The sequence below is a fragment of the Dokdonella fugitiva genome (genome assembly GCF_014138265.1).
GTDB lineage: Bacteria > Pseudomonadota > Gammaproteobacteria > Xanthomonadales > Rhodanobacteraceae > Dokdonella_A > Dokdonella_A fugitiva_A.
Genome location: NZ_JACGXL010000006.1, coordinates 222,906 through 278,970, shown reverse-complemented (window position 1 = coordinate 278,970; position 56,065 = coordinate 222,906). Strand labels below are relative to the sequence as shown.

The 56,065-nt window shown below is 71.4% G+C and carries 52 protein-coding genes (2 of these 52 only partly in view); 34 read left to right on the top strand and 18 right to left on the bottom strand.

The genetic code is table 11. The features are described 5' to 3' along the window. Positions 1 to 77 carry the 5' end (the start) of a hypothetical protein gene (locus FHW12_RS17820; protein WP_182532397.1) on the bottom strand. It extends 226 nt beyond the left edge of the window, so only the first 77 of its 303 coding nucleotides appear in the window; its start codon is at positions 75 to 77; the stop codon falls past the left edge of the window. A gap of 161 nt (positions 78 to 238) precedes the next feature. Between FHW12_RS17820 and kbl the strand changes: the two genes are divergently transcribed. Next, on the top strand, positions 239 to 1,432 hold the full coding sequence (gene kbl / locus FHW12_RS17815) for a glycine C-acetyltransferase (protein WP_182532396.1): 1,194 nt from the start codon (positions 239 to 241) through the stop codon (positions 1,430 to 1,432). Then, positions 1,429 to 3,027: a winged helix-turn-helix domain-containing protein gene (locus tag FHW12_RS17810; RefSeq protein ID WP_182532395.1), complete on the top strand. Its 1,599-nt coding sequence runs from the start codon at positions 1,429 to 1,431 to the stop codon at positions 3,025 to 3,027. The genes kbl and FHW12_RS17810 overlap by 4 nt, the downstream gene beginning before the upstream one ends. A 6-nt stretch (positions 3,028 to 3,033) precedes the next feature. Here the strand turns inward: FHW12_RS17810 and FHW12_RS17805 are convergent, their stop codons facing one another. Continuing rightward, positions 3,034 to 4,170 carry a serine hydrolase domain-containing protein gene (locus FHW12_RS17805; RefSeq protein ID WP_182532394.1) on the bottom strand — a complete coding sequence of 379 codons (1,137 nt, stop codon included), beginning with the start codon at positions 4,168 to 4,170 and terminating at the stop codon, positions 3,034 to 3,036. A 149-nt stretch (positions 4,171 to 4,319) separates the two neighbouring features. Here FHW12_RS17805 and FHW12_RS17800 point away from each other — a divergent pair, with 149 nt between their 5' ends. Next, complete coding sequence (locus FHW12_RS17800) at positions 4,320 to 5,450, top strand: dipeptidase (RefSeq protein WP_182532393.1); 1,131 nt, start codon at positions 4,320 to 4,322, stop codon at positions 5,448 to 5,450. Between the two features lie 119 nt (positions 5,451 to 5,569). On the opposite strand, the gene FHW12_RS17795 is transcribed toward FHW12_RS17800, so the two are convergent. The 6 genes from FHW12_RS17795 to FHW12_RS17770 all read right to left on the bottom strand — a co-directional run bounded on the left by FHW12_RS17795 (position 5,570) and on the right by FHW12_RS17770 (position 13,286). Beyond that, on the bottom strand, positions 5,570 to 7,897 hold the full coding sequence (locus tag FHW12_RS17795; protein ID WP_182532392.1) for a hypothetical protein: 2,328 nt from the start codon (positions 7,895 to 7,897) through the stop codon (positions 5,570 to 5,572). A gap of 187 nt (positions 7,898 to 8,084) precedes the next feature. Continuing rightward, positions 8,085 to 10,421: a winged helix-turn-helix domain-containing protein gene (locus tag FHW12_RS17790; protein ID WP_182532391.1), complete on the bottom strand. Its 2,337-nt coding sequence runs from the start codon at positions 10,419 to 10,421 to the stop codon at positions 8,085 to 8,087. A 9-nt stretch (positions 10,422 to 10,430) separates the two neighbouring features. Continuing rightward, a complete protein-coding gene (locus tag FHW12_RS17785; protein WP_310735278.1) occupies positions 10,431 to 11,219 on the bottom strand; it encodes a pseudouridine synthase in 789 nt (262 codons plus the stop codon). A 5-nt stretch (positions 11,220 to 11,224) separates the two neighbouring features. After that, positions 11,225 to 11,491, bottom strand: coding sequence for an acylphosphatase (locus FHW12_RS17780; protein WP_182532390.1), 267 nt, complete (start codon positions 11,489 to 11,491; stop codon positions 11,225 to 11,227). Positions 11,492 to 11,496: 5 nt separating this feature from the next. After that, the gene (locus FHW12_RS17775) at positions 11,497 to 11,991 is read right to left on the bottom strand and encodes a TlpA disulfide reductase family protein (RefSeq protein ID WP_182532389.1); all 495 of its coding nucleotides are present in this window, start codon (positions 11,989 to 11,991) and stop codon (positions 11,497 to 11,499) included. Further along, entirely contained in the window at positions 11,988 to 13,286 is a 1,299-nt protein-coding gene (locus FHW12_RS17770; protein ID WP_182532388.1) for a YihY family inner membrane protein, read from the bottom strand. The genes FHW12_RS17775 and FHW12_RS17770 overlap by 4 nt, the downstream gene beginning before the upstream one ends. Positions 13,287 to 13,527: 241 nt before the next feature. Between FHW12_RS17770 and wrbA the strand changes: the two genes are divergently transcribed. After that, positions 13,528 to 14,127, top strand: a complete 600-nt coding sequence (gene wrbA, locus FHW12_RS17765; protein ID WP_182532387.1) for an NAD(P)H:quinone oxidoreductase — start codon at positions 13,528 to 13,530, stop codon at positions 14,125 to 14,127. After that, positions 14,124 to 14,486 (top strand): DUF2069 domain-containing protein, encoded by a 363-nt coding sequence (locus tag FHW12_RS17760; protein ID WP_182532386.1) that lies wholly within the window; start codon positions 14,124 to 14,126, stop codon positions 14,484 to 14,486. Before wrbA ends, FHW12_RS17760 begins: the two co-directional genes overlap by 4 nt. Positions 14,487 to 14,556: 70 nt before the next feature. Here the strand turns inward: FHW12_RS17760 and FHW12_RS17755 are convergent, their stop codons facing one another. Next, on the bottom strand, positions 14,557 to 15,531 hold the full coding sequence (locus FHW12_RS17755; protein ID WP_182532385.1) for a LysR substrate-binding domain-containing protein: 975 nt from the start codon (positions 15,529 to 15,531) through the stop codon (positions 14,557 to 14,559). A gap of 117 nt (positions 15,532 to 15,648) precedes the next feature. On the opposite strand from FHW12_RS17755, the gene FHW12_RS17750 reads away from it, so the two are divergent. Next, entirely contained in the window at positions 15,649 to 16,230 is a 582-nt protein-coding gene (locus FHW12_RS17750) for an FMN-dependent NADH-azoreductase (RefSeq protein WP_182532384.1), read from the top strand. A 19-nt stretch (positions 16,231 to 16,249) separates the two neighbouring features. On the opposite strand, the gene FHW12_RS17745 is transcribed toward FHW12_RS17750, so the two are convergent. After that, positions 16,250 to 17,860 carry a DHA2 family efflux MFS transporter permease subunit gene (locus FHW12_RS17745; RefSeq protein ID WP_182532383.1) on the bottom strand — a complete coding sequence of 537 codons (1,611 nt, stop codon included), beginning with the start codon at positions 17,858 to 17,860 and terminating at the stop codon, positions 16,250 to 16,252. 70 nt (positions 17,861 to 17,930) lie between these two features. Between FHW12_RS17745 and FHW12_RS17740 the strand changes: the two genes are divergently transcribed. From FHW12_RS17740 to FHW12_RS17680, 13 genes are all read left to right on the top strand, one after another. After that, entirely contained in the window at positions 17,931 to 18,524 is a 594-nt protein-coding gene (locus FHW12_RS17740; RefSeq protein WP_182532475.1) for a TetR/AcrR family transcriptional regulator, read from the top strand. Then, entirely contained in the window at positions 18,521 to 18,970 is a 450-nt protein-coding gene (locus FHW12_RS17735; RefSeq protein ID WP_182532382.1) for a PaaI family thioesterase, read from the top strand. Before FHW12_RS17740 ends, FHW12_RS17735 begins: the two co-directional genes overlap by 4 nt. Next, positions 18,967 to 20,076: an HlyD family secretion protein gene (locus tag FHW12_RS17730; protein ID WP_182532381.1), complete on the top strand. Its 1,110-nt coding sequence runs from the start codon at positions 18,967 to 18,969 to the stop codon at positions 20,074 to 20,076. Before FHW12_RS17735 ends, FHW12_RS17730 begins: the two co-directional genes overlap by 4 nt. Before the next feature lie 54 nt (positions 20,077 to 20,130). Further along, the gene (locus FHW12_RS17725) at positions 20,131 to 20,826 is read left to right on the top strand and encodes an SDR family oxidoreductase (protein ID WP_182532380.1); all 696 of its coding nucleotides are present in this window, start codon (positions 20,131 to 20,133) and stop codon (positions 20,824 to 20,826) included. A gap of 88 nt (positions 20,827 to 20,914) precedes the next feature. Next, entirely contained in the window at positions 20,915 to 22,297 is a 1,383-nt protein-coding gene (hemN, locus tag FHW12_RS17720) for an oxygen-independent coproporphyrinogen III oxidase (protein ID WP_182532379.1), read from the top strand. A gap of 25 nt (positions 22,298 to 22,322) precedes the next feature. Continuing rightward, on the top strand, positions 22,323 to 23,081 hold the full coding sequence (locus FHW12_RS17715) for a helix-turn-helix domain-containing protein (protein ID WP_310735277.1): 759 nt from the start codon (positions 22,323 to 22,325) through the stop codon (positions 23,079 to 23,081). A gap of 123 nt (positions 23,082 to 23,204) precedes the next feature. Next, positions 23,205 to 25,469, top strand: coding sequence for a nitric-oxide reductase large subunit (locus tag FHW12_RS17710; protein ID WP_182532377.1), 2,265 nt, complete (start codon positions 23,205 to 23,207; stop codon positions 25,467 to 25,469). Beyond that, positions 25,469 to 26,719 (top strand): NnrS family protein, encoded by a 1,251-nt coding sequence (locus tag FHW12_RS17705; RefSeq protein WP_310735276.1) that lies wholly within the window; start codon positions 25,469 to 25,471, stop codon positions 26,717 to 26,719. The genes FHW12_RS17710 and FHW12_RS17705 overlap by 1 nt, the downstream gene beginning before the upstream one ends. 209 nt (positions 26,720 to 26,928) lie before the next feature. Then, complete coding sequence (locus FHW12_RS17700) at positions 26,929 to 27,330, top strand: SirB2 family protein (RefSeq protein WP_182532376.1); 402 nt, start codon at positions 26,929 to 26,931, stop codon at positions 27,328 to 27,330. A gap of 9 nt (positions 27,331 to 27,339) precedes the next feature. Beyond that, entirely contained in the window at positions 27,340 to 28,581 is a 1,242-nt protein-coding gene (locus tag FHW12_RS17695; RefSeq protein WP_182532375.1) for a DUF4010 domain-containing protein, read from the top strand. A gap of 137 nt (positions 28,582 to 28,718) precedes the next feature. Next, entirely contained in the window at positions 28,719 to 30,236 is a 1,518-nt protein-coding gene (gene nirK / locus FHW12_RS17690; protein WP_182532374.1) for a copper-containing nitrite reductase, read from the top strand. 13 nt (positions 30,237 to 30,249) lie between these two features. After that, complete coding sequence (locus tag FHW12_RS17685; RefSeq protein ID WP_182532373.1) at positions 30,250 to 31,068, top strand: formylglycine-generating enzyme family protein; 819 nt, start codon at positions 30,250 to 30,252, stop codon at positions 31,066 to 31,068. Further along, positions 31,065 to 31,760 carry an SCO family protein gene (locus FHW12_RS17680; RefSeq protein WP_259393133.1) on the top strand — a complete coding sequence of 232 codons (696 nt, stop codon included), beginning with the start codon at positions 31,065 to 31,067 and terminating at the stop codon, positions 31,758 to 31,760. Before FHW12_RS17685 ends, FHW12_RS17680 begins: the two co-directional genes overlap by 4 nt. Here the strand turns inward: FHW12_RS17680 and FHW12_RS17675 are convergent. Together FHW12_RS17675 and FHW12_RS17670 are read right to left on the bottom strand one after the other, a co-directional pair. Beyond that, the gene (locus FHW12_RS17675) at positions 31,739 to 32,188 is read right to left on the bottom strand and encodes a GNAT family N-acetyltransferase (RefSeq protein WP_182532372.1); all 450 of its coding nucleotides are present in this window, start codon (positions 32,186 to 32,188) and stop codon (positions 31,739 to 31,741) included. The genes FHW12_RS17680 and FHW12_RS17675 overlap by 22 nt on opposite strands. Beyond that, on the bottom strand, positions 32,185 to 32,592 hold the full coding sequence (locus tag FHW12_RS17670; RefSeq protein WP_182532371.1) for a rhodanese-like domain-containing protein: 408 nt from the start codon (positions 32,590 to 32,592) through the stop codon (positions 32,185 to 32,187). The genes FHW12_RS17675 and FHW12_RS17670 overlap by 4 nt, the downstream gene beginning before the upstream one ends. An 87-nt stretch (positions 32,593 to 32,679) precedes the next feature. Between FHW12_RS17670 and ftrA the strand changes: the two genes are divergently transcribed. Beyond that, on the top strand, positions 32,680 to 33,663 hold the full coding sequence (gene ftrA, locus FHW12_RS17665; RefSeq protein ID WP_182532370.1) for a transcriptional regulator FtrA: 984 nt from the start codon (positions 32,680 to 32,682) through the stop codon (positions 33,661 to 33,663). Positions 33,664 to 33,693: 30 nt separating this feature from the next. Here the strand turns inward: ftrA and FHW12_RS17660 are convergent, their stop codons facing one another. The 4 genes from FHW12_RS17660 to FHW12_RS17645 all read right to left on the bottom strand — a co-directional run bounded on the left by FHW12_RS17660 (position 33,694) and on the right by FHW12_RS17645 (position 38,921). Continuing rightward, positions 33,694 to 34,065, bottom strand: coding sequence for a cupin domain-containing protein (locus FHW12_RS17660; protein ID WP_182532369.1), 372 nt, complete (start codon positions 34,063 to 34,065; stop codon positions 33,694 to 33,696). Between the two features lie 167 nt (positions 34,066 to 34,232). Then, on the bottom strand, positions 34,233 to 35,321 hold the full coding sequence (locus FHW12_RS17655; protein WP_182532368.1) for a TlpA family protein disulfide reductase: 1,089 nt from the start codon (positions 35,319 to 35,321) through the stop codon (positions 34,233 to 34,235). Positions 35,322 to 35,437: 116 nt separating this feature from the next. After that, entirely contained in the window at positions 35,438 to 38,125 is a 2,688-nt protein-coding gene (locus FHW12_RS17650) for a M1 family metallopeptidase (protein WP_182532367.1), read from the bottom strand. 97 nt (positions 38,126 to 38,222) lie between these two features. Beyond that, positions 38,223 to 38,921 carry an aspartate/glutamate racemase family protein gene (locus FHW12_RS17645; protein ID WP_182532366.1) on the bottom strand — a complete coding sequence of 233 codons (699 nt, stop codon included), beginning with the start codon at positions 38,919 to 38,921 and terminating at the stop codon, positions 38,223 to 38,225. Between the two features lie 160 nt (positions 38,922 to 39,081). On the opposite strand from FHW12_RS17645, the gene FHW12_RS17640 reads away from it, so the two are divergent. Further along, positions 39,082 to 40,629 (top strand): PLP-dependent aminotransferase family protein, encoded by a 1,548-nt coding sequence (locus FHW12_RS17640; RefSeq protein ID WP_182532365.1) that lies wholly within the window; start codon positions 39,082 to 39,084, stop codon positions 40,627 to 40,629. A gap of 24 nt (positions 40,630 to 40,653) precedes the next feature. Here FHW12_RS17640 and FHW12_RS17635 read toward each other — a convergent pair whose 3' ends face one another. Both FHW12_RS17635 and FHW12_RS17630 read right to left on the bottom strand, forming a co-directional pair. Then, positions 40,654 to 41,214 (bottom strand): carboxymuconolactone decarboxylase family protein, encoded by a 561-nt coding sequence (locus FHW12_RS17635; protein ID WP_182532364.1) that lies wholly within the window; start codon positions 41,212 to 41,214, stop codon positions 40,654 to 40,656. 336 nt (positions 41,215 to 41,550) lie between these two features. After that, positions 41,551 to 42,093, bottom strand: a complete 543-nt coding sequence (locus FHW12_RS17630; protein ID WP_182532363.1) for a peroxiredoxin — start codon at positions 42,091 to 42,093, stop codon at positions 41,551 to 41,553. A gap of 171 nt (positions 42,094 to 42,264) precedes the next feature. Between FHW12_RS17630 and oxyR the strand changes: the two genes are divergently transcribed. The 13 genes from oxyR to hisH form a co-directional block, all read left to right on the top strand. Continuing rightward, entirely contained in the window at positions 42,265 to 43,212 is a 948-nt protein-coding gene (gene oxyR / locus FHW12_RS17625) for a DNA-binding transcriptional regulator OxyR (RefSeq protein ID WP_182532362.1), read from the top strand. Positions 43,213 to 43,310: 98 nt separating this feature from the next. Next, positions 43,311 to 43,724 (top strand): nucleoside diphosphate kinase regulator, encoded by a 414-nt coding sequence (gene rnk, locus FHW12_RS17620; RefSeq protein ID WP_182532361.1) that lies wholly within the window; start codon positions 43,311 to 43,313, stop codon positions 43,722 to 43,724. A gap of 142 nt (positions 43,725 to 43,866) precedes the next feature. Continuing rightward, complete coding sequence (locus FHW12_RS17615) at positions 43,867 to 44,289, top strand: rubrerythrin family protein (protein WP_131999003.1); 423 nt, start codon at positions 43,867 to 43,869, stop codon at positions 44,287 to 44,289. Between the two features lie 108 nt (positions 44,290 to 44,397). Beyond that, positions 44,398 to 45,756, top strand: a complete 1,359-nt coding sequence (locus FHW12_RS17610) for a (Fe-S)-binding protein (RefSeq protein ID WP_182532360.1) — start codon at positions 44,398 to 44,400, stop codon at positions 45,754 to 45,756. A 323-nt stretch (positions 45,757 to 46,079) separates the two neighbouring features. Then, positions 46,080 to 46,661 (top strand): DUF3501 family protein, encoded by a 582-nt coding sequence (locus FHW12_RS17605; RefSeq protein ID WP_182532359.1) that lies wholly within the window; start codon positions 46,080 to 46,082, stop codon positions 46,659 to 46,661. Positions 46,662 to 46,770: 109 nt separating this feature from the next. Next, positions 46,771 to 49,182, top strand: a complete 2,412-nt coding sequence (locus FHW12_RS17600; RefSeq protein WP_182532358.1) for a winged helix-turn-helix domain-containing protein — start codon at positions 46,771 to 46,773, stop codon at positions 49,180 to 49,182. A 238-nt stretch (positions 49,183 to 49,420) separates the two neighbouring features. Continuing rightward, positions 49,421 to 50,854, top strand: a complete 1,434-nt coding sequence (locus tag FHW12_RS17595; RefSeq protein ID WP_182532357.1) for a hypothetical protein — start codon at positions 49,421 to 49,423, stop codon at positions 50,852 to 50,854. 296 nt (positions 50,855 to 51,150) lie between these two features. Further along, complete coding sequence (locus FHW12_RS17590) at positions 51,151 to 51,483, top strand: YerC/YecD family TrpR-related protein (RefSeq protein ID WP_182532356.1); 333 nt, start codon at positions 51,151 to 51,153, stop codon at positions 51,481 to 51,483. Further along, a complete protein-coding gene (hisG, locus tag FHW12_RS17585; protein WP_182532355.1) occupies positions 51,480 to 52,373 on the top strand; it encodes an ATP phosphoribosyltransferase in 894 nt (297 codons plus the stop codon). Before FHW12_RS17590 ends, hisG begins: the two co-directional genes overlap by 4 nt. Continuing rightward, entirely contained in the window at positions 52,370 to 53,716 is a 1,347-nt protein-coding gene (gene hisD, locus FHW12_RS17580; RefSeq protein WP_182532354.1) for a histidinol dehydrogenase, read from the top strand. The genes hisG and hisD overlap by 4 nt, the downstream gene beginning before the upstream one ends. Beyond that, the gene (gene hisC, locus FHW12_RS17575; RefSeq protein ID WP_182532353.1) at positions 53,713 to 54,786 is read left to right on the top strand and encodes a histidinol-phosphate transaminase; all 1,074 of its coding nucleotides are present in this window, start codon (positions 53,713 to 53,715) and stop codon (positions 54,784 to 54,786) included. Before hisD ends, hisC begins: the two co-directional genes overlap by 4 nt. Then, positions 54,783 to 55,907: a bifunctional histidinol-phosphatase/imidazoleglycerol-phosphate dehydratase HisB gene (hisB, locus tag FHW12_RS17570; RefSeq protein WP_182532352.1), complete on the top strand. Its 1,125-nt coding sequence runs from the start codon at positions 54,783 to 54,785 to the stop codon at positions 55,905 to 55,907. The genes hisC and hisB overlap by 4 nt, the downstream gene beginning before the upstream one ends. Then, on the top strand, positions 55,904 to 56,065 hold the 5' end (the start) of the coding sequence (hisH, locus tag FHW12_RS17565) for an imidazole glycerol phosphate synthase subunit HisH (RefSeq protein ID WP_182532351.1). It continues 432 nt past the right edge of the window; the window shows 162 of its 594 coding nt (coding positions 1-162); its start codon is at positions 55,904 to 55,906; the stop codon falls past the right edge of the window. The genes hisB and hisH overlap by 4 nt, the downstream gene beginning before the upstream one ends.

The window sequence follows — 56,065 nt, the reverse complement described above, 5'->3', positions numbered from 1 at the left end:
ATGATGAGGCCGAACAACGCCATGACGCAGGCCTGGATCACGCCCGCCTTGAGTACACCGATGCGCTTGATGACCACTTGATCCCCTCCCAGGTGGATGAAACGATCCGCGGCGACCCCGCTGCCGCTGGCGCAGCGTAGACCCGTGCCGCACGCGCGGCAACCGCTTCGGACCGCGCCGTCGCGCGGCGGTGCTGCGATACCATAGACGCCCCTTCCGCTCCGGAACCGCCGTCTCCATGGACTCCGCCGCCCGCGGCCGCCTCGCCGCCGAACTCGAATCGATCCGCGACCAGGGCCTGTACAAGACCGAACGCGTCATCACCACGCCGCAATCGGCCGCGATCCGCACCGACGACGGCCGCGAAGTGCTGAACTTCTGCGCCAACAACTACCTCGGCCTCGCCGATCATCCGGACATCATCGCCGCGGCGAAGCATGCGCTCGACACGCACGGCTTCGGCCTCGCTTCGGTGCGCTTCATCTGCGGCACGCAGGACCTGCACAAGCAGCTCGAGGCGACGATCTCGACGTTCTTCGGCACCGACGACACGATCCTCTACACGAGCTGCTTCGACGCCAACGGCGGCCTGTTCGAGACGATCCTCTCGGAGGAGGACGCGGTGATCTCCGACGCGCTCAACCACGCCTCGATCATCGACGGCATCCGCCTGTGCAAGGCCGAGCGGCGTCGCTACGCGAACGGCGACATGGCCGAGCTCGAGAAGCACCTCGCCGAGACGCAGGGCAAGCGCACGCGCCTGATCGCGACCGACGGCGTGTTCTCGATGGACGGCTACATCGCCAAGCTCGACGAGATCGTCGCGCTGAAGAAGAAGTACAACGCGCTGCTGATGGTCGACGACTCGCACGCGACCGGCTTCGTCGGCCCGACCGGCCGCGGCTCGGCCGAGCTGCACGGCGTGATGGGCGACGTCGACGTGTTCACCTCCACGCTCGGCAAGGCCCTCGGTGGTGGTTCCGGCGGCTTCACCACCGGCCGCAAGGAGATCATCGACCTGCTGCGCCAGCGCTCGCGGCCGTACCTGTTCTCCAACACCCTGCCGCCGCCGCTCGTCGCCGCGTCGATCAAGGTGTTCGAGATGCTCTCGTCGAGCACGGCGCTGCGCGACAAGGTCAACGACAACGCTGAATATTTCCGCCGGCGCATGACCGAAGCCGGCTTCGACATCCGGCCAGGCACGCATCCGATCGCGCCGGTCATGCTGCACGACGCCAAGCTCGCGCAGGCGTTCGCGAAGGAACTGCTCGACGAAGGCATCTACGTGATCGGCTTCTTCTATCCGGTCGTGCCGCAAGGCCAGGCGCGCATCCGCACGCAGATGAGCGCGGCGCACACGCACGAGCAGATCGACCGCGCGGTCGACGCGTTCGTGCGCGTCGGGCGCCGCCTAGGCGTGCTGAAGGGATGAACGAAGCGCCGCCGGCGCGCGCTGCTCACGGCGCCGGCCGCCATCGCCTGGTCGACCTCGAGATCGACCTCGCCACGCGACGCGTCGTCCGCGCCGGCACCCCGCTCGACGTCGGCGGGCTCAGCTTCGACCTGCTCGCGTTCCTGCTCGAATGCGGCACGCGCGTCGTCTCGTTCGACGAACTCATCGGCGCGGTGTGGGCGCCCGCGGTGGTCAACGAGGAAACCGTCACGCAGCGCGTGAAGCTGCTGCGCCAGGCGCTCGGCGACGACGGGCGCAATCCGCGCTATGTCCGCTCCGTGCGCGGACGCGGCTACCAGCTCTGCGCGCCGCCGCAACCGATCGTCGATGCGGCGCCACCGCGCACGCGGCTGCGCACGCGCGCGGTCGTCGCCCTCGCGGCGAGCGCGGTGCTCGCGCTCGCCGCGGCGTACGCGACACGGCATGCCGCCCGCGCGCCCGCCGCGCCGGCGCACGCGCAGGACGAACGCCTGCAACGCGCGCGCTACTACGCCGGCATCGGCCAGGACGACAACAACGAACGCGCGATCGCGCTGTACGAGCAGGTGCTCGCCGACGTACCCGGCGACGTCGACGCGCGCCTCGGCCTCGCCTTCGCCTACGGCGCGCGCGTGTGCCTGTACAACCGCGACGCGAACTGGAGCGAGCGCGCACTCGCGCTCGCCGAAGGCGTGGTCGCCGGGCAGCCGGACAACAGCCTCGCCCATGCCGCGGCCGGTTACGCCCATGACTGCCGCGGCGAGATCGACGCCGCGATCGCGGCGTACGAGCGCGCGGTCGCGCTCGATCCGCAGGCGCGCGCCGACAGCCTCGCGTCGGCGGCGAACCTCTACGCGGTCAAGGGCCGGCTCGCCGACGCCCTGCGCGCCGACCTGCGCTCGCAACAGGGTGCGACCCGGCCGCGCTTCCTCGACCTGCAGATCGCGCGCGTGCTCGAACTGCTCGGCTTCACGGCCGAGGCCGAACGGCGTTACGAGCGCGTGTTCCGCCTCTACCCGGACAACGTGTTCGGCAACATCGACTATCCGCGTTGCCTGTTCCTGCAAGGCCGCCTCGCCGAAGCCGCGACGGCACTGGAGCAGGCGCGGCAGCGGCCGCGCCATCCCGATCTCGCCCTGCTCGAAGGCGAGCTCGCCCTGCTGCGCGGCGACCGCGCCGCGGCCGGCGAGGCGTTCGCGCGCGCCGCCGCACTGCGGCCGCATGCAGGCCGCGCGGCGATGCTCGCCGCCTTGCACGCCGCCGTACCCGCGGACGACGCGTGGATCACCGCGCGCATCGGCGAACTGCAGGAATCGCTCGCGCAGGGTGGCGACTGGCCCGACGGCTGGCTCGACGTGGCGGTGCTCGAACTCGCGCGCGGCGCGCGCGCGGCCGCGCTCGATGCGCTGCAGCGCGCGGTCGACGCCGGCTACCGCGACCACGCGTACCTGCAGACGTCGGCGCTGTTCCGTCCGCTCGCGACGGAGCCGCGCTTCGCCGCGACGCTCGACGCGATCGGCCGCGCCGTCGCGCGCGAACGCGAGGCCGTGCTCGCCGACGGCCTGCCGGCGAGCCTCGGCGACGACACGCCATGACCCGCGTCAGCGCGGCGCCGGCGCCGCCTTCAGCACGAACTCGCGGAAGATCTCCTGCGACTGCGGATGCGCGTAGCGCTGGTTGTAGGCGCTGCTCGTGACGACCGCGACGAGTTGCCGTTCGGGTATCGCGAATACGTAGTTGCCACCATTGCCTGACATCGCCCAGACCGGCTGATCGCGGCCGTCACCGAGCGCGAAATGGAACCGCCAGGCAAGGTAGCCGTACTCCGCATCGTCACGCGCCTGAGCGTGCGGCGTCAGCATCGCCGCGATCCACGCCTTCGCGATCACCTGCCGGCCCTGCCACTCGCCCTGCGCGGCGAGCAGCTGGCCGACCTTGGCCGCGTCGCGACTGCGCAAGCGCGTGCCGCCGCCGCCCATCGCGATGCCTTCCGGCGCGAAGTTCCACTGCGCGCGCGCGATGCCGAGCGGGCGCTCGAGCACGTCGGCCGAGAACGCGTCGAGGTGGCGGCCGGCCGCGCGCTCGACCAGCGCACCGGCGACGTACGAGCCGGCCGTGCAGTAGGAGAACGCGCGGCCGTACGGGCTGTCCGCGGGCTTCTTCATCCACGGCGCGAAACCCTTGATCGGCAGGTCGAGCGCGAAACGCAGCCAGTCCTCGCCCACGTACATGCGTTCCTCGTTGCCGCTCGAGAACGCGTTGTCGTCGTCGCATTCCCACAGCGAGCTCATCGTCAGCAGGTCCTCGAGCGTGAACGCGTCCTTGCGCGCGTCCGGATGCAGGAACGGCCGCCGGTCGACGAAGTACGGATACACCTTCGCGTGCACGTCCGGGATGAGGCCACGCTCGATCGCCGCGCCGGCGAGCAGTGCGGTCAGCGTCTTGGTCGCCGAGCGCATGTCGTTGAGCGTGTCGCGGCGGCCGCCGTTGAAGTACGCCTCGTAGACGAGGCGGCCATGGTCGGCGACGACGATGCTCGTGACGCCCTTGTAGGTGGCGTCGGCGACCTTCGCCTCGACGCCGGCCAGCACGCCGGTATTCCAGCCGAGCGCCGTCGCGTCGGCGACGGCCCAGCCGTCGTCGGCGCGTTCGGGCGGGTGGTATGCGGCATGGGCGACGCCGATGGCGCCGGCCGCGGCGAGGCCAGGCAGCAGGCGGGCGAACAAGCGGATGTGCATATACTTCTCCAGGGCCGGGATGGCCAGCACAGTCCCGCATGCCGGCCGCTGAAGTGCCTGAAGTGCGAATGAAGAATTCTGAAGGTGCCGCTGCGGCGCGGCGCGGCGCGCGCGGCCACGAACTCCCTCCTCGCAAGGTGCCCGAATCCATGTCCATCCACCATGCCCGCCGCACCTTCCTCGCGACCTGCGCCGCGGGTGCCGCCTGGGCCGCGTCACCGCGCGCGTTCGCCGCGCCCGCGGCGACGAACTGGCCGCGCTACCGCGACGCCATCGTCGTCGACGCGTGCGCGTCGCCCGGCCGTTCCGGCGACGGCGACGACGCGCTCGATGCGCGCGAGCTCGCCGACATCCGCGCGGGTGGCGTCACCGCGATCAACTTCACGGTCGGCTCGGTCGGCAGCTACGACGACGATTTCGAGAAGACCCTGCGCAACATCGCGTTCTGGGACGCGCAGCTCGCAGCGCACCCCGACGTGCTGCTCAAGGTCGTGCGCGGCGCGCAGCTCGACGACGCCAAGCGCAGCGGCCGCCTCGGCATCGTGTTCGGCTTCCAGGACACGACGATGTACGGCGAGAACCTCGAACGCTTCGACGTGTTCCACGACCTCGGCGTGCGCATCGTCCAGCTCACCTACAACCGCCGCAACCTCGTCGGCGACGGCTGCCTCGAACCCGGCAACGCGGGGCTCAGCAAGTTCGGCCTCGAACTCGTCGCGCGCATGAACGAGCGCAACGCGCTGGTCGACCTCAGCCACTGCGGGCAGCGCACGACGCGCGAAGGCATCCTCGCCTCGAAGCACCCGGTCGCGATCACCCACTCGGGCTGCGCCGCGGTCACCGAAGCGCCGCGCAACAAGCGCGACGAGGAACTGCGCCTGCTCGCCGAACGCGGCGGCGTTCTCGGCATCTACGTGATGCCGTACCTGCGCCGGCAAGGCCAGGTGCAGGCCGACGACGTGATCCGCCACCTCGAGCACGCGCTCGACGTCTGCGGCGAGGACCACGTCGGCATCGGCACCGACGGCACGACCTCGGGCGTCGAGATCACCGCGGCGTACAGGAAGCAGTTCGCCGACGAGATCGCGGAGCGCGCGCGGCGCGGCATCGCGGCCCCCGGCGAGCGCGCCGATTCGTACACGTTCGCGCCCGACCTCAACACGCCCACGCGCTTGGAGCGCATCGCGGTGCTGCTGTCGCAGCGCGGTCATTCCGATGCGCGCATCGAGAAGGTGCTCGGCGCGAACTTCGCACGCCTGTTCCGCGACGTGATCATCTGAAGGCGCGCGCCCGCGCGAGGCGGGCGCAGTGCTTCGGCGGCTGGCGGAGGGAGTCGGCGCAGCCAGACCTGGCACCTACGCGACGCCGAGAGGGGCGGCGCCGCGCAGCGGAAAATCGTTCAACCGTCGAAGCCGTCGCCGAACAGCGCGTCGCCGGCCGCAGGTGCGACGTTGAAATGCACCGGCACGATCGCCGGTCGCGTGCGGCGCGTCGGGTCGTTGCTGAATACGCAGATCGACGCGGCGTAGTCGCCCGGCGCGAGCGCGGTCGCGTCGAACGTGACGTCGTAGACGCCGAACGGCGCGCCCTGCGCGAGCGTCCCGGCCGCCGTCGACAGCGTGAGCCACGGCGCGTCGAGCGGCTGCGTGCAGTCGCCGCCGGCCTTGGCGATCGCCAGCGCGAACAGCTGGCGATGGTCGCCGGAAGGCGCGACCGGCGTCGGCGTGCCGGTGATCGGATCGATCGTCGCCACCGCGGCCGCGCCCGTCGCGTCGTACGAAGTCCAGTACAGCACGCCGGTCGCGCGATCGAACTTGATCCCTTGCGCGAACTTCGCGTCGACGCCGAGCGGGCCGACGACGCTGGCCTGGCCCGTCGCCTTGTCGATCGCGACGAGCGTGTCGTTGAGCGTGTCGAGGCCGACCATCGCGCCGGACTGGTCTATCGCGATGTCGGCGATCGTCGTCGACGTGCCGACATCGATGCGGCCGACGAAGGTCGCGACGGCGCTCTGTCGATCGATCGTGTACAGGCCCGACCAGCCGTTGGTCGCGTTCGTCACCGCGTACAGCGCGCCGCTCGCGGGATCCCACGCGACGCCCCACCACTGCTCGTTCGGCTGCGCCATCTGTGGAACCGGCCAGCCGACCAGCGTCTTCGTGCCGTCGGTCGTGTCGAGCGTGTAGAGCTCGTTGTAGTAGTAGTCGACCATCCACTCGCGACTGAAGTCGTTGTCGACGAAGTCGCCGCCGGCGATGTTCATACCCGCGAGATCGATGTCCGGCAGGATCACGTGCGCGTTCGCGGCATCCGGCGCGAACAGGTCGAGGCCGATGTAGTCCTGCGCACCGGTGCTCGTGTCGAGCTGCACGGCGTAGGCGGGCAGCCCCGGCGTGCCGAGCACGCCGGCAGGCGAGCGCGCACTGGAACCCGCGCTCTTCGCCGGATGGCGCTGCAACGCCGATGCATCGAAGGCCGTGCGCGGGGTCGCGCGCAGCGGACGCGCGGCGACCGACGACGCCGGGTATTCACCCGCGCTCCATTGCAGCGTGCGGTTGCCGTCGTTGCCGACCACGATCGGCTGGCTGACGACGATGCCGCTCGCCGCGAACGCGTCGAGCTGAGCGACCGGCAGCACGAGGTGCGGCGCGCCGACGTCGGCGTGCACGCTCGTCGTCGTCGAGAGCGCATCGGCGGGCGCCTGCAGCGTCCACTGCACGGCCTTGCCCGGCGTCAGTGCGGGCGCGAAGCTCGAATAGGTCTGCGCGGTCGTGCCGTCCGCCTGCAGGCCGGCGATCGCCTGCCCGCCGGCGTCGCCGAAATCCCCTTGCCCCGAACCGGTCGACAGGTACTGGAACAGGTAACCGCCGCTCGCTTCGTCGATGACGACTTCGAACGTGAAGCCCGGCATCGACGGCCAGTCGAGCGCGAGATCCGTCCATTCGACGACGAAGCGGCGCTGGCCCGGCGTGCTGCCGAGCACCTTCGTGTAGACGCTGCCGACACCGTCGGCATAGCCGCTCCACGCGGGCGCGATTGCCGACGTGACGTAGGTCGACGGGAACGCGTAGGTCATCGGGATCGCGCACGGCGCGCTGCCCGGCTGGATCGCACCGTTCGCGCCGACGCAGAGCACGTCGCTGCGCGTGCCGAACAGGCCGACCGGGAACGGTGCCTGCACCCGTGCCGAACGCGCGTGCGAGAAACCGCCCGCGAGATCGAGCAGCGTGCCGTCGGTGGCGTCGATGTAGTCGAACGCGACGCCGTCGTCGAACGCGTAGTCGGGACGCGTGCCGCTCGCGGTCCAGCTCGCCGCGACGTCGCCGTCGACGACCGCACCGGCGACCTCGAGCTTGATGTAGCGCCAGCTCTCGCCCGGCGCGATGTCCTGGTGCAGCTGGGCGAACAGGTCGCCGTGCAGCGAATCGGACAGCGTGTGCCAGGACAGCGTGTGGTCGGAGCCGTTGGTCAGCGTGTAGCACCAGGCGAGCTGGTCGCCGACGTCGGCGACGATGCTCGTCTGCGTGCTGCAGGCGTCGGGCTGACCCGGATCGGCGAGCGCGACGCCGACGTCGATGCACAGGCCGTCGGCCGAACACGCGCGCGGCGCCTGCACGCCCGTGCGGTGCAGCGCGACGGCTTCGGCGGCAGCGGAGCGTGCGCCGCCGAGGGCGGCGGCACCGGACGCGGCGAACAGCAACAACCAGTTGGCGGAACGGGCAGGCATCGGAACACCTCGGCAGGGGTGGCGGGCGTCAGCGCAGCGACACCGCGATGACGGACGCATGACGGAAGCCACGAGCCTGCACGAGCGATCGTCACGCGCCATTCGCAGTCGCTAGCAAACCCCTAGCAGGGCGCTAGTGCCGCCGTAGAAAACCAATACCGTCAACCTCTTGGCGGGGTTGCGCGGATCACGACCGCGCCGGCGGCAAGGCCGCGTCGCGCAGGCTCGCGCGCACCTGCCGCTCGCCGGCAAGCGCGTCCGCCTGGCGCAGTGCAGCCACGCGCAGGTCTTCGCGACCGAGGGCCTGGTACAGCGCGACCTGCAGTTCGGCGCAGGCGAAGTCACGGTCGGCCCAGCGCGCGACGCGGCCGCCGATCTCGGCCGCGCGCCGCGTGTCGCCGCGTTCGAGCAGCCAGCCCGCGTAGGCGATCGCGGCATCGGCGACCGTCGCCGGCACGCCGCCCTGCTCGGCGGCCGCGAGGGCGCGCTCGTATTGCCGCGCTGCCGTGGCGGCATCGTTGCGCGCGCGCGCCTGCGTCGCGAGTACGAGTGCCGCGTACGGCGACGCATCGTCGACCGTGCCGTCGGCGAGGTCGTTCGCACCCGCGCGCACGAGCAGCCAGGCGGTACGCTCGCGCAAGGGTTCGTCCGGCTGCTTCGGCCAGGCCGCGAGCGCGAGTCGCGCTTCGGCGACCGCGCGTGCGCGGTCGCCCGAGAGCTCGGCCAGACGCGCGCCCTGCGCGTGCACGTAGTGGCCGTAGCCGGCCTGCGTCGCGGCGGCGAGGTCGTCGGCGGTCGCGGCGAGCACCTGCGCCGCGGCCTGCAGGCGGCCGACGTCGATGAGCGCGCGCGCGCGATTGGCGGCGAGCGCGAGGCGCTGGCCCGGATCGCCGACCTGCGCGCGCAGCGCCCACAGGCGCTCGCTGCTGGCGAGCGCATCGGCGTGTTGCAGCAGGTCCGCCTGCACCTCGAGCTGGCCGTTGAGCACCGCGCGCTGCGCGTCGACGGCGCCGAAGCGCTCGAACGTCGTCGCCGCGGCGCGGAAGTCGACCAGCGCGTCGGCGAGGCGCCGCCGGTCCGCATCGAGCAGGCCGAGGTAGTTGTCGACGCGCGCGAGGCCGAGCGCATCGCCCGCCGCCGCCATGCGCGCGCGCGCGAGGCCGAGGTCGTTCGACGCGTCGTCGAAGCGGCGCAGGCACGCGCGCGCGAGGCCGCGGCCGGCCAGCGCATTGCCTTGCGCGAGCGGCTTGCCGTCGGGTTCGGCGAGTCGCACCGCGGCGTCGTACCACGGTTCGGCCGCGGCGCAGTCGCCGCGCCGCATCGCGAGCATGCCGCGCGAGACGAGCACGTTCGTGCGCAGCTCGAACGGCAGCGTCGCGGGATCGGCGAGCAGTTCGCGCAGGATCGTGTCGGCCTGCTCGATGCGCCCGAGGTGGAACTCGACCTGGGCCGAGCGAAAGCGCAGGCGCGGATCGTTCTGCTCGGCCGGCGACGACTGCTCGAGCAGTTCGCGCGCGAGGTCGTATTCGTTGCTGAGGATCGCCGCCTGCACGCGCTGCAGGCGGTCGTCGAGCGGGTCGCCCCTCCCCTCCTCGTCCGCGCTGCCGCGATGACCGAGTGCGGCGAGCAGCAGGCCGCTCGCCTGGCGCGCGGCCTCGGTCGGTTGCGCGCGCGTCGCGCTGACGCGATGGCTCGTGCCGCGATCGTCGAGCGCGTCGAGTTCGACGCGCCAGCCCTCGCTCGACGGCTGCACGCGGCCGTGCACGACCAGCCTCGGCTTGAACGCGGCGACGGCGTTCTGCTCGCGACGCGCCTCGTCGTCGTCCTCATGCGCGTGCAGCGCGGCGACGACGCTCTCGCTCGGCGGCACCGGCAACTGCGCCGCGCGCAAGCGCTCGGCGACGAGGTCCATCGCGCCGAGGCGCAACCAGCCTTGCTCGCGCGTGGCCGCGACGTCGAACGGCAGCACGAGCACGACCGCAGCACCCGTGGGGGGCGGCGGTACGGGCGATGCCTCGCGACGCACGGAAAACCACCAGCCGGCACCGACGACGACGGCGAGCACGGTGAATGCGAGCACGGCGACGGCGCGATGCCGTGGGCGCAACGATGCCGCGACGGTCGACCCGGTCGCCACGGAAACGTCGTCCGCGAGCATGAAAGCGGCCGGCTCCGCCGGAACGGCCGCGGGCGCACCATCGCCGCCCGCCACGGCGGCATCGTCGATCGGCATGACCCATCGATAGCCGAAGCCGGGCACGGTGCGGATCGCGCGCTGTGCCTGCGCATCGTCGCCGATCGCGCGTCGCGCACGCGCGATGAGCTGGCTCACGAGCACGTCGGCGACGTCGACGCGTCCCCACAGCGCGGCGACGAGTTCGTCGCGACCGACCGCGCGCTCGCGGTGCTCGATGAGGTACGCGAGGCACTCGAACACGCGCCGCGCGACCGGCTGCAGTTGCTCGTCATGCCAGAGTTCGCGGGCCTGCGGCGCGATCCGCCAACGCCCGAAGCGATAGTTCATCCGCGCATTTTAGGGCCTGGCGGCCGACGGCGGTGCGAGCGCGGCGACTTCCGCGGGCTCGAGCCGGCGCCAGCCGCCCTTGCCGAGCGTGCCGAGCACGAGCGTGCCGATCGCGACGCGCACGAGGCGCAACACGTCGACCTCGAGCGCGGCGAGCATGCGGCGGATCTGCCGGTTGCGACCTTCGTCGAGCACGATCTCGAGCCACGCGTGCCGTTCGCCGCGGCGCAGCTCGCGCACCGCCTTCACCGCGAGGCGCTCGCCGCCGTCGACGACGCCCGCGCGCATCGCCGCGAGCAGCGCGGCGTCGGGCAGGCGATCGATCTGCACGTGGTAGGTCTTGTCGAGGTGCGAATCGGGCGCGGTGATCGCCGCGGCCCAGGCACTGTCGTTGCTGAACAGCAGCAGGCCTTCGCTCGCGCGATCGAGCCGGCCGACCGGCGCGAGCCAGGGCAGCCCCGAGGCGCCGAACGACGCGTAGACGGTATCGCGACCGCGTTCGTCGGCGGCGCTCGTGACGACGCCGCGCGGCTTGTTGAGCACGACGTAGATGCGCTCGCGTGCCGCGACCGCGCTGCCGTCGATCGCGATGCGCTCGCGTGCGGCATCGGTCGGTCGCTCCGCGTCGCGCACGACGCGGCCATCGACGCTGACGCGGCCGTCGGCGATCCAGCGTGCCGCCTGCGTGCGCGAGGCGATGCCGAGCTTGGAGATCACGCGCGCGAGGCCGTGGCGCGATGCGGACGCGGTGCGTGCGGCCGGCCGCGCGTGCGACGCCCCGGGCCGGGGTTTGCGCACGCGCGTCAGATCCGCGCGAAGCCGTCGCGCGGCGGCGCGTCGAACGGCTCGCGTTCGACCGCGTCGACGCGCGCGCCCGGCGGGCCACGCAGCAGCCAGCGTTCGAGCTCGTCGATCGCCGCGGCGTCGCCGCCGGCGACCACCTCGACGCGGCCATCGACGAGGTTCTTCGCCCAGCCGACCAGGCCGAGTTCGCGCGCGCGCGCCTGCGTCGAGGCGCGGAAGAACACGCCCTGCACGAGCCCGGACACGTGGAAGCGCGCGCCGCTCATCGCAGCTACTTGGCCATGCTCGCGGCGACGACCTTGTCGAGGTCGTTGGCGGTGATCGGGCCGGTGAATTTGCGCGCGACGCTGCCATCCGGCGCGATCACGTAGGTGACCGGCAGGTTGCGCGGCACCTCGAAGTCGGGCAGCGGGTTGTAGACGTCGCCCTGGGCGAGCGGATACGACACCGGGTGCTTCTTCACGAACGCGTCGATCTCGTCGCGCTCGGTGTCTTCCCAGGCGATGCCGATCGCGCTGACGTTCTTCGCGTGCGCGCTCACGTACGCGGAGATGTCGGGCATCTCCTTGATGCACGGCGAGCACCAGGTCGCCCAGAAGTTGACGATGACCCAGCGGCCGTACTGCGCGGACAGCTCGAACGTCTTGCCGTCGAGCGTCTTGATCGAGAGCCCGGGTTTCGCCTTGGTCGCGTGCTGCTCGTCGGCGTGCGCCGTCGCGACGACGGCCGCGAAGGCGAAAGCGAGGGCGCGAAGGGAAAATGTCATGCGTGCTCCGACGGATTCGGGGAAGTGACGGGGGTCGCCGATGGTACATCCGGCGCGAACAACGCGGCCAATGGCAGGGCGAGCGCGCGGCGCGTACGTTCGCCGAGCTGGACGATCAGCGCGGCCGCGGGCGCGGCGAGGCCGTCGATGCCGGCGGCGTCGAGCGGCAAGCGGTAGCCGCCTTCCTCGACGAGCTCGAGCAGGCGCACCTGGCCGAGGTCGCGCACGACCATCCATTCGCCGAGCTCGCCGCGACGGATCACGCCGACCCGATGCAGGTCGCCGAGGTAGCGCTGCAGCAGGTCGTCGGTGAGGAACGGCTCGAGCGCGCACAGCTGCGCGCTGTGCAGCCCGCGCCCTTCGCGCTGCGCGGCGACGAAATGGCCGAGCACGCGCAGCAGGCCGGTCAGCTCGTGCCCGCGCGGCAGTCGCTGCGACGCGGGGCGGTAGTCGAACGCGTTGAGCGAAGCGGTGATCGACGCGCCGAACAGCACGATCGCCCACGACAGGTAGATCCAGAAGATGAAGATCGGCACCATCGCGAGCGCGCCGTACACCTGCTGGTAGCTCGCGTAGCGCGTCGCGTACAGCGCGAAGCCGCGCTTGGCGAGTTCGAACAGCGTGGTCGCGAGCAACGCGCCGAACAGCGCATGGCGCAAGCGCACGCCGCGGTTCGGGATCACCGCGTAGGCGGCGACGAGCGCGCTCCAGACGAGCAGGAACGGCAGCACCGCGAGCACGCGCGCCTTGATCGAGAACTGCGCCTCGGCGGCGTCGATGAACGGCAATGCGAACGCGTACGAACTGATCGCGAGCGCGGCGACGAGTAGCAGCGGGCCGAGCGTGAGCGCGGTCCAGTAGACGATGAAGCGTGCACCCGCGCCGCGCGGCACCTGCACGCGCCAGATGCGGTTGAACGCGTCCTCGATGCTCATCATCAGCGAGACCGCGCTGAACAGCAGCACGAGCACGCCGACCGCGGTCGCCCGGCTCGCGTTGTCGGCGAACTGGGTGAGGTAGCCCTGCACCGTGCTGCCTGCCGCGGGCACGAAGTTCTCGAACACCCACTGCGTGACCTGATCGCGCCAGCCGGCGAAGCCGGGGAACGCGGCGAGCACGCCGAGCACGGCGGCGGTGAGCGGTACCAGCGCGAACACCGTCGTGTACGCCAGCGCGCCCGCGGTCTGCAGGCAGCGGTCCTCGAGGAAGCGCCGCCAGGTGAAGTCGAGGAACGCGACGATGCGGTCGCGGTCGTAGCGCGGATGGACGAGCCGGAGCAGGCGATCGAGCAGCATGCCCCGAGCCTAGCGCAGCGCGGCTGACTGGCCAATGTGCGGCTCGACGGCGCGGCGACCGGCATCGCGACGCTCGTCCTGTGGGAGCAGCGGAAGCCGCGAAGCTCTCCGTGGTCCGGAGCAGGAGCATCGCGGCTTCCGCCGCTCCCACAGACGCCGCTCCGCCCGATGCGGGACGGCACGCGCACGCATGCATGCGCGGCGTCGCTTATCATCGACGCCCATTTCCCCGGGCCTGCCGATGAGCGAGATTCTCGTCCTCTACTACAGCCGTGGCGGCAAGGTCGCGCAGCTCGCGCGGCTTGTCGCACGCGGCGTCGAGGAAATCGGCGGCATGCGAGCGCGCGTGCGCAGCGTGCCGCCGGTCGCACCGGTCACCGAGACGGCAGCGCCCCCCGAGCCCGACGAAGGTGCACCGTACGTGACGCGCGCGGACCTGCACGACTGCGCGGGGCTCGTGCTCGGCAGCCCGACGCGCTTCGGCAACATGGCCGCGCCGCTCAAGCACTTCCTCGATACGACCTCGGCCGAGTGGGCGTCGGGCACGCTCGTCGGCAAGCCCGCGGGCGTGTTCACCTCGACCAGCACGATGCACGGCGGCCAGGAGACGACCCTGCTGTCGATGATGCTGCCGCTGCTTCACCACGGCATGCTCGTCGTCGGCATCCCGTATACCGAGGCCGCGCTCAACCGCACGCGCGGCGGCGGTTCGCCGTACGGCGCGAGCCACGTCGCCGGCACGTCGGGCGCGAACCCGATCGACGAGGACGAACGCGCGCTTGCGCGCGTGCTCGGCCGCCGCGTCGCCGACGTCGCGGCGAAACTGGAGCGCGGCGCATGACGCCGCAGCGAGTCGGCCATGCCGCCTGGGCAGCGCTCGTGCTGCTGCAACCGCTCTGGTATTTCTGGCTCGCGCCGCCGGCGAACGGCAAGCCGCTGTACGCGCTCGCACTGACCCTGCCGCCGCTGCTGCTGCCGCTGTTCGCACTCGCGCGTCCGCGCCGCGCGCTGCTCTGGATCGGCATCGTCGCGTTGTTCTACTTCTGCCACGGCATCGTCGCGGCGTGGGCGGTACCCGCAGCGCGACTGCCCGCGCTGCTCGAAGCCGCATGTTGCGTCGTGCTGGTCGGCGCCATCGGCTGGGATACGCGGCAACGCAAGGCCGCAGCGAATCGCATCGAGGCGGCATCCAAGGACTGAAACACGGGGGCACGCCGAGGCGAAGCTCTCTGGTACTTGCCTTCTCCGTGTGCTCCGTGTGCTCCGTGTTTCAATCCTTCTTCTTCGCCTTTGTCTTCTGCTCGCAGCACTGCTGGTGCTTGTGCTCGACTGCCGACGGCAGGCGGTCGGCGAGGAACTCGACCAGCGCGCGCACGCCGGGCAGCTGGCCACGCCGGCTCGGGTAGACGAAGTGCATGACGCCCTGCGGCATCGCCCAATCGGGCAGCACGACCTCGAGTTCGCCCTTGACGACCGCCGGCGCGCAGACGAATTCGGGCAAGGTCGCCACGCCCTGCCCGCGTCGCGCCGCCTCGAACAGCAACGCGAAATCGCCGCAGATCACCCGCGCCTGCATCTCCACGCTCGCCTTCGCGCCCTCGGAGCCGTGCAGTTCGAGGATCTGCGCGCCATCGTGCTCGAGCATCGACAGCAGCGGCAGGCGTTCGAGGTCGACCGGCTGGGCGGGACGACCGTGCGCATCGAGAAACTGCGGCGAGGCGACGAGCAGCGCGCGCGAATGGCCGAACGTGCGCAGCACCAGCGACGCGTCGGTATCGAGCTTGTCGCGCACGCGGATCGCGAGGTCGAAACCCTCGCCGATCACGTCGACGCGGCGGTTGCTCGACAGCACGCGCACCTGCACCTTCGGATGCGCCGCGAGGAAGTCGGGAAGGACGTGCGCGATGATCGTCTGCACGAGCGAGACCGGGCAGCTGAAACGCACCACGCCGCGCGGCTCGGCGCGCAGCTCGTCGACGACATCCTGCGCAGCGCGCGCTTCCTCGAGCGCCGCGCGGCAGTGCGCGTAGAAACGCTCGCCGATCTCGGTCACCGCGAAGCGGCGCGTGGTCCGCTGCAGCAGGCGCACGCCGAGGCGCTCCTCGAGCTGGGCGATGCGCTTGCTGAGGCGCGACTTGGGCGTGTTGAGCGCGCGCCCGGCCGCCGAAAAGCCCTTGTGTTCGACCACGGCCGCGAAGAAGCGCAAATCGTTGAGGTCGTGCAGCGCGCCGTCGGCCGTCGTCATGATCGTTTCCCTGTGCGAACGAACCATCGCATTTTGACGGACTTATCGGGTGATTGTCCACGCCATATCGTTTCCGGCGTCGGAAGCACCGCTTCCCGCGGTCCCAGGAGACCCGTCATGAAACTGCTCCATGTCGATTCCAGCGCCCTCGGCACCCACTCGGTCACGCGCGACCTCGGCCGCGCCCTGGTCGAGTCGTGGACGCGCAACAACCCCGGCACGGACGTCGTCTACCACGACCTCGCCGCGCAGCCGCTGCCGCACTGGGCACCGGTAGCCGATGCGAGCGACCCCGCCGCGCGCGCCGGCAACGCGATGCTCGACGAATTCCTCGCCGCCGACGTCGTGGTCATCGGTGCGCCGATGTACAACTTCTCGATCCCGAGCACGCTGAAGGCGTGGATCGACCGCGTCGCCGTCGCCGGCAAGACGTTCCGCTACGGCGCGAACGGCCCCGAAGGCCTCGCCGGCGGCAAGCGCGTGATCATCGTCTCCGCGCGCGGCGGCATCTACAGCGAAGGCCCGGCCGAAGCGATGGACTTCCAGGAAGACTACCTGCGCAAGGTGTTCGGCTTCCTCGGCGTCACCGACATCGAAGTCGTGCGCGCGGAAGGCGTGAACCTTTCGCCGGAGAACAAGCAGCGCGCGGTTGCCGCCGCACATCGCTCGATCGCCGACGCCCATCGCCTCGCCGCCTGAGCAGGATGCCGCGCGCGGCTCAGTGCGCGTCCGCCGGAGGCGCCGCCGCCACGACGCGCGGCGGCCGGCACAGCGGCACGAGCACGAGTGCGACGAGGAACATCCACGCCATCAGGCGGAACACGTCGTTGAAGGCGAGCGTGAGCGACGCACGCGCGACCACGCGGGCGATCTCGCCCTGGGCGACGAGCAGCGCGTGCGCGGCGTCGCTGGTCGCCGCGGCGAAGCGGCCGGCGAGCGCGGCGACCACGTCCGGCGCGGTGCGCGCCGCTTCGCCGAGGCTTTCGCCGAAGCGCGCGACGTGGATGCGCGCTTCGTCCTGCAGCCAGGTGTTGACGATCGCGATGCCGATGGCGCCGCCGAGGTTGCGCATGAGGTTGAACAATCCCGAGGCGGCACGCAGTTCCGTGCCGGCGAAGCCGCCGAGCGCGAGCGTCACGCTCGGCACGATGCAGAGCATGATCGCGAGGCCGCGCAGCGCCTGCGGCAGCAGCAACGCGGCGAAGCCCCATTCGGGCGTGAGGTAGGACGCGAGCCACAGGCTCGCCGCGAACAGCGGCAGGCCGACCGCGATCATCGCCCGTGGATCGACGCGCTGCGACAGGCGCGCGGCGACCAGCGTGCTGGCGATCTGCGCGATGCCGGTGACGAACACGGTGGTGCCGATCTGCAGGCTGTCGTAGCCGCGCACGCGGCCGAGGAAAAGCGGCACCAGGTAGGTCGCCGAGTACAGGCCGAAGCCGATCACGAGGTTGAACAGGCAGGCGAACACGAACGTCGGCTCGCGGAACGGCGACAGTCGCACGACCGGTGCCGGCGAGCGCAGCGAGCGCTCGAGGAACAGGCCGAAGCCGACGAGCGACAGCCATGCCGCGGTCGCGACCACGGGATCGTCGAGCCACTGGTAACGCGGCCCTTCCTCGAGCACGTATTCGAGCCCGCCGAGGAACGCCGCCATCGCGACGAGATGCACGTAGTCGATGCGCTTGAGCATCGCGACGTCGGCCTTGTCGACGCGCACGAGCAGCAGCGTCAGCGCGGTGACCGCGATGCCGGGCACGATGTTCACGTAGAAGATCGAGCGCCAGCCGAACGCCTCGGTGAGCACGCCGCCGACGGTGGGCCCGAGCGTCGGCGCGAGCACCGACACCATGCCGAGGATCGCCGGTATCAGCGCACGCTCCTTGCCGTCGAACAGGGCGAAGCCGGTCGCGAACACGGTCGGGATCATCGCGCCGCCGACGAAGCCCTGGATCACCCTGAACGCGGTCATCGACTCGATGTCCCACGCCGCGCCGCACAGCGCGCTCGCGAGCGTGAACAGGCCCGCCGACAGCGCGAACAGCCAGCGCGTCGACAGCGCCTGGGCGAGGAACGCCGAGAACGGGATCATCACGAGTTCGGCCATGAGGTAGCCGGTCTGCACCCAGCTGATCTCGTCGGGCCCCGCGGACAGGCCCGCCTGCACGTCGTTGAGGGAGGCGGCGACGATCTGGATGTCGATGAGCGCCATGAACTGGCCGAACGCCATCACGCCGAAGATGAGGAAGCGCTGCGCGAGCGGCAGGTCCGCGGGCGAAGGCGGTGCGGCGACGGCACGCGGAAGCGGAAGCGGGATCGAGGCGGACATGGCGGAGGGCCTTGAAACGGCGGCGGCGTGATTATATTATGATCATCATATCATTCATCAAGGCATGCCGATGCGCTACGACAGCGAACACAAGCAGAAGACGCGCGAGCGCGTGCTCGATGCGGCTGCAGGCGCGATCCGCGCGTCCGGCCCCGAGCGCGTCGGCGTCGCCGGGATCATGGCCGAGGCCGGCCTCACCCACGGCGGCTTCTACGCGCATTTCGACTCGAAGGATGACCTCGTCACCGCCGCGGTCGGACACATGTTCGAACAGGCTCGCGCGCGCTTCGTGCGCGAGACCGAAGGCCGCGACGCGCGCACGGGCTTGCGCGCGTACGTCGACTTCTACCTGTCGAAGAAGCATCGCGACTCGCGCGACAGCGGCTGCCCGATCCCCGCGCTGTCGTCCGACCTGCCGCGCCTGACCGAAGAAACGCGCGCGATCTACGCCGACGGCGTGCAGCGCCTCGTCGCGCGCCTCACCGCGATGCTCGGCGAACTCGGCCGTGCGGAAGCAGAGGGCGAGGCGCGTTCGCTCGTCGCCGAACTCGTCGGTGCGCTCGCGCTCGCGCGCGTCGAGCCCGACGCCAAACGGTCCGACGCGATCCTCGCGGCGTCGAAGCGGCACCTCGTTCGCCGCTTCGGCCTGGAGGCGCGCGCATGAGCATGACCCGCGAGATCGGCGCGGGCCTCGACGGTCTCGCGCAACTGCGCGCGTTCATCGCCGCGGGCAAGCGCCCCGGCATCGGCGACGCACTCGACTTCGATCTCGTCGAGGTCGACGACGGCCACGCGGTGTTCGCCGGCTCGCCCGGGCCGCACGCCCACAACCCGATGGGCGTCGCGCACGGCGGCTGGTTCGCGACGCTGCTCGATTCGGCCTGCGGCTGCGCGGTGCATTCGAAGCTTTCGCCGACACAAGCGTACACGACGCTCGAACTCAAGGTCGCGTTCCACAAGGCGGCCACCGCGGCGACCGGCCGCATGCGTGCCGAAGGGCGCGTGATCGCGTTCGGCCGGCGCGTCGCGTACGCCGAAGCGCGCCTCGTCGACGCGGCCGGCGTGCTCCACGCGACCGCAACCTCCACCCTGCTGGTGATGGAAAAATGAACACACCCGCCCCGTCGCCGCGCCGCGTGCGCGGTCCGCTGTTCGCCGCGGTGATCGCGCTCGTGGTCGCTGTTGCCGGCGTGCTCTGGCTGTATGCGCCGCGTCGCAGCGAATCGACCGACAATGCCTACCTGCAGGCCGACAGTTCGGTCGTCGCGCCGAAAGTGCGTGGCCTCGTCGCCGAGGTGCTCGTGCAGCACGACCAGCGCGTTCGCAAGGGCGACCCGCTCGTGCGCATCGACGCCGAGGAATTCGACGCACGCGTCGCCTCGGCACGCGCGAGCGTGCAGAACGCCGACGCGGCGATCGCGGCCGCGCGCGCCGCGCTGACGACCCTCGACGCCGAGCAGCGCCTCGCCGCGTCGAACGTGCGTGCGGCGCAGACCTCGATCCGCTCGTCCGACGCGCAACGCGCGCTCGCCGAAGCCGATCGCCGCCGCTACGACGACCTCGTGCGCAGCGGTGCGGTCGCGCGCCGCGACGTCGACCAGTACCGTGCGGCCGAGGTCACCGCGCAGGCGAACGCGGACCACAGCCGCGCCGCGCTCGCGGTCAGCCGCGACCAGGCCGCGGTGACCGATGCGCGTGGCGAGACGCTGCGCGCGAACCTCGCCCAGACCGAAGCCGCGCGCGCGACCGCGCAAGCGGCGCTCGACCTCGCGCTGCAGGACCAGCGCAATGCACTCGTGCGCGCACCGGTCGACGGCGTCGTCGGCGACCGCCAGGTCGAGCCCGGCGACTACGTGCAACCGGGCACGCGCCTCATGACGGTCGTGCCGCTCGACGCGCTGTACGTCGTCGCGAACTTCAAGGAGACGCAGACCGCGCGCATGACGGTCGGCCAGCGCGCGCGCGTCGTCGTCGACGCGCTGCCCGGTGAGACGCTGGGCGCGCGCGTCGACAGCTTCGCGCCGGGCTCCGGCTCGCAGTTCTCGCTGCTGCCGTTCGAACCCGGCACCGGCAACTTCACCAAGATCGTGCAACGCGTGCCGGTGCGCATCCGCTTCGATGCGGACCAGCCCGCGCTCGCGCGCCTGCGCGCCGGCCTGTCGAGCACGGTCACGGTCGTGCTCGATGCGCCGGCGAACCGCCAGGCATCGCGCTGAACTTCGCGGCGGACCGGCGTCCGCCGCATCCGTACCCCAACCAAGGACATGCAGATGAAGATCCAAGGCAGTACCGCGTTCGTCACCGGCGCCAACCGCGGCCTCGGCCTCGCCTACGCGAAGGCGCTCCTCGACGCCGGCGCGCGCAAGGTCTACGCGGCCGCGCGCGATCCATCGACCGTCGCGCTCGCCGGCGTCGTGCCGGTGCGCCTCGACGTCGACGACGACGGCCAGGTCGCCGCCGCCGCGCGCGAATGCGGCGACGTCGACCTCGTCGTCAACAACGCGGGCGTCATCGGCGGCACGCCGCTGCTCGCCGACGGCGGCGACGCCGCGCTGCGGCGCGTGCTCGAGACCAACCTGCACGGCATGCTCGCCGTCAGCCGCGCGTTCGCGCCCGTGCTCGCCCGCAACGGCGGCGGCGCGCTCGTCAACATGCTGTCGGCGCTGAGCTGGGTCAGCCTGCCGCAATCGGGCGCGTATTCGGTGTCGAAGGCCGCCGCCTGGGCGCTCACCAATGGCCTGCGCCACGAACTGCGCGCGCAAGGCACGCTCGTCGTCGCCGTGCACGCGGGCTACATCGACACCGACATGGTGAAGAGCGTCGATGCGCCTAAGGCGAAGCCCGAGGACATCGCCCGCGCGGTGCTCGCCGGGATCGAGGCCGGCGCACCCGAAGTGCTCGCCGACGACACCGCACGCCACGTCAAGGCCGGCTTCGCCGCGACGCCGTCGATCTACCTCGGCTGAAGCAATCGTCCACGCGCCGCCGCATGCGGCGGCGCATCCACTTGACCGGGGTCAAGGCAGCCCCGCGCGGTTCGCGGATCATGACACCATGAACGCGACCGCCTTCGACCGCAACCTCATCGCGCGCTACGACGTCGGCGCGCCGCGCTATACCTCGTATCCGACCGCGCCGCATTTTCGCGAGAGTTTCGGCGAAGCCGACCTGCTGCGCGCGATCAAGGCGTCCAACGGCGACCCGATCCCGCGCGACCTGTCCGCCTACGTGCACGTGCCGTTCTGCCTGTCCCCGTGCTTCTACTGCGGCTGCGCGCGCATCGTCACGCACGACCGTGGCAAGGCGGCCAGCTACCTGACCCGCCTGCATCGCGAGATCGAGCTCGTCGCCGCACGCTTCGATCGCGACCGCGTGCTCGCCCAGCTGCACTTCGGCGGCGGCACGCCGAACTTCCTCGACGTCGAGCAACTCGTCGAGCTGATCGACTCGCTCGAGCGCCATTTCGGCTTCAGCCGCGACGGCAGCCGCGAGTTCGGCATCGAGCTCGACCCGCGCTACTGCAGCGAGGACTACGCACGACAGGTCGCCGCGGCCGGCATCAACCGCGTGTCGATCGGCGTGCAGGATTTCGATCCGGCCGTGCAGCAGGCGGTCAATCGCGTGCAGGGCGTCGACGAGACCGCCGCGGTGATGATCGGCGCGCGCCGCGGCGGCGTGCGCTCGATCAACCTCGACCTCATCTACGGCCTGCCGCGGCAGACGCCGGAGTCGTTCGCGACGACCCTCGAGCAGGTGATCGCGCTGTCGCCGGACCGCATCGCCGCGTACGGCTACGCGCACCTGCCGGAGCGCTTCAAGGCGCAGCGGCAAATCGACAAGTACGAACTGCCGGATGCGGGAACCCGCCTGACGTTGCTGCAACAGACGGTCGAGATGCTGACCGCAGCCGGCTACGTGCACATCGGCGTCGACCATTTCGCGCTGCCCGACGACGACCTCGCGCGCGCGCTCGCCAACGGCACGCTGCATCGCAACTTCCAGGGCTATTCGACCCATGCCGCCTGCGACCTCGTCGGCTTCGGCATGAGCGCGATCGGCCACGTCGGCGACACCTTCAGCCAGAACGCGAAGGACCTCGTCGGCTACTACGCGGCGCTCGACGGCGGGCGGTTGCCGGTCGCGCGCGGCCTGCGCCTCGACGCCGACGACCTCGTGCGCGCGGACGTCATCCAGCAGCTCATGTGCGGCGGCGACGTCGACGTCGCGGCATTCGAGGAGCGCTACTCGCTCGACTTCGCACTGTATTTCCGCGACTCGCTGCGACAGCTGCGCGCGCTCGAGCAGGACGGACTGGTCGAGAGCACGCCCGCGCGCATCCGCGTGACCGCGCGTGGCCGCTTCCTCCTGCGCAACATCGCGCGCTGCTTCGACGCGTATGCGGAGAGTTCCGATGTCCGCTACTCTCGCGCGGTCTGAGACCGGCGGACCGGCGGAGGTGCGCGTGGGCCATGATCGGGCTGCGACCGGTCGCGCGACGCGCGCCCCGATCGCCGACGACGGCGACGCACTGCGCTTCTGTTCGACCTGCGCGTTCGGCGCGGTGTGCTGCGACCGCGGCGTGGACAAGCTCGCGCTGAACGAGCTGCACTGCCTGGTCGAGCATGTCGGCCCGTATCGCGCCGGCGAAGCAGTGTTCCGCAACGGCGAACGGTTCGGCGCGATCTACGCGGTGCGCAGCGGCACCGTGAAGACGCGCGTCGTCGACCTCGAAGGACGCGAACTCGTGCTCGGCTTCCACTTGCCGGGCGAACTCGTCGGCCTCGACGCGATCCATCCCGAGTGCTATCCGTGCGACGCGATCGCACTCGAGCCGACCGAAGTCTGCCGCTTCTCGTTCCCCGCGCTGTCGACGCTCGCGGCGCGCCTGCCCGGCATCCAGCGCGAACTGTTCCGCCGCATGAGCAAGGACATCGGCGGCAAGGCCCTGCTCGCGGGCGACTACTCGTCCGACGAGCGCCTCGCCGCGTTCCTCGTCCTGCTCGGCCGGCGCTACGCCGAACGCGGCTTCGCGCCAGGCGCGCTGCATCTGGCGATGTCGCGCGGCGACATCGCGAACTACCTGCGCCTCGCCGCCGAGACGGTCAGTCGGGTGCTGCGTCGGTTCCAGGACCAGGGACTCATCCGCGTCGACGGCCGCGACCTCACCATCGCGAAGCCGGCCGAGCTGTACGCGCTCGCGCGACCGATCCTCGATCGCTGAACTGCCACTCCGCGCACTCGCACGGGCTTCCCGGCCGCCGAGGCGCACGTCGATTGATCCACGTCAGTGCCGCCGGGGCGGGAGCGCGGCACGATCGCGGCATCCTCTTCAAGGAGTGCTGCGATGTCGACGACATCCCGTCTCTGGATCGCCCTCGGTTGCCTGCTCGGCGCCACGTTCGCCGTGTTGCTGTGGATGGGCCGGGAAATCCATCATCAGGCGCCGCCCCTGCCCGAGCGCGTCGCCACGCCCGGCGGGCAGGTGCTGTACACGCGCGCGGACATCGAGGCCGGCCGCCAGGTGTGGCAGAGCATCGGCGGCCAGCAACTCGGTTCGATCTGGGGCCACGGCGCGCTGATCGCGCCCGACTGGAGCGCCGACTGGTTGCATCGCGAAGCCGACGAACTGCTCGGCATGTGGGCACGACGCGACGACGGCGTGGCCTGGGCATCGCTCGACGAGGGCCGCCAGGAAGTGCTCAAGGCGCGCCTGCGCAAGGAGCTGCGGACCAACGCGTTCGATGCCGGCAGCGGCACGCTCGCCGTGTCGGACGATCGCGCGATCGCGATATCGAACGTCGCGGCCCACTACGAGAGTTTGTTCGGCAACGATCCCGCCACAGCGAAGCTGCGCGCGACCTACGCGATGCGCGACGGCACGGTCGACACCGTGGAGCACCGCCGCGAACTCACCGCGTTCTTCTTCTGGACCGCCTGGGCGACCGTGACCACGCGCCCCGGCGCAGCGATGAGCTACACGAGCAACTGGCCGTACGACCCGCTGGTCGGCAACACGCCGACCTCGAGCGCGTTCCTCTGGACCGTGTTCAGCGTGCTCTTCATGATCGCTGGCATCGGCCTGCTCGCCTGGCACTACGCGGTGTGGCATCGCAACGAGCCACACCTCGCGCCGCCAGCGAGCGATCCGCTCGCCGGCCTGAAGATCACGCCGTCGATGCGCGCGACCGCGAAGTACTTCTGGGTCGTGATCGCGCTGTTCCTGGCGCAGATCCTGCTCGGCGCCGTCACTGCGCACTACCAGGTCGAAAAGGACTTCTACGGCATGGCGATCTCCGACGTGCTGCCGTACTCGCTGTCGCGTTCTTGGCACACCGAACTCGCGGTGTTGTGGATCGCCACCGCGTGGCTCGGCACCGGCCTGTACATCGCGCCGGCCGTGTCCGGCCACGAACCGAAGTTCCAGCGCCTCGGTGTCAATGCGCTCTGGTGCTGCCTGCTCGTGATCGTCGTCGGCGCGTTCGCCGGCCAGTGGTTCGCGGTGATGCAGAAGCTCGGCCTCGCGAACAACTTCTGGTTCGGCCACCAGGGCTGGGAATACGTCGACCTCGGCCGCTTCTGGCAACTGTTCCTGTTCGTCGGCCTCGTGCTCTGGCTGGTGCTCATGGGTCGCGCGCTCTGGCCCGCGCTGCGGCGCAAGGACGATCTCGCCTCGATCGTCGGCCTGCTGTTCCTGTCGACGGTCGCGATCGCCGCGTTCTACGCCGCCGGCCTCATGTGGGGCGAGCACACGCACATCTCGGTGGTCGAATACTGGCGCTGGTGGGTCGTGCACCTGTGGGTCGAGGGCTTCTTCGAAGTGTTCGCGGTCGCGGTGATGTCGTTCCTGTTCGTCAGGCTCGGCCTCGTGCGCGCGCGCACGGCGACGGTCAACGTGCTGTTCGCGACGATCGTGTTCATGGCCGGCGGCGTGCTCGGCACGTTCCACCATCTCTACTTCGCCGGCACCACCACCGCGGTGATCGCGCTCGGCGCGTCGTTCTCCGCGCTCGAAGTCGTGCCGCTCGCGCTGATCGGCATGGAGGCGTACGAAACCTGGTCGCACGGCCGCGCGACGCCGTGGATGGCGCGCTACCGCTGGCCGATCATGTTCTTCCTCGCGGTGTCGTTCTGGAACCTCGTCGGTGCCGGCCTGTTCGGCTTCCTCATCAACACGCCACTCGCGCTGTACTACATGCAGGGCCTCAACCTCACGCCGCTGCACGGGCACACCGCGCTGTTCGGCGTGTACGGCATGCTCGGCCTCGGCCTCATGCTGTTCTGCCTGCGCGGCCTGCGACCCGCAGTGCCGTGGAACGACGGACGCCTGCGCGGCGCATTCTGGTCGCTCAACATCGGCCTCGCGCTGATGGCGCTGCTAACCCTGCTGCCGCTCGGCGTGCTGCAGCTGTCGGCCGCGCTCGAACACGGCTACTGGTTCGCGCGCTCGGAGCACTTCATGGACCAGCCGATCGTGCACCTGCTGATCTGGATGCGCATGCCGGGCGACACGATTTTCGCGGTCGGCGCACTGCTGTTCGGCGGGTTCGCGCTGCGCCTGTGGATTGCGCCACGTGCGAGCACGCCAGCGATGCTGCCGGAGCGCGCGTGATGGACATGCATCGCGACGGCGCGACCGCGTGGGGCGCCGCCTTCGCGACGCTGCCCTTGCAGCTCGCGGCTGCGCCGCATCGGCTGCTGTTCTTCGCCGGCGCGAGCGCAGTGATCGTGTCGATGCTGTGGTGGGCGTGCTGGCTCGCGGCGGCTTATTTCGGGCACGCGTTTCCGGCGGCGCCGGTTCCGCCCGGCTGGGCGCACGCGGTGTTCGCGCAGTACGGCATGCTCGCACCGTTCATCTTCGGCTTCCTGCTCACGGTGTTCCCGCGCTGGATGGCGCAGCCTGCGCTCGCGCGACGTCGCTACGTGCCGGTCTTCGCCGGCTTGTTCGGCGGCTATCTCGTCGCGCACGCGGGCCTGCTCGGTTCGAAGGCGCTGCTCGTCGGCGGCATCGGCGTCATGCTCGCCGGCTGGCTCGCCGGCCTCGCTGCGCTCGGCGGCGTGCTCGTGCGCAACGGCGCGAAGGATCGGCACGCGCTGTCGTGCTACGTCGCGCTCGTGCTCGGCGCCTGCGGCCTCGCCGCGTTCGGCGCGTTCGCGCTCGGCGCGCCTTGGCAGTTCGCCTACGTCGCGATCCGCCTCGGCACGTTCGGATTCCTGCTGCCGGTCTACTTCACGGTCTGCCACCGCATGATCCCGTTCTTCAGCGGCAACGTCGTCGGCCCGCGCTACCGCGCGTTCAAGCCGGCGTGGAGCCTGCCGTCGATGTGGGCGCTGCTGCTCGTGCACCTCGCGCTCGACCTCGGCCATCACCAGAATGTCCTCTGGCTCGCCGACGCGCCGCTCGCGCTGTTCTTCCTCGTGCACTGGCTCGGCTGGCAGCCGTGGAAATGCCTGCGGCCGGGTCTGCTCGCCGTGCTGCACTTCGCCGGCGCGTGGCTATGGGTCGCGTTCGCGTTGTACGCCGCGCAGAGCCTGCTCGCGTTCACCGACCACGGCTTCCTGTTCGCGCGCGCACCGGCGCACGCGCTGACCGTCGGCTACTTCGGTTCGATGCTCGTCGCAATGGTCACGCGCGTGACGCAGGGCCATTCGGGCCGACCGCTCGAAATGGGGCGCATACCGTGGCTGACGTTCTGCCTGATGCAGGGCGTCGCGATCGTGCGGCTGCACGCGGAATTTTCGGCCGACCTGCCGCGCTGGCTCGTGGTCGCCGCGTTCGGCTGGCTGCTCGCGTTCCTGCCGTGGGTACTGCGATCGGCGTGGATCTTCCTCACGCCGCGCGTCGACGGCAAGCCGGGGTGACGTCGGCGCGCACGCCTCGTCGCTTCGGTTTGCGCGCTCGAAGAGCAATGGACTACTCGCTGCGCTCGCTCCTTCGGAGCCGCCCTTCGGGCGTTCTGCGCGCTTCGCGCTTGTCCTGCTTGCGCGGGAATGACGTCATGTTACGGTCGAGGCCTCGCGCTGTGCCGTAGCCCCCAGCTCTCAGCTTCCAGCTCTCAGCCCTGAATAACGTGATCGAGTTCTACCCGCAGATCAAGTTCGTCCACGTCACCGCCGTGATCCTCTCCGGCGGCCTGTTCATGCTGCGCGGCGTGCTCATGCTCGCGCGCTCGCACTGGGCGCAGCACGCCGCGCTGCGCTGGCTTTCGTACGCGATCGACACGACCCTGCTGACCGCCGCGCTCATGCTCGTGACGATCCTGCACCAGTATCCGTTCGTGCACGCCTGGCTCACCGCGAAGGTGCTGCTGCTCGTCGTCTACATCGCGCTCGGCACCCTCGCGCTCAAGCGCGGCCGCACGCGGCGCGTGCAGGTCATCTGCTACTTCGCCGCGCTGTTCGTGTTCGCCTTCATCGTGACGATCGCTCGCGCGCACGATCCGTGGGGCATACTCGGCCGACTGGTCCACTGAGCCGCGACGATGCCCGAACCTGCGCTGCTGTACGGCTTCCTCGCCGCGCTCGGCGGCGGCCTGCTGGTCGGCATCGAGCGCGAGCGCGGCAAGGGCACCGGCCCGGAGCGCGACGCGATCGGCGCGCGCACCTGCGTGCTCGCCGCGCTCGCCGGCGCGGTCGGCGCGCTGCTCGGTGCGGTCGCGCTCGCGCTTGGCGGCGCGGCGGTCGTACTGTATGCCGGCCTCGCCTACCTGCATTCGCGCACGCGCGATCCCGGCCTGACCAGCGAAATGGCGCTGCTGCTCGTCTACCTGCTCGGCGCGCTCGCGACGACGCAGGCGCAACTCGCCGCGGGCCTGTACGTGCTCACCGCGATCGTGCTAGCGAGCAAGCCGTGGCTGCACCGCTTCACGCGCCAGTCGCTGGGCGACGCTGAACTCGACGACCTGCTGCTGCTCGCCGCCTCGGCGCTGATCGTGCTGCCGCTGCTGCCCGACCGCGCGATCGACCCGTTCGGCGTGCTCAATCCGCGCAAGCTGTGGCTGCTGGTCGTGCTCGTGATGGCGATCAACGCGGCCGGCTACGTCGCACTGCGCACGCTGGGCGCGCGCCGCGGCCTGCTGCTCGCGGGCTTCCTCGGCGGATTCGTGTCGAGCACGGCGACGATCGGCGGCATGGGCCAGCGCGCGACGGCGGCGCCGCATGCACGTGGCGCGGCGATCGCGGCCGCGCTGCTGTCCAACATCCCGACCGTCGTGCAGATCGGCGTGATCCTCGCGGCGACATCGCCGCCGCTACTGGTCGCGCTGGCGCCGGCGCTGGTGTGTGCGGGCCTCGCCGCCGCCGTGCTCGCCGGCGCGTGGGTCGCACGCGCGCGCTCGACCGACCACGACGCGCCCGCGTCGACCGCGTCGCGGCCATTCGACCTGCGCCACGCCCTGCTGTTCGCTGCGATCGTCGCCGCCGCGCTGCTGCTGTCGGCGGCGCTGCACGCATGGATCGGCGATCGCGGTGCATTGCTCGGCGCGGCAGCCGCGGGGCTCGCCGACGTGCACGCGGCGTCTGTGTCGCTCGGCCAGCTCGCGGCGACGGCGACGTTGCCGCTGCCGCAGGCCGCGCTCGGCATCACGCTCGCGTTCGTCGCCAACTCGTTCGTCAAGTGCGTCGCCGCGCTCGCCACGGGCGGCACCGCGTTCGCGCGGCCGCTGATCGGCGGCGTGCTCGTGATCGATGCGGCGCTGCTGCTCGCGTACGCGCTGTCGCGCTGACGCGCGGCAGCGTGACTGCGCTGCGGCGTTCGGCCTCCTCTCGTACATCGCCGCGCTTGATCCGGGTCAAGGCGGATCGTGCCCGTATCGGAGACGCTGACGACAGGAAAACACGTCGCCGCAACGAGGGGTCACCGATGAAACGCTTGCTGCTCGCCGTCGCCGTCAGCGCCGCCGCGCTGGCCGGTTGCACCGGTCGCTCGACCGGAACGAATGAAGCCGTCGCCGCGAACGCTCCAGCCGCGGCCACCACCGGCGGCTCCGCCCGGGGTGACTTCGGTCCGCCGCAGGGCGAGCCGGTCCATGCGGTGCTCACGAGTCCGCCGGAAGTGCCCCCACCGACGAACCGCACGCAACCGGCGAGAGTGATCGTCGAACTCGAAGTGGTCGAGAAGGAGATGCCCATCTCCGAGGGCGTCACCTACACCTTCTGGACGTTCGGTGGCACCGTGCCGGGCAGTTTCATCCGCGTGCGCCAGGGCGACACGGTCGAGTTCCACCTGAAGAACTCGCCCGACAGCAAGATGCCGCACAACATCGACCTGCACGGCGTGACCGGCCCCGGCGGCGGTGCCGCGTCGAGCTTCACCGCGCCCGGGCACGAATCGCAGTTCACGTTCAAGGCGCTCAACCAGGGCATCTACGTCTACCACTGCGCGACGGCGCCGGTCGGCATGCACGTCGCGAACGGCATGTACGGCCTCATCCTCGTCGAGCCGCCCGAGGGCCTGCCGAAGGTCGACCACGAGTACTACGTGATGCAGGGCGACTTCTACACGGGCGGCAAGTACCGCGAGAAGGGCCACCAGCCATTCGACATGGAGAAGGCGATCGACGAATCGCCGACCTACGTGCTGTTCAACGGCCACGAGGGCGCGCTCACCGGCGACAAGGCACTCGCCGCGAAGACCAACGAGACCGTGCGCCTGTTCGTCGGCAACGGCGGCCCGAACCTCGTCTCGAGCTTCCACGTGATCGGCGAGATCTTCGACCGCGTGCAGCCCGAAGGCGGCACGCATCCGCAGGAGAACGTGCAGACCACGCTGATTCCCGCCGGCGGCGCCGCGATCGTCGAGTTCCACACCGAGGTGCCCGGCAGCTACGTGCTCGTCGACCATTCGATCTTCCGCGCGTTCAACAAGGGCGCGCTCGCGATCCTCAAGGTCGACGGCCCGGAGAACAAGGCGATCTATTCGGGCAAGGAAGTCGACTCGGTCTACCTCGGCGACCGCTCGGAACCGAACCTCAAACCGGTCGCCGTCGCGGCGAAAGCGGCGGCGAGCGGCGCGTTGACCAAGGACGACCAGATCAAGGCGGGCCAGGTGCTGTTCACCGGCACCTGCTCGGTCTGCCACCAGGCCAACGGCCAGGGGCTGCCGAACGTGTTCCCGCCACTCGCGAAGTCGAGCCTGCTCGCCGCCGAGCCGACGCGCATCGTCGACATCATGCTGCACGGCCTCAACGGCAAGGTCACCGTCAACGGCACCGAATACAACTCGGTGATGCCGCCGATGACCCAGCTCACCGACGACGAAGTCGCCAACATCGCGACCTACGTGCTGAACAGCTGGGGTAACCCGGGTGGCCAGGTGCACAAGGACGACGCGGCGAAGGTGCGCGCGGCTCCGCCCGCCGCCGCGGCGCCGGCGCACTGACGGACGCACGCCGATGGACGCACGCACGCCGCATCGATGCACGCCGGCACTGCGTGTCGCCGCGATCGCGGCGTGCGCGGCCCTGCCGTGCATCGCGCACGCGGCGGCGCCGGCCTACGCGACGATCCCCGCGACCGGCTTCACCAGCGTGATCGAAACCGAGGCGAGCGCGAAGCCGGTGCAGGTCGCCGCGTACGCGCTGCGCGTCGAGCCGGTCACGAACGCGGAGTTCCTCGCGTTCGTCGCGGCGCATCCCGAGTGGCGGCGCGACCGCGTGCCATCGGTGTTCGCCGATGCTCGCTACCTCGCGCATTGGCGGGCCGCGGATGCGCTCGGCGAACAGGCGTCGCCGGCGCAGCCGGTCACGCAGGTGAGCTGGTTCGCCGCGCAGGCCTACTGCGAATCGGAGCACGCGCGCCTGCCGAGCTGGATCGAATGGGAACGCGCCGCCGCCGCGAGCACCACCGTCGCCGACGCGCGCGGCGATCCAGCCTGGCGCCGGCAACTGCTCGACTGGTACGCGAAGCCGTCGAGCGCGCCGCTCGCGGTGATCGGCGCTGCTCCGAACCTGTACGGCGTGCGCGACCTGCACGGCCTCGTCTGGGAATGGGTCGACGACCAGGCCTCGATGATGGTCACCTCCGACAGCCGCGACCAGAGCGATCCCGACCGGCTGAAGTTCTGCGGCTCGGCCGCACTCAGCCTGCGCGATCGCGACAATTACGCCCTGCTCATGCGCATCGCGCTGCTGTCGTCGCTGCAGGCGGTCGACACGACCGCGAACCTCGGCTTCCGCTGCGCGCGCGCTTCCGACACCCCGGTGACGCCATGAAACCGATGCACGACCACGCCGAACGGGACGCCCTGCCCTGCCTGTGCTGCGGCAGCAACGTCGCGCGATGTGAAGGCGCGCCGATGCCGCGGCTGCGCTCGATCCTGCGATTCGTCGCGCTGTGCGCCATGCTGTTCGGCCTCGGTTTCGCATGTGCGCGTGCCGGCGCCGGAGAACTGCCGCGCGATTCGACCTACCACCTCGCGGTACCGCTGGTCGACCAGGACGGTCGCGCGTTCGCGTTCGCCGACGGCCGCGGTCGCGCGCGCATCGTCAGCATGTTCTACACCTCGTGCAAGTACGTCTGCCCGCTCATCATCGACACGTTGCTGAAGACCGAACGCGAACTCGCACCCGCCGGGCGCGAACGCCTCGACGTACTGCTGGTCAGCCTCGATCCCGACAACGACACGCCGGACGCGCTCAAGCGGATCGCCGACAAACGCCACCTCGACACGTCGCGCTGGCGCCTCGCGCGCACCGACGCGACGCACGTGCGCCGCCTCGCGGCGATGCTCGGCATCCAGTACAAGCAGCTCGAGAACCGCGAGTTCAGCCATTCGAGCGCGCTCGTGCTGCTCGACGCGGACGGACGCATCCTCGCGCGCAGCGATCGACTGGGGGAAGCCGATCCCGACTTCGTCGCCACCGCGAGCCGCGCGCTGGGCGATCAGGCCAGCGCGAAGCGGTAGCGCAGCTTGGACGCCGGCGCCGCGCCGATGCGCCGGTAGAAGCGCGCGGCACCATCGTTCCAGGCCGGCGTCTGCCATTGCAGCTCGGCGCAGCCAAACGCGCGCGCATGCGCGACGGTTGCCTCGAACAACGCCCTGCCGACGCCCGCGCCGCGCGCGTGCTCGCGCAGGTACAGGCAATCCATGTGCAGGAACTCGCGCGCCTGCCAGGTCGAGTACTCGAACGAGGCGCTCGCATAGCCGACCGCTACGCCGTCGCACTCGGCGAGCCATGCGAACAGGCGCGGCGACGACGCGTCGAGCGCCGCGCGCAGAGCCTCGCGCGTGCCTTCGAACGCCGCGCGCTCGTAGGCGGCATGTTCGGCGCACAGCACCGCGAGCACCGCCGCGTCGACACCGCGCGCGCAGCGCACGAGCACGGGCGTCATTCCGGCGCGCCGTCCGCCTCGAGTGCGAAGCCCTCGTCGAGCCAGCCGGTGATCCCGCCGGCCATGAGCTTCACCGCGAAACCGAGCCGCGCGAGGCGCACCGCCGCGCGTGCCGCGCCATTGCAATGCGGGCCGGCGCAGTAGGTCACGAACAAGGTCGACGGCGGATATGCCGCCATGCGCGAGGCGATGATCTTGCGGTGGGGCAGGCTGATCGCGCCGGGCACGTGGCCGCGCGCGTACATCGCCGGGCTGCGCGCGTCGACGAGCACGAAACCGGGCGCGGGCGACTGCAACGCCTCGTGCGTGTCCCAGCAATCGGTTTCGTAGGCGAATTGCGCCTCGAAGTGGCGCAGCGCGAGTTCCGCCGGCGCGGCGGCGACTTCGGTGACGGCGTTGGACATGGCGATCTCCACGGTGGACGTGGCGGGCATTGTTCGGCGCGGGCGGCCCGCGCACAATTGGCGGCACCGCCACTCATCGATCAAATCATGCCAAGGCGATCGAAGGCACCGTCCAATCCGCTCGTCGTCGCCCTCGCCTACGACGGGCTGTGCGCGTTCGAGTTCTCCTGCGCGGCGGAAGTGTTCGGCCTCGCCCGCCCCGAGCTCGGCGCAGGCTGGTATCGCTTCGAGACGTGCGCGGCCGAGCGCCGACCGCTGCGCGGCCAGTACGGCCTGCGCCTCTCGGCGATGCACGGACTCGAGCGCCTGCGCCGCGCCGGCACGATCGTGATCCCGGGCTGGAAGGGCGTCGAGGTACCGGTCCCCGCGCGCATCGTCGACGCGCTGCGCGACGCTCACGCGCGCGGCGCGCGCCTGCTGTCAATCTGCTCGGGCGCGTTCGTGCTCGGCGCGACCGGGCTGCTCGACGGCCGCCGCGCGACCACGCACTGGCGCTATGCCGACGCGCTGCGCCGTCGCTACCCGCGGATCGAGGTCGATCCCGACGTCCTGTACATCGACGAGGGCGCGCTGCTGACGTCGGCCGGCAGCGCCGCCGGGCTCGATCTGTGCCTGCACCTCGTGCGGCGCGACTGGGGTGCACGCGTCGCCAACCACGTCGCGCGCCGGCTCGTGATCCCGCCGCACCGCGACGGCGGCCAGGCGCAGTACGTCGAACGCCCGGTGGAGGCCGTCGATCGGCATGCGCTGTCGCCGCTGCTCGATACGATGCGCCGGCGCCTCGCCGAACCGCTGTCGATCGCGCGGCTCGCGCGCATGGCGTCGATGAGCGAACGCAGCTTCATGCGCCATTTCAAGGCGGCGACCGGCCTCACGCCGACCGACTGGCTCGTGCGCACGCGCGTCGAACGCGCGCGCGAACTGCTCGAGGACTCGCGCCACTCGGTCGAGCGCATCGCCGACCTGACCGGCTTCGGCACCGCGACCACGCTGCGCCACCATTTCCGCCGGCGCGTCGGTGCCAGCCCGCGCGCGTATCGCGAGCGCTTCGCGAGTGAACGTCGCCGCTGAGCGCGTTTGTGCCGCACGCGGCTCCGGTCGTCAGGCCGGTCGCAGCTGGTCCGCGAGGCTGCGCGTGCGTTCGGTGACTTCCGAGCCGGTATGCAAGGTCGTCTTGCGCTCGATCAGCATGACCAGGCACTCGTTCTCGGCGACCGGGTTGTGGCGCACGCCCTTCGGCACGACGTAGGCGTCGCCCGCGTCGAGTTCGACCGCACCGTCGGCCATCTCGATGCGCAGGTGGCCGCCGAGGATGTAGAACAACTCGTCCTCGTCGTCGTGCGCGTGCCAGCCGAACGTGCCGTGCACCTTGGCGACCTTGACGTAGGAGTCGTCGAGCGAAGCGACGACGCGCGGCGACCAGAACTCGGTCAGGCCGGCGGCGACGCTCGCCGGCGAAACGATCTTCGACATGGAACCTCCATCGCCGCGAGCGGCGGCCTTCGGGGTGATCGGTCGCAGCAGGCGCGTTCTGCCCGCCATCGACATGTCCGCATTGTAGTGCGCACCCACGCGCACGCGATGGCGCGGATCGCCGGCGTCCGGGCGCCACGTCGACTTCGCGGGGAAATCCGCCATGGCTACCGCGCGCCCTCGACGCGCAACGCGTCGTGCAGGTCGGCATGCTCGAAGTCGATGCGTCGTTCGACGCGGCCGTCCGCGCCGAGCACGACGGCGAGCGGCACGCGCTGCACGCCGAAGCGGCGGAACAGCGCGCCGTCGCGATCGAGCACGAGCGGCACCGCGACGTGTTCGCGGTCGCGCCATTCGCGCAGGTCCTGTTCGGACGCCCACAGCCCGGAGGCCACGCCGACCCAGCGCAGTCGCGCGTCGCCGCCGAGTTCGAGCAGTTGCTCGCGCAGCGCGCGGCAGCGTGCCGAGGACCCGGGGCGCGTCTTCTCGAAATAGCCTTCGCACCACGGCGAGAAGAACGCGACCACGCTGCGCCGGCTCCGCTGCGGATCGGCGAGTGCGACCTCGTCGCCGCCGAGCGAGCGGACGCGCTGCGACGGCGCCGGGTCGCCGACGCGCAGCACGATCGCGTCGGTCGCGCTCGCGGCGGGTGCCGCCTTCACCTCCTGCGACGCGCCCGCGCGCACGCGGCGTGCGTCGGCGAGCGCCGCGTCGAGGCGCGCGTCAGCGAGGTGGCCGACGTAGCGGATCACGCCGTCGCGATCGATGACGACGTGCTGCGGCGTCACGCGCACGCCGAACAGCCCGGCGAGGCGGCCGTCCTCGTCGCGCACGACCGGCATGGTCAGGCCGAATTCGTCGCGGAACGCGCGCACCTGTTCGGGCGTGTCGTCGAACCCGAGGTTGATCGCGACGACGGCGAGATCATCGCCGGCGCCCTGCTGCGCGTGTTCGAAGTGCGGCATCTGCGCGCGGCACGGCGAGCACCAGGTCGCCCAGAACTTGAGGTAGACGGCCTTGTGGCCGCGCAGCGCGGCGAGGTCGATCGTCGTGCCGTCGATCGTCGTCATGCGCGCCGCGGGTGCGAGCCGACCGACCTGCGTGGCGCCGGCTTCCCGCGCGAAGTCCTCGCCGGGGCCTGCGCGCACGGGCGCCGCGACAAAGACGAGGCAGAGCGACAAGGCGGCGATCCACGCCTCGCGCGTGGACGAACGGGAGGCCGGGAACGGCAGCGCGGGAGCAGACGTCGGATCCATCGTGGGTTGCATTCGGCGAGTGCGGCGACTCGGGTGGGCCGCATCGTCACGCTACGCCGCGCCGGACGCGAAGCGCGCGCCAGTCGCGCGCGCTTCGATGGAACCAGTCGGCGGGGCTACTTCACCGCGTGCGCGGCGACCCATTCGGCGAGCGCCTTGCGATCGACGTGCTCGCGCAACGCGCCGCACTGGCGGATGCCTTCGAGCGCCTGGCCGAGGCCGCGATCGCCGCCGATGAGGTCTTTCGCGCGCGGCGCGAGGAATGCCGACATCTCGTCCGCGTCGGCGACGCTGCAACGTCCCGGCGAGAACGTCTTCGGCAACCACGCCTGCGCGAACGGCGGCAGGCGCTTGCGGTAGGCAGCGAAATGCTGCGTGAGCCACTGCCACAGCGCCGCGCGATTCTCCGGTTCGTCCGCCTGCGCCTCGTACAGGCGGCCCATCTCGCCGATCTGCACCGCGGCGGAGAGGCCATAGTCGCGCGCGCGCGCGCCGAGCGCGGGATCGCGCGTCGCGCCGAGCGCGCCGAGCAGCGCGTAGCGTTCGGTCGTGTCGCGGTCCGCTTCGAACGCCCCCTGCGCCGCGTCGAACGCCGGTTCGCCGCCGTCCTGCACGGTCACCTTGAGCGCGGTCACGAGCAGGTCGGCGTCGGCACGCGTGAGATCGGGTTTGCCACCGCCGTCGAGCGCGAGCGCTGCGCGGCCCTGCTTGGCGAGTTCGGCGCGCGTCGCCGGATCGCGCACGACCATCGCGAGGAACTCGGCGATGCGCGTGCGCATCGCGGTGTCGGTGCCGGGCTCGCCGTCCTTGCGGCGCCAGCCGAGCCGGACCAGGCGCGGCGCGTACAGGCGCGTGACCCAGGCATCGAGCGCGGGCCTCGTCGCGGCGTCGGCGAGGTGTTCGCGGATCCATTCGTAGCGACCGAGCAGCGCGGTCGCGACCTGCGGCATGTCCGCACCGGCGAGCGGCGGCATCGCGTCGAGCAGCGCGCCCGCGGACACGCTGCCGCGGCGGAAGCCGCTGTCGACCGCGTCGGCATAGACGAGCTGTTCGGGCGCGGAGAGTTTCGCGGCGGCCGCACCGAGTCGACCGAGGTCGTCGGCGGCGAGGTCGAAGCGGTAGTAGCCGCGCGCATCGGCGTTCGGCAGGTACCAGTCAGGGCAGCTGCCGGCGACGTCGAATTGCTGCTCGGGCCGTTCGAGCAGGAAGCACTGCGCGTCGGAACCGCCACCGCGACCGAAGCGCGCGCACACCGGCACGCCCCAGCGCGGCGCGTCCTTCGACAGCACGCCGTACGGCAGGTAGCGCGACTGCGCGAGCTTCAGCGTCGCCTTGCCGGCGTTGCAGGCGAGTTCGCTGCGCACGAGCGGCACGCCGGGCTGGTCGAGGAAGCTGCGCATGCCTTTCGCGAACGCATCGCCCTTGCCGCTCGCCTGGGTCAGCGACGCGATGAGGTCGTCCGAGCTGCCACTGCCGAACGCGTGGCTCGCGAGGTATTCGCGCATGCCCTTGCGGAACGTGTCCTCGCCGACCCAGCGCTCGAACATCGCGAGCACGGCGGCGCCCTTCTGGTAGGTGATGCTGTCGAACGCGGTCTCGATGTCGCCGCGGCCGAGGATCGGCTGGCGGATCTTGCGCGTGCTGAGCAGGCTGTCGTTCGCCATCGCGTACAGGCGCGCCTCGAGCGATTCGAGGTCGGCGTGGTATTCGGGTCGCAACGCCGACGTCGCCTTCGCCTGGCCCCAGGTCGCGTAGGCCTCGTTGAGCCAGATGTCGTCCCACCAGGGCACGGTCACGAGGTCGCCGTACCACTGGTGCGCGATCTCGTGCGCCTCGATGTTGAACACGCTGCGGTAGTGGTCGGCGGCCGAGTGCGCGTCGGTGAGCAGGTAGGCGTCGCGGTAGATGATGAGTCCCGCGTTCTCCATCGCACCGGCGGAGAAGTCGGGCGCGCCGAGCAGGTCGAGCTTGTCGAACGGATACGGCTGCGCGGTGTAGTCCTCGTAGAACTTGACGATCGCGGGCGCGACCTCGAGCGCCCAGGCGAGCTTGTCCTTGCTGCCGCGCGGACCGATCGCGCGCAGCGGCAGCGCGCTCTTGCGCACCGCGTTCGGCGGAATCGGCGCGGCCTCGGCGACGTCCCACGGGCCGACCGCGAACGCGACGAGGTAGGTCGGCAGCGGCGGCGTGGTCGCGTAGGCGATCGTCTTCCACTTCGCGTCGGCGGACTTCTCCTCGCGCAGCGGACGCGTGTTCGCCACCGCGACGTCCTGCACCGGCACGGTCAGCGCGAGGTCGAACGGCACCTTGAAGCGCGGCTCGTCGAAACCGGGGAACGCGAGGCGCGCACTGACCGGCTCCATCTGCGTGACCGCGTAGGCGTCGTCGCCGACCTTGACCTTGTAGACGCCTTCGAGCTGGCCGTTGAACGGCGCGTCGTAGTCGAACGCGAGTTCGACCTCCTGCGCGGCGAGGCGATGCGCGAAGCGCACTTCGAGCACGCCGCCGTCGGCATGCGCGACCGCCTGCGCGTCGCTGGTCGCGCCCGCGGCGTCGGTCACGCGCGCGGCGCGGATGTTCATCTGCTGCGCGTGCAGCCAGACGTGGTCGCTCGCCTTCGCGAGCCTGACGCGGATGCGCGCCTCGCCGTCGAAACGGTCGCGGCGTGGATCGACGGTGAGGTGCAGTGCGTAGTGCAGCGGCGCCACGTCGGCCGGCAGCTTGCCGGTCGGCACGCCCTCCTCCTTCGCGACGGCGGCGCCGCTGGCGAGCAGGCTTGACAGGATCAGGGCGCGCATGCGCATCGGGACGTCTCCGCAAGGGTTCGCCGCGGACCCCCTGCCCCCGGCACGAAGCCGCCACTTGACCATGCCGGCGCGGCCATCGGCAATGGGCGGAACGTCATGCCCCGGCGATCGAACGGCGCAGCGCGGCGCGCGCGAGCAGGCGGGTCGAGTCGAGCGTCGGCAGGCAGGCGTTGCCATCGTCGACGACGAGCGGGAGTTCGGTGCACCCGAGCACGACCGCGTCGCAGCCGGCGTCGCGCAGGCCTTCGATCACGCGCAGCAGGTAGGCGACCGACGCGGGTTCGCGCACGCCCGCGACGAGTTCGTCCATGATGATCCGGCCGACTTCCACGCGCTGCTCGACCGGTGGCCGGCGCCAGTCGAGGTCGTGCGCGGCAAGCGACCGCGGGTACACCTCGCTGTCGACGAGCCAGCGCGTGCCGGTCAGGCCGAGCCGGCGCAAGCCGCGCCGCTGCGCCTCGGCGGCGACGACGTCGGCGATGTGCAGCCACGGCAGCGGCGACGCCGGCTCGACCCACGGCATCGCCTGGTGGGTCGTGTTGTCGGGACAGACGAGGAACGCGGCGCCTGCGCGCGCGAGCCGGTGCGCCGAGGACAGCATGAGGTCGGCGACCGCGGGCCAGTCGTCGCGCTCGATGCGGGCGACGTAGTCGGCGAGCGAGTGCGTGTGCAGCGACACCTCGGGATGCGCATGCGCCTGGCCGAGCCCCTGCGCGCCTTCGATGCAGATCGTGCGGTAGCAGAGCGCGGCGCCTTCGGCGGAACAGGCGACGATGCCGATCGGCTTCGACATGGGCGTCTCCGGGCAGCGGGCGGATGCGATCACGCGGCGTGGTCGCGCCACCCGATCATCGGCGAGCCGCGCGCGCGAGTACAAGGCTACGCCGCCCGCGACCGGACCGCCCGCGGCGGCGGATCTGCGACGATCGCCGGTCCGGCCGCGTCTGAACGGCATGAGACGCTGGGAACTCGCCGTTTCGCTCGACCCGCACAGCAGCCAGCCGCTGTTCCTGCAGCTCGCCGACGCGATCGCCGACGACATCCGCCGCGGTCGCCTGCGCGCCGACGACGCCCTGCCCGGCTCGCGCGAACTCGCCGCCCTGCTCGGCCTGAACCGCAACACGATCGTCGCCGCATACGACGAACTCGCTGCACAGGGCAGCGTGCGCACGCGCGTCGGCGGTGGCACGTTCGTGACCGCGGCGACGCCGCTCGCGCGCGTGCGGCCATGCGCGCCCGTGTTGCCGGCGGCGCCGACCTTCGCGCTCGCGCCGCTCGCGCCGACGCGCTTCGTCGCGCCGGCGGTGCCCGCGCCCGGCGCGCTCCAGCTCGGCAGCGGCGCGCCGGATCCGCGCCTGTTTCCCGCGCGTGCGCTCGCGCGTGCATTCCGCCGCGCGATCGAATCGCGCGGGCGCGGCGCGCTCGGCGCCGGCGGCCCGTGCGGTCATGCGCGCCTGCGCGGCGCACTCGCCGACATGCTCGCGCGTTCGCGCGGCCTGCCGGCGATGCCGGCGAACACGATGGTCACGCGCAGCATCGAGCAAGGCATCGACCTCGTCGCGCGCGCGCTGGTTTCACCCGGCGACGTCGTCGCGGTCGAGGAGCTCGGCTATCCGCCGGCGTGGAACGCGCTGCGGCTCGCCGGCGCCGAACTCGCGCCGCTGCCGCTGGACGACGAAGGCCTGCGCGTCGACGCGCTCGCGGCACTGCTCGAGCGAACGCGCGTGCGCGCGGTGTTCCTCACCCCGCACCACCAGTTCCCGACCACCGCGGTGATGTCCGCGGCGCGGCGCGCGCGCCTCGCCGAACTCGCGCTGCGCCATCGCGTCGCGATCGTCGAGGACGACTACGACCACGAGTTCCACTACGCCGGCAAGCCGGTGCTGCCGCTCGCTGCGGGCGCGGGCGGCGGCAATGTCGTCTACGTCGGCTCGCTCGCGAACCTGCTCGCACCGGGCATCGGCACCGGCTTCGTCGTCGCGCCGGCGCCGGTGTTCGAGCGCCTCGCCCAGTTGCGCGCGGCGAGCGACCCGCGCTGCGACGCCGCGCTCGAAGGCGCGATCGCGGAGCTGTTCGAGGACGGTGAGCTGTTGCGCCACGTGCGGCGCCTGCGCCGCGTGTTCGCCGCGCGCCGCGACGTGCTCGCGGGCGCGTTGCGGCGGCGCCTCGGTGGCGCGCTCGACTTCCGCGTCGCCGAAGGCGGCCTCGCGCTGTGGGTGCGCGTCGATGCCGCGATCGATCTCGGCGCTTGGGTACGCGAGGGCGCGCGCGAAGGCGTGCAGTTCGCCGCGGCGATGCCGTACGACCTGCGCGGACGCGAACTCCAGGCGATGCGCCTCGCCTTCAGCTGGCACGACGAGGCGGAACTGGAGCAGGCGGTCGAGCGGATGGCCCGCGCGCTTGCGCGCTGCGCACCGTTGCGCCGCGCGCCGCCGACGCGTGCGGCGATGGGCACGCGTGCAGCATCGTTGCACGAGGACGACCGGCGCCAGCGCGCCTGAACCGGCAGCCGATCGCACCGGCGATCAGGCCGCCGCGGCGAGCGCCGGCGCGGCCGCTCCCGACTGCTCGGCGGTCACGCCGACCGCGTGCAGCACGGCGGCGATGCGCACCGCGCTCTGGATCGCCTGCGCGGCAACGCCGTGCTTCTGCAGGGTCTTCTCGTGCGATTCCATGCACATGCCGCAGCCGTTGACGGCCGACACCGCGAGCGAGGCGAGCTCGAAATCGATCTTGTCGCAACCCGGGTTCGCCATGACGTTCATGCGCAGGCCCGCGCGCATCGTCGCGTACTCCTCGTTGCCGACGAGGTGGGTGAAGCGGTAGTAGATGTTGTTCATCGCCATGATCGCGGCGGCCGCGCGCGCGCCGTTCGCTTCGGCGTCGCTGAGCGTGCCGGCGAACTTCGCGACCACCGCCCGGGTGAGCGGCTCATGGCGCGCGGAGATCGCGCTGGCGATCGCGACGATCGCGATCTGCTTGGCGGAAAGGCCGGGCGAGCCGGACTCGCCGAGCACGGCGTCGAGGTTGAGGCGCAGGTCCTTCGCGTAGTCGGGCAACTGGTCGCGGATCGCTTCGAGGCTCATGGTGGCTCCTGTTCTTCGTTCGCGCGAGCGTGCCGCGCATTCATGGGGTCAACGGGCGATGCGTGCATCGCGCCGTCGCGGCGACGGAGCGCCGGGAAAGAGGCCGGGCGGCGGGAGCACCGCCGCCCGGGAGCCGGCCTCGCGCGGAGAGGGAGGGAGAGCGCGAAGCCGGGTGAAACGTCGTGAGGCAAGCTCATCGCCCGAAGCATGGGCGACGCCGGAGGCATCGCCCACGCAGTGGCGGCAAGCAACCGTCCTTGGTGCGCAGCCGTTCGGCTCCTGCCTCACCCGCCGGCCACCGCGTGCGATGCCCGAGGGCATCGCACAAGCGCGGTGTCAGGCGACCTTCAACGTCTCTTCGCCCTGCTTCCAGTTGCACGGGCACAGTTCGTCGGTCTGCAGCGCGTCGAGCACGCGCAGCACTTCCTGCGGGTTGCGGCCGACGCTGCCGTCGGTCACGTAGGCGAAGCGGATCACGCCTTCCGGATCGACCAGGAACGTCGCGCGCTTGGCCACGCCCTCTTCCTCGTCGAGGATGCCGAGCGCGCTCGACAGGCGCTTGGCGGTGTCGGCGAGCATCGGGAACGGCAGGTCGCGCAGGTCCTTGTGGTCCTTGCGCCACGCGAGGTGGACGAACTCGCTGTCGGTGCTCGCGGCGAGCACTTGGCAGTCGCGGTCGGCGAACTGCGCGTTGAGGTCGCCGAAGCCCTTGATCTCGGTCGGGCAGACGAACGTGAAGTCCTTCGGGTAGAAGAACACGAGCAGCCACTTGCCCTTGTAGGTCGTGTTGCTGATCGGGAAGAACGCCTTCTCGACGCTCTCGATCGAGACGGTCGCCTTGAGGTTGAACTCCGGGAACTTGTCGCCAACGGTCAACATGCTGAACTCCTCCATGGAGCGGGTTTCGAAACGGTGGGTGGGTAGCGGATGGCGCGGGGAAGCGCCGACGGGAACCAAGGATAGGGCCCGCCGATCGATCATTCAAATCGATTGTTGATATGCTATCGATAGAGTGGTTCAATCGCCAGCGTCGCCTTCACAGCCGCCGCCATGAACCTGCGCGACCTCCGCTACCTCGTCTCCCTCGCCGAACACCGCCACTTCGGCCGCGCCGCCGAAGCGAGCTTCGTGAGCCAGCCGACGCTGTCGACGCAGATCCGCAAGCTCGAGGAAGAACTCGGCGTCGCATTGGTCGAACGCACGCCGCGCAAGGTGCTGCTGACCGAAGTCGGCCGCGAGATCGCGCAGCGCGCGCGCGAGGTGCTCAACGAAGTGGAGCAGATCCGCGCGATCGCGCGGCGCACGCTCGATCCCGAATCGGGCACGGTGCGCCTCGGCATCTTCCCGACGCTGGGGCCCTACCTGCTGCCGCACGTGGTGCCGCGCATCCGCGAGCGCTTCCCGCGCCTCGAACTGCTGCTGACCGAGGAGAAGACCGAAGTCGTGCTGCGCCTGCTGCGCGAAGGCCGCCTCGACGCCGGCATCCTCGCGCTACCGATCCACGACGAGCAGCTGCACCAGGAATTCCTGTTCGAGGAGGACTTCGTGCTCGCGGTGCCGCAGACGCATCCGCTCGCGACGCACGCGAGCCTCAAGCTCGACGAACTCGCCGACCAGAACCTGCTGCTGCTCGAGGACGGCCACTGCCTGCGCGACCAGGCGCTCGAGGTGTGCCACCTCGCCGGCGCGAGCGAGCGCAGCGGCTTCCGCGCGACGAGCCTGGAAACGCTGCGCCAGATGGTCGCCGCGGGCGTAGGCATCACCTTGCTGCCGAACCTCGCCGTGCAGCCGCCGATCGCGCCGTCGGCGGACATCCATCTCGTGCCGTTCCGCGGCGATCCACCGAGCCGGCGCATCGCGATGGTCTGGCGCAAGAGCTCGGCGCTCGCGGTGTTCCTCAAGCGCCTCGCCACGGTCGTGCGCGCGCTGCCGCGCGAACTGCTCGATGCGCGCGCATCCGCACCGGCGCGCAAGCCGCGCGGGGCCGCGCGCAACTGACGCGCCGGGTTTGAGAAACCCTGCGCGTTGCACTACGGTGGCCGGATGCAGGCGCCACGTCGCGCGCCGATCCACGATGGAGTTTCGCCTTGGAACCGATGTCCGCTTCTCCCCCGATCGTCGTCTCCAGCCTCGACCTCGAGCGCATCGAAGCCATGCTCGACGCGCCCGCGTACCGCGACCAGGCGGGCGCGATCGCGCTGCGCGACGAACTCGCGCGCGCGGACGTGCTCGCGCCCGCGCAGATGCCGAACGACGTCGTCACGATGAACTCGCGCGTGCGCGCGGTCGACCTCGACAACGGCGACGCCTACGACCTCACGCTCGTCTACCCGCGCGACGCCGACGGCGACGCCGGTCGCGTGTCGGTGCTCGCGCCGGTCGGCAGCGCGATCCTCGGCCTGCGCATCGGCCAGACGATGCAGTGGCCGATGCCGGGCGGGCGCCGCATGACCCTGCGCGTCGACGCGATCCACTACCAGCCGGAGGCAGCGGGCGACCTGCATCGCTGACGTCATAGCCGGCGCCTATCGTGATAGCCGGCGCCTATCGTGGCCATCGCATCCGTCGATTTAACCGCAGGCGACGACGGTGCTACCTTCGACCTGCGCGCCAGGGAAGGGCCTTTTTCGTCCGTCCAACACGAGGTGCATCATGAGCAACCTGAAAGGCAGCCGCACCGAAGAGAACCTCAAGGCCGCGTTCGCCGGTGAATCGCAGGCGAATCGCCGTTACCTCTATTTCGCCCAGAAGGCGGACGTCGAGGGCCACAACGACGTCGCCGCGGTATTCCGCTCCACCGCGGAAGGCGAAACCGGACACGCGCACGGCCACCTCGAATACCTCGAGGCGGTCGGCGATCCTGCCACCGGCCTGCCGTTCGGCAGCACGGTGAACAACCTCAAGACCGCGATCGCCGGCGAGACGCACGAGTACACCGACATGTACCCGGGCATGGCCAAAGCCGCGCGCGAGGAAGGCTTCGAGGAAATCGCCGACTGGTTCGAGACGCTGGCCAAGGCCGAGCGTTCGCACGCGAACCGCTTCACCAAGGCGCTCGGCGAAGTCGGCGGCTGAGGTCCAGCGGACCGCTAACAGCTGCGGAGGCCGGATCAAGCCGCGCTAGCGGCGGATCCGGCGCTGCGCGCCTTGATCCGCCCACCGCCGCGTGTTCCTGGAGCCCGCATGGCCGACGATCGCAACGCGTCCGCCGCACCGCGCGAGGGCAGCCTCGACGCACCGACGCGCCACCCGCTCGACTGGAAGAATCCCGCGTTCTACGACCAGGCCGCGCTCGATGCGGAACTCGAGCGCGTGTTCGACATCTGCCATGGCTGCCGCCGCTGCGTGAGCCTGTGCCAGGCGTTCCCGACACTGTTCGATCTCGTCGACGAATCCTCGACGATGGAGGTCGACGGCGTCGCCAAGGGCGACTACGCGAAGGTCGTCGAGCAGTGCTACCTGTGCGACCTCTGCTACCAGACCAAGTGCCCGTACGTTCCGCCGCATCCCTGGAACGTCGACTTCCCGCACCTCATGCTGCGCGCGAAAGCGGTGCGCCATCGCGACGGCGCCACGTCGCTCGGCTCGAAGTTGCTCTCGAGCACGACCGCGGTCGGCCGGCTCGCCTCGATCCCGCTCGTCGTCGACGTCGTCAACGCGGCCAACCGCGCCGCGCCGACGCGCTCGCTGCTCGACAAGGCGCTCGGCGTGCATCCCGACGCGCGCCTGCCGACGTTCCATGCCGACACCGCGCGGCGCCGCCTGAAGCATTTCGACGGCACCCAGGCGGCGGCGCCGGTGCCGGCCGGGCGCACGCGCGGCAAGGTCGTGCTGTTCGCGACCTGCTACTGCGACGTGTCGCAGCCGCAGGCGGTCGAGGATCTCGCCGTGCTGCTCGCCCACAACGGCATCGCGGTCAGGCTGGTCGAGCGCGAGGTCTGCTGCGGCATGCCCAAGCTCGAGCTCGGCGACCTCGACAGCGTCGAGAAGTACATGCGCAGGAACGTGCCGCTGCTCGCGGCCGCGGTGCGCGACGGCTGGGACGTCAGCGCGGCGATCCCGTCGTGCGTGCTCATGTTCAAGCAGGAATTGCCGCTGATGTTCCCCGACGACGAGGATGTGCAGCTGCTGCGCCGCCAAGTGTTCGACCCGTTCGAGTACCTCTGGCAACGCCACCAGGCCGGCCTGCTGAAGACCGACTTCCGCAACGCGCTCGGCAAGGTCGCCTGGCACGCGCCCTGCCACCAGCGCGTGCAGAACATCGGCCCGAAGACGCGCGACGTGCTCGCGCTCGTACCGGGCACCGAAGTCAGCGTGATCGAACGCTGCTCCGGCCACGACGGCACCTACGGCGTGAAGCGCGCGACCTACGCGAACTCGCGCAGGATCGCCAAACCGGTGGAGGCGCGCATCGCGCAGGCCGCTCCCGACCATTTCGCGAGCGACTGCCCGATGGCGGGCGCGCACCTCGCTCACGGCCTCGGCGATTCCCCGCGCGCCGAGAGCCCGCTCGGCCTGTTTCGCTACGCCTATGGAATCTGAGTTGCAAGGACGACAAAGAGCATCAAAGCCTGAAACACGGAGCACACGGAGCACACGGAGCACACGGAGAAAAGCTTTTCCCGAATGGCGGGCGCGCGCCTAGCCCATGGCCTCGGTGACTCACCACGCGCGGAAGTCCGTACAGTCTGCTTCGCCACACCTGTGGAATCCGAGTTGCAAGGACGACAAGGAGCATCAAAGCCTGAAACGCGGAGCACGCGGAGGAAATGCTCTTCCCGAGTCGATGCTCTTGCTTTCTCCGTGTGCTCCGTGTGCTCCGTGTTTCAATCTTTTCGCGTGATCTACGACCCGTGGCCTGAACCATGAACAAGCTCGCCCCCGCCGACCTGTGGAAACTCGAGGACTACGCGCGCGAACGCACCGCGTTCCGCGCGCGCGTGCTCGCGCACAAGAAGCCGCGCACGATCCACCTCGGCGCGCACCTGACCCTCGTGTTCGAGGATCGCCTGACCGTGCAGTACCAGGTGCAGGAGATGCTGCGCATCGAGCGCATCTTCGAGGCCGAAGGCATCGCCGACGAGCTCGCCGCGTACAACCCGCTGATCCCCGACGGTGGCAACCTCAAGGCGACCCTGCTCATCGAATACGACGACGTCGAGCAGCGGCGGCGCGAGCTCGAGCGCTTGCGCGGCGTCGAGCACGACATCCACCTCGTCGTCGACGGCTTCGCGCCGGCCGCGACCATCGCCGACGAAGACCTCGAGCGCAGCAACGACTCGAAGACCGCCGCGGTCCACTTCCTGCGCTTCGAACCCGCCGCGGCGGCGATCGCCGCATGGCGCGCGGGCGCAAGCGTGCGCTTCACGGTCGACCACCCGCACTACCGCGCGAGCGCCGACCTCGACCCACGCCAGCGTGACGCCTTGCTGGCCGATTTCGCCTAGGCGATCGCCTGCGCGCAGGCTTGGCCGTGGCTGCGCGGAAGTGGCGCAGGTGCGCGCCTGCCGTCAGGCATGGTTGACATCCCGCCCCCCCAGCACGCATATCGCGCGGATGAGCCGCACCTATCGATTCGGCGAGTTCCGCCTGCTTCCCGCGCGCCGCGAACTGTGGCGCGGCGATACCCAGCTGTCGGTGCCGCCGCGCGCGTTCGACTGCATCGTCTACCTGGTCGAGCAGCGCGACCGCGCGGTCGGCCGCGACGAGCTGATCGCCGCCGTCTGGGGCAAGGCGGAGATCAGCGACGGCCTGCTCGCGCAGACGATCCTCGCGATGCGCCGCACGTTCGACGACACCGGCAAGGAACAGCACTATGTGCGCACGGTCGTGCGCTTCGGCTATCACTGGGTCGCGCCGACGGTCGCCGCCGACGAGGAGCCGGCGTCCGTCGCCGCGGCGGCGGCGGCGCCCGATGCCGAGCCGGTCGACGCCGTCGCCGCCGTGGCACCGGTGGTGCCTCCCGCCGATCCGGCGGCGCCTGCGCCCTCGCCCACGCTGCGCAGCCGCAACCTGCTCAGGATCGCGGCCGGCGTACTGCTGGTCGCGCTCCTCGCCGGCGCGGTCTGGTGGGGCTGGCGCTCGACGCATGCTCCCGCACCGCGCACCGCGGGCCCGGCCGCCGCGACGGCGATCGCGCTCGTGCTGCCGGTCGAGGTCGCGGCCGCGGAAGGTTCCGACTGGATCCGCCTCGGCTTGATGGACCACATCGCGGCGCGCCTGCGCGGCGCCGGCCTGCCGGTCGTCCCGAGCGACAACGTCGTGGTGCTGACCGGCGCGGCGCGCCGGGCCGGCGGCGGCAGCGCGGCGGAACTCGCCCGCGCGGCCGGCGCGAGCCTCGTCGTCGAAGCGCGCGCCGAACGCGTCGAGAAATACTGGCGCGTGCGCCTGCGCACGGTGCTCGGGCGCGCGCCCGCCGCCGACGGCAGCGGCGAATCGGACGACGCGCTCGTCGCCGCGCGCATCGCCGCCGACGACCTCGCGCGCCGCCTCGGCTATGCGCCGCTCGCCGCCACGACGCCGTCGGGCGACCGCTCCGCGCTCGATGCGCTGCTGCAGCAGGCCGAGGCGGCCACGCTCAGCGACCGCCTCGAGGACGCGCGCGCGCTGCTCGCGCGTGCGCGGGCCGACCAGCGCGCGCAGCCGGAGCTGCGCCTGCGCCTCGCGCAGATCGACTACCAGGCCGGCGACTTCGACGCCGCCGAGGCCGCGTTCGACGCGATCACCCGCGACGTCTCGGCCGAGCAGGATCGCGTGCTGCACGCGCGCGCGCTGAGCAACCTCGGCGTGATCGCGGCGATGCGCGGCAACAACGTGCTCGCGGCGAGCCGCTTCGACGAGGCGATCGCCCTGCTGCGCGGCCAGGGCGCGCCGGACGCACTCGGCAAGGCGCTCAACGGCCGCGCCAACATCGCCGGCGCGATGGACCAGACCGAGTTCGCGCTGCAGGCGTTCGCCGAGGCGCGCACCGCGTTCGAGAGCAGCGGCAACCTGCTCGCGCTCGCGCTGGTCGACTCCAACCTCGCCGCGCTCGACATGCGGCGCGAACGCTACGCCGAGGCCGAACCGGTGTTCCAGCGCGCCGCCGACCGCTTCGCGACGTTCGGCGTGCACGCGGCCGAACTCAATGCGCTGACCGCGGTCGCCGAGCTGCGCATCGCCCTGCTGCAACCCGACGCCGCGCTCGCGCTCGAGCCGCGCGTGCGCGACGTCGCCGCGCAGGTGTCCGATCCGGCGCGCCAGCGCGACGCCGAACTGACGACGCTGTTCGTGCTGTTCGCCAACGGCCACGAGCAGGACATCGATGCGCGCCTCGCCACGGTGCTCGCCGCCGCGGTGCACGAAGAGAATCGCGGCGCGCAGGCGCGTGCGCACGCGCTCGCGGGTCGCCTCGCGCTCGAACGCGGCGACGCCGCGCGCGCGGCGGACGAGGCAGCGCAGGCGCTCGCGCTGTTCGCCGCGGTCGACGACCAGCGCGAGCACGCGCGCGTCTACATGCTGCGCATCGAGGCCCTGCTCGGCAACGGCCAGGACGGTGCCGCGGCCGCGGTCGCGACCGACCTCGGCGCGTTCGCGACGCGCGCGGGCAGCCCCGCCGCGCGCCTGTACGCCGACTTCGCGCAGGCGCGCACGACCACGGACAGCGAGGCGGCGGGCACCTGGTACGCGCGTTCGCTCGGCGAGGCGGACGCGCTGCGCATCCCGCTCGACCTGCGCGAGGTCGCGACCGCCTACGCAGGCTGGCTGATCGAGCGCGGCGAGCCCACGCGCGCGGCGGCGCTGGCCGAACGCGTCGCCGGCTTCGCCGCGCACGACTTCGGCAGCGCGCTGCTGCAGGTACGTATCCAGCAGTCGAAGGGCGACGAGGCGCTCTGGCGCAATGCACTCGCACGCGCGCAGGCGCTCGCCGGCGACCGGCGCATCCCGCTCGCGCTGGCGACACCGCCGGCCGTCGCCAGCTCGCATTGACCCGCCGGCGGGTGCCCAGCGCGCCCGTGCCGGCCGCCGCCATGCCGTCGAAGTCCGCTTGCGTCGCCGCACGTGAACGACCGCCGCGACCCCAGCCAACAAACGCCAATCCGCGCTGAATCAAGCGCTTGGCGCAGCCGTTGATGCGCGCCTAATGCACGCATGACGTTCCGCGCATGCGCACGGCGCCACGTCTTTGCATGCTCGTCCCGTCGCTTTCCCCACGATGGAGATCCCGATGTCGTTTTCCCGCCTGAGCCACACGGGCGCCCTGCTGCTGTTCGCCTCGCTCTTCACGATCCCCGCGCGCGCCGCGGACGGCCTGCCCGACCCGACCTTCGGCCTCGGCGGCGCCGCCTACATCACGCCCGACGACGTCGAGGCGCGCGAGCTGCGCCCGTACGCGGCGCTGGCCTTGCCCGACGGCAAGATCCTCGTCGCCGGCGAGCGCAACAAGTTCATCCCGTCGAGCCCGTTCGATCCGCACATGCGCGCGATGCTCGCGCGCTTCGACGCGGACGGCACGCCCGACGCCGGCTTCGGCAACATCCCGGGCATCCCCGGCGTGCTCGTGCTGCCCGATCTCGTGCCGCTGACCGGCGCGGGCATGCAGATCATCGAAGCGATGGTCCGCCTCGGCGACGGCTCGATCATCGTCGCCGGCACCGCGTCCGCGTTCGGTCCGCTGCGCGGCTTCCTCGTCAAGCTCGACGCGGAAGGCACGATGGACACGACGTTCGGCACCGACGGCATCCAGCTCATCCCCGACGTCTACGTGCACACGCTCGCGGTCGACAGCCAGGGCCGCCTCGTGATCGCCGGCGAGAAGGCGATCAGCGCAGTCGCGCACAGCTACGTCGCCCGCTTCGACGCGACCGGCGCGCCCGACCTGACGTTCGGCACCGACGGCGGCGTCGTCATCGACTGGGATGCCGCGGGCGAGAGCCGCGGCGGCTACCTCAGCACGCTCGGCCTCACCGAAGGCGACGGCATCCTCGTCGGCGGCGGCTACGAAGTCTACGGCGCGGGCATGGGTTCGGATTTCGCGATCGCGCGCCTCGACGCGACCGGCGCGTTCGACACCGCGTTCGCGGGCACCGGCTGGCGCGTGTTCCATCGTCCCGACGACAGCGGCCAGATCATCGACAGCATCGATCGCCTGCTGCCGACCGCCGGTGGCGGCGCCGTGTTCGTCGGCCACTATCAAGTCGACGACGGCCAAGGCAACACGAGCATCGAAACCGTGCTCGGCGGCATCGGCGTCGACGGCGCGATGGACACCGCGTTCGGCACCGGCGGCGACGGCTTCCAGCCGGTAGCGATCGCACCCGGCGCATTCACGCGCTACGCGACCGGCTTCGTGCGCCAGTCCGACGGCAAGCTCGTCGCGTCGATCAGCTACGTCGGCCCCGAGTCGAGCTTCCTCGCGTTCCGCTTCACCCCCGACGGCCTGCTCGACGCGAGCTTCGGCGACGCCGGCATCGCCAGCGTCGACATGGCGCCGGGCGGCGTGTTCAGCGACCCGTCCGCACTCACGCTCGACGCGCTCGGTCGCGTGGTCGTCGCCGGCATGGCCGAACGCACCTCGCCGCTGTACGAACTCGCACTGCTGCGCCTGACCAGCGACGGCGCCGATCGCATCTTCGCCAACGGTTTCGACGGAACGCGCTGATTCCCCAGCTCCGTCGACAGGACCGGCCGCGCCCCCTCTCTCCCCCAAGGCGCGGCCGGTCCGCCTTCATCGGTGCTCCGATGAGGTTCCAGCAATCCCCCTGCATGCCGCGAGTCGCTCGTCGTGGAGCGCCGGAAGGCGCGATGCTTTCCGTCCAGCCAGCCGAGAGCATCGCGGCTGTCGCCGCTACCACGAGGTCCCCGCATCCGTGCCGCTGCGCTCCGCGCCGGTTGCGCCGCAGCACCACATCCGCTAGCATGCGGATCGATATACTAACGCGCTAATACATTTACGCGATGAAACGACGCCAGATCGAACCCGAACTCGACTCGGAACGCGCCGAGCGCTCGCTGTGCGAGGCACTGCTGTCGCTGCGCAGCGTCGAGGAGATGCGCGCGTTCCTCGACGACCTCTGCACGCCGGCCGAACGCGAAGCGATGCGCGACCGCTGGAGCGTCGTGCCGCACCTGCTCGCGGGCGAGCCGTACTGGCAGATCCACGACGCGACCGCGGTCAGCATCACCACGATCGGCCGCGTCGCGCGCTGCCTCGACCAGGGCGCGGGCGGCTACGCGATCGCGGCCGCGCGCGCGGCGAAGCCCCGCCGCACGGCGAGGAGCGCGCGATGAACGACGGTCGCGACCGCCTGCGCATCGCCGTGCAGAAATCCGGGCGCCTGTCGGAGGCGTCGCTCGACCTGCTGCGCCGTGCCGGGCTCGCGTTCCGCGCGAGCCGCGACAAGCTGTTCCTGTACGGCGAGAACCTGCCCGTCGACGTGCTGCTCGTGCGCGACGACGACATCCCCGGCCTGCTCGTCGAAGGCAGCTGCGAACTCGGCATCGTCGGCCGCAACGTGCTCGACGAGCAGCGCCTCGCCGGCGGCGAAGCCGCCGCACCGGTCGCGCTGCTCGACCTCGGCTTCGGCGGCTGCCGGCTGGCGATCGCGGTACCGGACGGTGGCACGATCGAGTCGATCGGCGACCTCGCCGGCCTGCGCATCGCCACGTCCTATCCGGCCCTGCTCGCCGACTGGCTGCGCGCGCAGCGCATCGAGGCCGAAGTCGTGCTGCTCGCAGGCTCGGTCGAGATCGCACCGCGCCTCGGCAAGGCGCACGCGATCTGCGACCTCGTCTCGAGCGGCGCCACGCTCGCCGCAAACCAGTTGCGTGAACTGACCACCGTGCTGCGCAGCGAGGCCGTGCTCGCCGCGAGCCCGCGCCCACGCGGCGCGGCGGCGACGCAACTCGTGGAGCGACTCGGCGCGCGCATCGCCGGCGCGCTGTCCGGCGCGGGCGCGCGCCTGCTCATGCTGCAGGCTCCGCGTGCCGCGCTGCCGGCGATCACACGCCTGCTGCCCTCGCGCGAAGCGCCGAGCGTGCTCGGCCTCGACGGTCGCCCCGACGACGTCGCGATGCAGGCGCTGTGCAGCGCGAGCCTCGACTGGCAGCACCTCGAGGAACTCAAGCGCCTCGGTGCACGCGGCGTGATGGTGCTCAACGTGGAACGGATGCTCGCATGAACCCGCTGCCGCGATGCGTCGACTGGTCGGCGCTCGACACATACCAACGCATTAATATCCTGGCACGACCGCCGCGCCTGCACGACGCCGGCCAGCTCGCCGACGTGCGCGCGATCATCGCCGCCGTGCGCGCGCGCGGCGATGCGGCGCTGCGCGAGATCGGCATGCGCCTGGACCGCTGCGAACTGGCGACGTTCGAAGTCGGCGCCGACGAGTTCGCCGCGGCCGAACGCGCGGTCGATACCGGCGTGCGCGCGGCGATGCGGCGCGCGATCGCGCGCGTCGAGGCATTCCACGCGCCGCAGAAACCGCAGCCGTTCGCGCTCGACACCGCACCCGGCGTGCGCTGCGAACAGCTGCTGCGACCGATCGGCCGCGTCGGCCTGTACGCGCCGGCCGGCAGCGCGCCGCTGCCGTCGACGGTGTGGATGCTCGGCGTGCCCGCGCGCGTCGCCGGCTGCGGCGAGATCCTGCTCGCGACGCCGCCGCGGGCGGACGGAACCGCCGATCCGGCGATCCTCGTCGCTGCGCGCCTGTGCGGCATCGGGCGCGTGTTCAAGCTCGGCGGCGCACAGGCGATCGCCGCGCTCGCCTACGGCACCGAATCGGTACCGCGCTGCGCGAAGCTGTTCGGTCCCGGCAACGGCTGGGTCACGACCGCCAAGCTCGAAGTCGCGGCCGATCCGGACGGCGCGGCGATCGACATGCCGGCCGGTCCGTCCGAGGTGCTCGTGATCGCCGACGACTCGGCCGATCCCACGTTCGTCGCCGCCGACCTGCTCGCCCAGGCCGAACACGGCGCCGATTCGCAGGTGCTGCTCGCGAGTCCGAGCCAGCACCTGCTCGATGCGGTCGTGCGCGCACTCGAAACGCAGCTCGCGACCCTGCCGCGCGCGTCGATCGCGCGTGCCGCGCTCGCGCACGCGCGCCTGATCCGCGTGCCCGACCTCGACTGCGCGATCGAGATCGCGGAGCGCTACGCGCCCGAACACCTCATCGTGAACACGCGCGACGCGCGCGCGCTGCTGCCGATGATCGCCAATGCCGGCAGCATCTTCCTCGGCGGCTGGTCGCCGGAAACGCTCGGCGACTACTGCGCGGGACCGAACCACGTGCTGCCGACGCTCGGTTTCGCGCGTGCGTTCAGCGGCGTCGGCGTCGAGAGCTTCCTGCGCCGCGTCTACGTGCAGGAGGCGTCGAGCGCAGGCCTGCGCGCGATCGGCCCCGACGCCGCGCGGCTCGCGCGCGCCGAAGCGCTCGAGGCGCACGCGCGCGCGGTCGACCTGCGCCTCGCCGCGCTCGACCGCGGCAGCGTCGCGCTCGCCGCGGGAGGCGATGCATGAGCATGCTCGAACGGGCTCGACCCGAACTCGTCGCGTTCGCACCGTACGCGTCGGCGCGGCGCGCCGGCTTCGACGCGCGCGTGCGGCTCGACGCGAACGAGTCGCCGTGGGACATCGCCGACGACGGCTTCGCCGATGCCGGCCTCAACCGCTACCCGCAACCACAACCGGATGCGTTGCGCGCGCGGCTCGCGGCGCTGTACGGCGTCGATCCCGCCGCGCTCTGGCTCGGCCGCGGCAGCGACGAGGCGATCGACCTGCTGCTGCGCGCGTTCTGCCGCGCCGGGCGCGACAACGTCGTCGCGTTCGCACCGACCTTCGGCATGTACCGCGTCGGCGCCGCGTTGCAGGGCGCGGCGTTCCGCACGCTCGCCCTGTCCGCCGACGACGGCTTCGCGCTCGACGCGGACCGCCTGCTCGCGCTCGCCGACGACGACACCAAGCTCGTGATCGTCTGCTCGCCGAACAACCCGAGCGGAACGCTCTACCACGGCGACGCGCTCGAACGGCTCGCGCGCGCGCTCGACGGCCGCGCGCTGCTGCTCGTCGACGAGGCCTACGTCGAGTTCGCCGGCGTCGCCAGCGCGAGCGCGCTGCTCGCGCGGCAGCCGAACGTCGCCGTGCTGCGCACGCTGTCGAAGGCGCATGCACTCGCCGGCGCACGCGTCGGCGCGTTGCTCGCGCAGCCGGAGATCATCGATCTGGTCGGGCGCATCGCCGCGCCGTATCCGCTGCCGATCGGCAGCGTGCACGCCGCGTCGGCCGCGCTCGAACCCGCCGCGCTCGCGCGCACGCACGCACGCATCGCCACGCTCGTCGCCGAGCGCGAACGCGTCGCCGCCGCACTCGCGGGCATCGACGGCGTGCGCACGGTGTGGCCGTCGGCCGGCAACTTCGTGCTCGCGCGCTTCACCGATGCGCGCGCCGCATTCGCGCGCCTGCTCGGCGCGGGCATCCTCGTGCGCGACTTCTCGACGCAGCCCGGGCTCGCGAACTGCCTGCGCATCACGATCGGGCGCCCGGACGAGAACGACGCGCTGCTCGCCGCGCTCGGCGGAGCACGCCGATGAGCGCGCCCGCGAAGATCCTGTTCGTCGATCGCGACGGCACGCTCATCGAGGAGCCGGCGGACGAGCAGATCGACCGCTACGAGAAGTTCCGCCTGCTGCCGGGTGCGATCGGCGCGCTGCGCCAGCTCGTCGACGCCGGCTACGAGCTCGTCATGGTCACCAACCAGGACGGCCTCGGCACCGCGAGCTTCCCCGAGGAAACGTTCCTCGGGCCGCAGCGCCTGCTGCTGGAGATCCTCGCGGGCGAAGGCGTCGTGTTCCGTGAAGTGCTGGTCGACCGCAGCTTCGCGCACGAGCACGCGCCGACGCGCAAGCCCGGCCTCGGGCTCGTGCGCCACTACCTCGGCCACGGCGTGCTCGACCGCGCGCGCAGCGCGGTGATCGGCGACCGCGACAGCGACCTCGAGTTCGCGCGCAACATCGGCGTGCGCGGGCTGCGCATCGGCGGCGACGCCGGCTGGGCCGCGATCGCCGCGACTCTGCTCGACGCGCCGCGCGTCGCGCGCATCGAGCGCGCGACGCGCGAGACGCGCATCGCGGTCGAGGTCGACCTCGACGACACCGCGCGGCCCGCCGTGCACAGCGGCATCGGCTTCCTCGACCACATGATCGAACAGCTCGGCGTGCACGGCGGTTTCGCGCTGCGCCTGCACTGCGACGGCGACCTCGGCGTCGACGAGCACCACACGGTCGAGGACTGCGCGCTCGCGCTCGGCCAGGCGCTGCGCGAAGCGCTCGGCGAGCGCCGCGGCATCGGCCGCTACGGCCACGCGCCGGAGGACTTGCCGCTGCAGCGCGCGCTCGGCTTCGTCGTGCCGATGGACGATGCGCTCGCGCACGCCGCGCTCGACCTGTCCGGCCGCCCGTACTTCGCGTTCGAAGGCGCGTTCCCGGCCGAGCGCATCGGCACTCTGCCGTGTGCGCTCGTGCCGCATTTCTTCCGCAGCCTCGCCGACGCGCTCGGCGCGAACCTGCACCTGGCCGTGCGCGGCGACGATGCGCACCACATGGTCGAGGCGTGCTTCAAGGTGGTCGGCCGCGCGCTGCGGCAGGCGGTCCGGCGCGACGGCGGCGTCGCCGTGCCGAGCAGCAAGGGCGTGCTCGCGGGCGCGGCCGCATGAACGTGCGCGCGCTCATCGTCGCCGCGGGCGGCGCCAACTACGGCTCCTTGTGTGAAGCGTGCCGGCGTATCGGCGTCGACGCACACCTGTCGGACGACCCCGCGCGCATCGCCGACGCGACGCACGTGATCCTGCCCGGTGTCGGCGCCGCGGCGCAG

Excerpts from the sequence above, each read along its gene's own strand:
- kbl (WP_182532396.1), top strand. The coding sequence starts at position 239 with ATGGACTCCGCCGCCCGCGGCCGCCTCGCCGCCGAACTCGAATCGATC.
- FHW12_RS17810 (WP_182532395.1), top strand. The coding sequence starts at position 1,429 with ATGAACGAAGCGCCGCCGGCGCGCGCTGCTCACGGCGCCGGCCGCCAT.
- FHW12_RS17805 (WP_182532394.1), bottom strand. The coding sequence starts at position 4,170 with ATGCACATCCGCTTGTTCGCCCGCCTGCTGCCTGGCCTCGCCGCGGCC.
- FHW12_RS17800 (WP_182532393.1), top strand. The coding sequence starts at position 4,320 with ATGTCCATCCACCATGCCCGCCGCACCTTCCTCGCGACCTGCGCCGCG.
- FHW12_RS17795 (WP_182532392.1), bottom strand. The coding sequence starts at position 7,897 with ATGCCTGCCCGTTCCGCCAACTGGTTGTTGCTGTTCGCCGCGTCCGGT.
- FHW12_RS17790 (WP_182532391.1), bottom strand. The coding sequence starts at position 10,421 with ATGAACTATCGCTTCGGGCGTTGGCGGATCGCGCCGCAGGCCCGCGAA.
- FHW12_RS17780 (WP_182532390.1), bottom strand. The coding sequence starts at position 11,491 with ATGAGCGGCGCGCGCTTCCACGTGTCCGGGCTCGTGCAGGGCGTGTTC.
- FHW12_RS17775 (WP_182532389.1), bottom strand. The coding sequence starts at position 11,991 with ATGACATTTTCCCTTCGCGCCCTCGCTTTCGCCTTCGCGGCCGTCGTC.
- FHW12_RS17770 (WP_182532388.1), bottom strand. The coding sequence starts at position 13,286 with ATGCTGCTCGATCGCCTGCTCCGGCTCGTCCATCCGCGCTACGACCGC.
- wrbA (WP_182532387.1), top strand. The coding sequence starts at position 13,528 with ATGAGCGAGATTCTCGTCCTCTACTACAGCCGTGGCGGCAAGGTCGCG.
- FHW12_RS17760 (WP_182532386.1), top strand. The coding sequence starts at position 14,124 with ATGACGCCGCAGCGAGTCGGCCATGCCGCCTGGGCAGCGCTCGTGCTG.
- FHW12_RS17755 (WP_182532385.1), bottom strand. The coding sequence starts at position 15,531 with ATGACGACGGCCGACGGCGCGCTGCACGACCTCAACGATTTGCGCTTC.
- FHW12_RS17750 (WP_182532384.1), top strand. The coding sequence starts at position 15,649 with ATGAAACTGCTCCATGTCGATTCCAGCGCCCTCGGCACCCACTCGGTC.
- FHW12_RS17745 (WP_182532383.1), bottom strand. The coding sequence starts at position 17,860 with ATGTCCGCCTCGATCCCGCTTCCGCTTCCGCGTGCCGTCGCCGCACCG.
- FHW12_RS17740 (WP_182532475.1), top strand. The coding sequence starts at position 17,931 with ATGCGCTACGACAGCGAACACAAGCAGAAGACGCGCGAGCGCGTGCTC.
- FHW12_RS17735 (WP_182532382.1), top strand. The coding sequence starts at position 18,521 with ATGAGCATGACCCGCGAGATCGGCGCGGGCCTCGACGGTCTCGCGCAA.
- FHW12_RS17730 (WP_182532381.1), top strand. The coding sequence starts at position 18,967 with ATGAACACACCCGCCCCGTCGCCGCGCCGCGTGCGCGGTCCGCTGTTC.
- FHW12_RS17725 (WP_182532380.1), top strand. The coding sequence starts at position 20,131 with ATGAAGATCCAAGGCAGTACCGCGTTCGTCACCGGCGCCAACCGCGGC.
- hemN (WP_182532379.1), top strand. The coding sequence starts at position 20,915 with ATGAACGCGACCGCCTTCGACCGCAACCTCATCGCGCGCTACGACGTC.
- FHW12_RS17710 (WP_182532377.1), top strand. The coding sequence starts at position 23,205 with ATGTCGACGACATCCCGTCTCTGGATCGCCCTCGGTTGCCTGCTCGGC.
- FHW12_RS17705 (WP_310735276.1), top strand. The coding sequence starts at position 25,469 with ATGGACATGCATCGCGACGGCGCGACCGCGTGGGGCGCCGCCTTCGCG.
- FHW12_RS17695 (WP_182532375.1), top strand. The coding sequence starts at position 27,340 with ATGCCCGAACCTGCGCTGCTGTACGGCTTCCTCGCCGCGCTCGGCGGC.
- nirK (WP_182532374.1), top strand. The coding sequence starts at position 28,719 with ATGAAACGCTTGCTGCTCGCCGTCGCCGTCAGCGCCGCCGCGCTGGCC.
- FHW12_RS17685 (WP_182532373.1), top strand. The coding sequence starts at position 30,250 with ATGGACGCACGCACGCCGCATCGATGCACGCCGGCACTGCGTGTCGCC.
- FHW12_RS17680 (WP_259393133.1), top strand. The coding sequence starts at position 31,065 with ATGAAACCGATGCACGACCACGCCGAACGGGACGCCCTGCCCTGCCTG.
- FHW12_RS17675 (WP_182532372.1), bottom strand. The coding sequence starts at position 32,188 with ATGACGCCCGTGCTCGTGCGCTGCGCGCGCGGTGTCGACGCGGCGGTG.
- FHW12_RS17670 (WP_182532371.1), bottom strand. The coding sequence starts at position 32,592 with ATGTCCAACGCCGTCACCGAAGTCGCCGCCGCGCCGGCGGAACTCGCG.
- ftrA (WP_182532370.1), top strand. The coding sequence starts at position 32,680 with ATGCCAAGGCGATCGAAGGCACCGTCCAATCCGCTCGTCGTCGCCCTC.
- FHW12_RS17660 (WP_182532369.1), bottom strand. The coding sequence starts at position 34,065 with ATGTCGAAGATCGTTTCGCCGGCGAGCGTCGCCGCCGGCCTGACCGAG.
- FHW12_RS17655 (WP_182532368.1), bottom strand. The coding sequence starts at position 35,321 with ATGGATCCGACGTCTGCTCCCGCGCTGCCGTTCCCGGCCTCCCGTTCG.
- FHW12_RS17650 (WP_182532367.1), bottom strand. The coding sequence starts at position 38,125 with ATGCGCATGCGCGCCCTGATCCTGTCAAGCCTGCTCGCCAGCGGCGCC.
- FHW12_RS17645 (WP_182532366.1), bottom strand. The coding sequence starts at position 38,921 with ATGTCGAAGCCGATCGGCATCGTCGCCTGTTCCGCCGAAGGCGCCGCG.
- FHW12_RS17640 (WP_182532365.1), top strand. The coding sequence starts at position 39,082 with ATGAGACGCTGGGAACTCGCCGTTTCGCTCGACCCGCACAGCAGCCAG.
- FHW12_RS17635 (WP_182532364.1), bottom strand. The coding sequence starts at position 41,214 with ATGAGCCTCGAAGCGATCCGCGACCAGTTGCCCGACTACGCGAAGGAC.
- FHW12_RS17630 (WP_182532363.1), bottom strand. The coding sequence starts at position 42,093 with ATGTTGACCGTTGGCGACAAGTTCCCGGAGTTCAACCTCAAGGCGACC.
- oxyR (WP_182532362.1), top strand. The coding sequence starts at position 42,265 with ATGAACCTGCGCGACCTCCGCTACCTCGTCTCCCTCGCCGAACACCGC.
- rnk (WP_182532361.1), top strand. The coding sequence starts at position 43,311 with ATGTCCGCTTCTCCCCCGATCGTCGTCTCCAGCCTCGACCTCGAGCGC.
- FHW12_RS17615 (WP_131999003.1), top strand. The coding sequence starts at position 43,867 with ATGAGCAACCTGAAAGGCAGCCGCACCGAAGAGAACCTCAAGGCCGCG.
- FHW12_RS17610 (WP_182532360.1), top strand. The coding sequence starts at position 44,398 with ATGGCCGACGATCGCAACGCGTCCGCCGCACCGCGCGAGGGCAGCCTC.
- FHW12_RS17605 (WP_182532359.1), top strand. The coding sequence starts at position 46,080 with ATGAACAAGCTCGCCCCCGCCGACCTGTGGAAACTCGAGGACTACGCG.
- FHW12_RS17600 (WP_182532358.1), top strand. The coding sequence starts at position 46,771 with ATGAGCCGCACCTATCGATTCGGCGAGTTCCGCCTGCTTCCCGCGCGC.
- FHW12_RS17595 (WP_182532357.1), top strand. The coding sequence starts at position 49,421 with ATGTCGTTTTCCCGCCTGAGCCACACGGGCGCCCTGCTGCTGTTCGCC.
- FHW12_RS17590 (WP_182532356.1), top strand. The coding sequence starts at position 51,151 with ATGAAACGACGCCAGATCGAACCCGAACTCGACTCGGAACGCGCCGAG.
- hisG (WP_182532355.1), top strand. The coding sequence starts at position 51,480 with ATGAACGACGGTCGCGACCGCCTGCGCATCGCCGTGCAGAAATCCGGG.
- hisD (WP_182532354.1), top strand. The coding sequence starts at position 52,370 with ATGAACCCGCTGCCGCGATGCGTCGACTGGTCGGCGCTCGACACATAC.
- hisC (WP_182532353.1), top strand. The coding sequence starts at position 53,713 with ATGAGCATGCTCGAACGGGCTCGACCCGAACTCGTCGCGTTCGCACCG.
- hisB (WP_182532352.1), top strand. The coding sequence starts at position 54,783 with ATGAGCGCGCCCGCGAAGATCCTGTTCGTCGATCGCGACGGCACGCTC.